Source organism: Asticcacaulis sp., from assembly GCA_024707255.1.
GTDB lineage: Bacteria > Pseudomonadota > Alphaproteobacteria > Caulobacterales > Caulobacteraceae > Asticcacaulis.
In genome coordinates, this window is record JANQAC010000001.1 from 686,088 (window position 1) to 743,758 (window position 57,671).

Sequence of the window (57,671 nt, forward strand, 5' to 3'; positions counted from 1 at the left end):
GATATTCACCCGACGCAGAAGAATATCATCGGCCTGCGCGCCGCCCGCGCGGTTGATCATCTCGTCTTCGGAAAGGCGGTTGCCCCGACCGGGCCGGAGGCGACCTCGGTGACGCGCGCCGGCGCGGACCTGGCGGTCAATTTCCGTTATGCCGACAGCGGCCTGAAAACCTATAGCTCCGATACCGCCATTGGTTTCGAGACCTGCGACGCCAAGGACGCCTGCCGTTATGTCACCGCCGTGACCGATGGCAGCCGCGTCGTGCTGAAAGGCGCCAATACGCCCGAAACAATCAAGGTACGCTACGCCTGGTCGGACGCGCCCTTCACCAATCTCTACAGCGGCGATGACCAGCCTGCCGTACCGTTCGAACTGAAAGTCAGCCAATGAAGATGAACCGCCGCCAATTACTGGCCACGTCCGCAGGTGCCGCCTTTATCGCCCCCACCGCCGCTGAGGCTGCCCCGAAAGCCCCCTTCAAGGGCTCGTGGGAGTCGCTGGCTGAAAACTACCAGACGCCGGAATGGTTCCGTGACGCCAAGCTCGGCATCTGGGCGCACTGGGGGCCGCAATGCGTGCCGGAATATGGTGACTGGTACGGCCGCCAGATGTACCAGCAGGGCAATCCCTATTACGACCATCACGTCAAGACCTATGGCCATCCGGCGCAGTTCGGTTTCATGGAGTTCATCGGCCAGTGGAAAGTCGATCAGTGGGATCCGGATCGCCTGATCGGGCTCTATAAGGCGGCCGGCGCGAAGTATTTCGTCTCGCTGGCCAATCACCACGACAATTTCGACATGTTCGATTCCAAATACCAGGACTGGAACGCCACGAAGCTGGGCCCCAAGCGCGATGTCGTCGGCACCTGGGCCAAGGCGGCGCGGGCGCAAGGCTTGCGCTTCGGCGTCTCCAACCACGGCGCCCATGCCTGGCACTGGTGGGCGACCGCCTTTGGCTATGATGCCGAGGGGCCGGCGCGCGGCCTGCGTTATGACGCTTATCGCGTGAAGAAGGAAGACGGCAAGGGCAAGTGGTGGGAGGGCTATGACCCGCATGAGCTCTATGTCGGGCCAGAAGGCGACATGGTGCCGCCCGATGGCATTACCACCATCAAGGCCATGCAGGATTACCACGACAGCCATTCCGGCCAGTGGCTGGAAACCGTGCCGCCGGGCGATCCGTACTTTGTGAAGAAATGGGCGCTGCGCCAGCAGGATCTGGTCGACAAGTACCAGCCGGACCTCGTCTATTTCGACAACACCACGCTGCCGCTCGAACAGACCGGCCTCGACGCCACGGCCTATTATTACAATGCCAGCTATACGTGGCACGGCAAGCTGGATGTTGTGGCCACCGGCAAGCGGCTGAACGACCTGCAGCGCAAGGCCATCACTGAGGATGTCGAGCGCGGCTATTCCGATCGCCTGCGCGAGATTCCGTGGCAGACCTGCACCTGTATCGGCAACTGGCACTATGACCGTCCGCTCTATGAGCGCAATGGCTACAAGACGGCGAAGGAGGTTATCCAGCGCCTGGCCGATGTGGTTTCCAAAAACGGCAATATGCTGCTGAGCATCCCGGTGCGCGGCAATGGTTCGATCGACGAGAAGGAAGAGGCGATCCTGGCCGACATGGCCGCGTGGATGGCGGTCAATGGCGAGGCCATTTTCGCTACCCGTCCGTGGGATATCTTTGGCGAAGGCCCGTTTGCGCCGCCGGCGGCCGGCGACATGGATGAGTGGAAGGCCAAGCCGTTCAGCCATGAGGATATCCGCTTCACCACGAAATCAGGTGTTTTGTATGCCCTGGTGCAGGACTGGCCGGAAAATGGGTACGTTCAAATCTATTCCATGGCCGAGGGATCGCCACAGCGCAAAGGCACGATCGAAAAGGTCGAACTGCTGGGCCATGCCGAACCCTTGAAGTTTGAACTGGGCATGGATGGACTGAGCGTGAAACTGCCGGACGCGAAACCGACCTTTACACCGGTGCTGAAGATTACGGGTTCGGGGCTGGTGTAAATTTTCTCCTCCCTACGAAGTGGGGGAGGTGGCGCGTAGCGCCGGGGGGCGCCCCTCCGTCATCTCGCTACGCTCGCTGACACCTCCCCATTTAAGAAATGGGGAGGAGAAGAAATAAGAACCCCGCGACCGGTGATCGCGGGGTTTTGTTTTGGAATGCGCGAAACTTACTGCGCCGTATAGACCGGCTTGCCACCGGCCCGGACCGCCGACCATTGCTGGCGGACCATGGTCTTCACCGTATCCGGCATCGGCACATAGTCGAGCGAACCGGCATCAGCATCGCCCGACTTGTAGGCCCAGTCGAAGAACTTCAGCACGGCGGCGCCCTTGGCGGCGTCGGTCTGGGTCTTGTGAACCAGGATGAAGGTGGCGCCGGCCAGCGGCCAGGCGTCGGCGCCCGGCTGGTCGAGCAGCAGCATGTAATTGCCCGGCGCATGGGCCCAGTCAGCGCTGGCGGCGGCGGCCGAGAAGGAAGCGGCGGCCGGTTGCGGGAAGTTGCCCGCCTTGTTCTTCACCAGCGCAAAGGTGCCGCCGTTCTTCTTGGCATAGGCATATTCGACATAGCCGATCGAGCCCACCGTCTGCTTGACGAAGGCGGCGACGCCATCATTGCCCTTCCCGCCCATGCCGGTCGGCCATTCGACGGCATCCGAACCGCCGACCTTGGACGCCCATTCCGGCGATTGCGAAGACAGGTAGGTGGTGAACAGGAAGGAGGTGCCGGAACCATCTGAACGGTGGACCACGGTGACCGGCAGGGCCGGCAGGGTAACACCGGGGTTCAGAGCCGCAATCGCCTTGTCGTTCCAGGTGGTGACCTTGCCGAGGAAGATATCGGCCAGCAGCGGGCCGCTCAGCTTCAGCTTACCCGCTTCGATGCCCGGCAGGTTCACCAGAGGCACGATGCCGCCCATCACAGTCGGGAACTGGTAGAGACCGTTCTTGTCGAGTTCCTCGGCCTTCAGCGGTTTGTCGCTGGCGCCGAAATCGACCGTGCCGGCCTCGATCTGCTTGATACCGCCGCCAGAACCGATGGCCTGATAGTTCATGGTCGTGCCGGCCTCGGTCTTGTATTTGGCGGCCCAGGCGGCATAGACCGGCGCGGGGAAGGTGGCGCCGGCACCGGAGATACCGCCGGCAGGTGCGGCCGAGCCAGCATCGCCGGCGGGCTTGGACGGGCTGCAGGCGACCAGCGCCAGGGCGGCGAGAGTTAATGCGAGAACCGGCTTGAACATTGGCTTTCTCCAGATAATTCCAAACGATGCCACTAGGGACCGTAATTGTGACACCTGCGCCAATACAGTATAAAAGCGGCGTTCGCAATTTGGCTTGAACATATAAGAAAACGATAAAGGGAGGTCGCCATGTCCTGTAAGATCATCGCTGCCGGCCTGATGGCGCTGGCCCTGATACAATGCTCGCCAAAGCCGGCCGAAACGCCGCCGCCGGTGGCCACGAAACCGGTCGATTTCGCCTATGATATCGCCCTGCACATCAAGCCAGGAACGACGGCACAGGTCGGGCGCCTCACCATCTCAGCTAAATATTACGGCCTGCCGGTGCCGGAGACCATGCACCTGGCCGATGCTGGCGGGGCCATCGAATTCAATACCGATACGGTTGAGGTCGAGGCGAAGGACCAGACCGTCCATATGACCGGCGACGGTATGCCCAAGGATCGCGTTAAGGACATCAATACCGGTTCGCCACTGGTGCAGATCACGGTGAAGGACAAGGCGGGCCGGATCGGATGCAGCGTCTTCCAGGACTATGTAAAGACGGCACAGCAGAAACCCGTCGATATCTGGTGCGGGTTAAAATAGCCAGTGCGGTCGATATCGGATTAAGCCCCACTCTCCCCATGTGGGAGAGAGGGAGTTAGGGGACAGCGCCCTAGTTCAGCCGTACCGGCCACTGGCGGATGATGATGTGGCTGGCCTCGGCCGCCGCCTGCACATCCGATCGTTTTTTCAGCGCCAGCAGGGCGGCGATGAAGGCATCGTCACGGTTGCTGACCGAAATCGGCGGCAGCTCGTCCTGCATGAAGGCGATCATGGTGTCGCGTGTCGCCGGATCGGTCATGACGGCGATCAGAATCTTCGCCGCACTGTCGCTGTCGCCGGCGCAGAGGAAAGGCTTGACCTGCATCAGGTTTTGTCCGGACAGCGTGGCCATGCTCGCAGCGAAGCCAGCCTTGTCACCACTATAGGCCCGCGCGCAGGCTTCGGTCATGGCCAGCGTGGCTTGCTGCGCGGCATCCGGCGCGGTGATACGGTCCTTGAGCGCCAGGGCCGCGGCATCCTGCCCGCGATCGACGAGGAAATTCATATAGGACAACAGAAGATCGGCCGATTTTTCCGGCCCCAGGGCCTTGGCGCCGGCTTCATAGGCCGTGCCGGCTTCGAGGAAACGTCCGGTGCGGGCATAAAGCTCGGCCCGCGTGGTCAGGAGGCCCGGATAAGAGTCCGGCGACGAGAACTTGTCCAGGCCGTACTTATCAACCAGGTCGAGTATGCCGCCAAGCTGGGTCAGGGCCAGGGCATTCTGATCATTGGTGATTTCCAGGTGCATCAGATAGGCCAGTGCCGACAGATTGGCCGGATTCGCGGTAATGACCGCCTTTACCTCTTCGATCTCGCGGTTGAGCATCGGCCGGACCGGTTCGGCGGGCACGGCGGCCTGACTGATATCGCCGTCGCCCTGGCTGACGATATAGAAGGGCGCATCGGCTTTCAGGTCGGCGCGATAGAGGTCCGCATGGACCGTATCGCCCGCCTTGACCGACGCGCGCAGACCTTCGAGACGCAAAAGCCCCATCAGCGGCCGGCCGGAAATGTCATGGATCTGCCAGTGCCCCTCTTCAAGGCGGTTCAGCACGGCCTGGGCGACATCCGGATGGGTTTCTCGGTTGGCGATCAGCACGCCGATAACGCTCATATCGGTCAGGTCCGGCGCCTGGGCCGGGAACTGCGTCAGGGCGGCGCCAAGCGTCGTGGTCGCGTCATCGCCCTTGCCGCTGATCAGTTGCAAGAAGATGTGCAGGTCATAGGCATTGATATCATAGGCACGGGTGACGTTTTCGGCGGAAAGCGCCAGGGCGGCGGGTATGCCCTGGGTCTGGGCCGTGCAGGCGATCAACTGAAAGCGGAACTGTGCCGCCAGTTTCGGATCGTTCTGTTCGAGATAGGGATCATGCCAGAGCTGGTTGAGCGGCGCCATGGCAGCGGCGCAATCGCCGGATTGCGTGGCGGCGGTGGCCTGCATGATGGCAACGGCCGTGCCGCTGCTGCTGGCGGGTGGCGCGGCCAGGGCAGGGAAAGCCCCAAGCGCCAGCGACAGCGACAGCGACAGCGCCGCTAGTCCGGCCATGATGTTTGACAATACGCGCATAAGCCCCCCAGCCCGGTCGCCAATGACCGTTAACCACAGATTAACGGTAATCCGGGGCGTCACAAGCGGAATCTGCCGGAAGACGATATCAGGCGGTGACCAGCTTGAAGCCGACGAGCGTAAGCACCGCCGCCAGCAGGCCGCGCAGCACCTTTTCCGGCACCTTTGATGCGAACATAGAGCCGATGATGATGCCGGGGATCGAGCCGGTCAGGAGCGAGGCCAGCAGGCTCAAATCAACATTACCGATGTAGAAATAGCCGAGACCGGCCAGGAAGGTCAGCGGCACGGCGTGGGCGATGTCGGAGCCGACGATCTTCACCGTGGGCAATTGCGGGTAGAGCAGGATCAGGGCCGTGACGCCCAGCGCACCGGCGCCCACCGAGGACAGCGACACCAGGAAGCCCAGGACCAGCCCGGTCAGGACCGTCAGGAAGGCGCGGCGGCCGGTATGCAGCGGCTTGTGTTCCTCGATCGCCTTATCCTGGCGCTTCTTCGCCAGTTTGTGGATAAGACCGCGCAGCAGCAGCATGGCGGCCGTGACGAACAGGGCGTAGCCGAGCACATGGGTGATCATGTAGGAAACGGCATCCGACTTGCCGAAATGGTGGACGGCATAAAGCGTGGCGGCCGTGGCCGGGATGGAACCCAGGGCGAGCAGGCCGACAATCATCCAGTTGATGGTGTTCTTGAAACCGTGAATGACCGTGCCGACGCCCTTGGTTATCGAGGCATAGAGCAGGTCGGTGCCGACGGCGGTGGCCGGATGGATATGGAACAGCAGTACCAGAAGCGGCGTCATCAGCGAACCGCCGCCCACGCCGGTCAGGCCGACGAGAATCCCCACCAGCAGCCCGGAAAGCGAATAGAGCGGATTGATATGGATGCCCGAAACCAGATTGGTCAGATACGCGGGCAGGTCGAACTGGGTCATGAATCGAGGGCTGTCCCGTGCAGGCTGAGCTTTTCGTGAGCCGGCACCATAAAGCCCCCGCCGCCGGAGACAAATCAAATAAATTGGCGCTACCCGTTAGAGAGGCTTACGGGTATGGAGGATATCATGCCCGTTAATCGTCTGACCACGCCCCTGCCAGCCCCGCTTCTCGACGCCCTGCACCGGCTGAACGAAGATCACGCCACGGAATTGTCTTCCCTGTCCCGGCAAGGGCTGGAGCACCTGATCGGCGCCGCCTTTTTCGCCGCCACGGTCGATGAGGGTGACGGACTTGTGATCGCCTGCGACCAGAACACACCCTATGACAGCCCGAACTTCCTGTGGTTCAAGGCACGATATCCCCGTTTCGTCTATGTCGATCGCGTGGCGGTCAGCGCCAGCCGGCGTGGCGAGGGCCTGGCGCGGCAACTCTACGAAGACGTCTTCGCCGCCGCCCGCGCCGCCGGTCATGACTGTATTGTCTGTGAGGTTAATTATGACCCGCCCAATCCGGCCTCGGACGCCTTTCATGAAAAGCTGGGCTTTACCGAGGTCGGGCGCACGGTACTGGCCAATGGCAAGGGGGTAAGGTATCTGCGACTGGTGCTTTGAAGGCGGAGCGTATAATGACCTCATTCCAGAAATGTCATGTGAGATTGATAGCCCGCCTTGTATGCAAGCGCGCTACTTTCGTCCGAGGCATCCAGCATTCCACACATCAATTGCATGTTTGCCAGTAACTCATATGCTTCCGGCAATCTTGAAATAACCACACCATGTCTATTTTTAAATCTAATCCGGGCTACGGAATAAAGAAAAGCCGCGTCGGATTTCAGGGCCGAACAATCTCGTTTGTAATTAACCTGAAACAGCACGTACTTCGCTACCACATCGCTTTTTTCGGCCCACGCTTTTAAAGCCTCACTTCCGTATGCCCGATAGATGCAGAGCACAGGCAGTGGAAATTTAATTGTGTTGTTGGTTCTGTTGTATCTTTGCTCATAGAAGCGATCCTGATCGAGCCGATCAGGCGAATATGTTTGCCTGTTAATGTCAAAATTTTCCTGCCGACAAGCGGCATCAACACTATAGTCGCTCAGCAGCATTTTTGATTTCGGCTCAGGCACGGCAGCCTGGCTACCGCCCGCCCCGGCCAATACAGATATCAGAGCCAAGACGGCGTATGCCGCTTTTACCACCGACATATTTCCCCCCACTTTCACACTTCACCTTCTGTCCTGGAATGTGTATCCGACCCGGCAGATAAGGCAAGCTTTGTGGAAGTCCTTATCCTGCCTACCCCCCTGCCCCAGCTCGATCTTGCGGCGCAGCTCTTCCGGCCGGAAAGGCTTGGGGATGTAGTCATCCATGCCCACGGCCAGGCAGCGCTCGCGGTCACCGGCCAGGGCGTGGGCCGTCATGCCGATGACGCGGACACGCGGCCGGCCTTCGCTCTCTTCCCATTCACGGATGCGGCGGGTGGCGTCCAGACCGTTCATGCCGTGCATCTGCACATCCATCAGCACGGCCACATAGGCGCGCTTCTTGACAGCTTCGAAGGCTTCCTGACCGTTATTGGCGACATCGACATAGTAGCCAAAATCTTCCAGGAAGGTGGTGGCGACCAGGATATTGGGCTCGTAATCTTCCACCAGCAGGACATGCGGCCGGACATGGGCCTCGACCGTATTATCGACAATGGCGTGGATTGAATATTCCGTCCGGTTCACCTGGTCACTGGTGGCGATCTTCAGCGGAATGCAGACCTCGAACACCGAGCCCTCGCCGACTTCGCTCCTGACCGAAATACTGCCACCCATGATTTCGGTCAGGGTCTTGGTGATGGCCAGGCCCAGGCCCGTGCCGCCATATTTGCGGTTGATGCTGGTATCGGCCTGAACGAACTTCTGGAAGATGGTTTCCATCTTTTCCGGCGCGATGCCAATGCCGGTGTCGGTGACGGAAATGCAAACCATTTCGCTGTCAGGTATATCCGACGCATGGCAGGTGATGCCGACATGGACGCCGCCTTTTTCGGTGAACTTGATGGCGTTGCTGCACAGGTTGACGATGATCTGCCGCAGGCGCGTCGGGTCGCCGATGAACATGCGCTCCTCGACGCATTCGCCATCACCGGTGAATGTCAGGCCCTTGTCGCGCACCGATACGGCCATCATGCTGGCCACTTCCTGCGTCAGGCGCGTCAGGCTGAAGGGGATGTGTTCCAGCTCGACCGTGCGCGCCTCGATCTTGGCAATATCGAGCAGGTCGTTGATCAGGGCCAGCAGGCTGTCGGCGCTGTTGGACAGGGTCCGGATATATTCCGTCTGGCGGGGCGTCAGGGGCTGGCTTTTCGACAGGATGGTGGACAGGCCGATGATGGCGTTCATCGGCGTGCGGATTTCGTGGCTCATATTGGCCAGGAATTCCGTCTTGGCGATATTGGCGGCTTCGGCGGCGTTGCGCGCTTCGAGCAGGGCTTCCTGGGCCTGTTGCTGGGCCGTCATGTCGCGCGCGATCTTGATAAAGCCCCTGACGCGGCCTTCATCATCATACATCGCCGCCATGGTGCCGGAGGCATAAAAGCGATCGCCGCTCTGACGCAGATGCCAGCGCTCATCCGAGGCGCGGGTATTGGTGGCGGCCATGGCCAGTTCGGTGCGCGGCGCACCGTGCGCCCGGTCCTCCGGCGTGAAGATGACCTCGATATGGCTACCCATCACGTCCTGCGGCTTGTAGCCGAAGATCTTCTGCGCCCCGGAATTCCACAGCATGATGCGGCCGGCCTCATCCAGCGAGATAATGGCGTAATCCTGCACGCTTTCCAACATCAGGTTGAGGTATGCCTGGCTTTCCTTCAGGCGCAGATCGGCCGTCTTGCGGGCGGTGATATCCTGCACCATGCCGACCATGTGCGATGGCCGGCCATCGCCATCGCGGATGAATTCGGCGCGGCGGTATATCCAGCGCACCTCGCCATCGGGCCGGCGGATGCGGTATTCGGTTTCAGAAGGCGTTGTGCCTTCGGCGCGGTCATTCTCTGTCGACTGCGCCCCGGCGTCTTCCGGCAGGACCAGATCGGCGACCGCCCTCAGCGATACCACCGGGGCGGGGTCGAGACCGAAAATGGTGCAGAATTCCTCGGAAACGGTCAGCTCGTCGGCGCCGGCCGGTACGGCGAAAACACCAATGCCCCCGACCTTCTGCGCCATGCGTAACTGATGATGACTTTCATCAAGCGCCAGTTCGGCGCGCCGGCGCTCATCTATATCGATGACAATGCCCGATTGGTTGATCGCCTGCCCCTTGTCATCCAGCACTGCCTTGCCGGTGGCATTTACCCAGCGCCAGCCGTCACCCTTGCGGACGCGATAATCGATGATGCAGGGCTCACCCGACGCCATCGTCTTTTCGACGGCGGCGACCACATCGGCCAGGTCGTCCGGGTGGACGGCCCGCCCTATGGCTTCAAAAGGCACGCCCTCAGCCATTGCGGCCGGATCTATGCCGAAGGTGTGGGCGAAGCCTTCATCGCCGGTCACCTTTTGCCGTGGCAGGTCCCAGAACCAGGTGCCGAGCACGGCACCCGAAGCCGGGGCCAGCCTGAGGCGGTCGGACGTGGAATCGGCCACTTTTTGCATGGCTGCCAGGCTTTCGGCCTGCGCTACGCGCTCGCTGATATCGACAAAGGTGCAGATCACCCCGGTGATGTCCCCGTCCCTTTTCAGCGGCTGGACACGGTATTCGACCGGGAATGACGTGCCATCCTGGCGGAAGAAGGCGTCATTGGGCACATGACAGGCTTCGCCGCTTAAGGAGGCGCGATAGAGCGGGCAATCGTCCAGGGGATAGAGGCTGCCATCGGCATGATGGTGGTGGATGCGGTCATGCAGCACGGTGCCGATGACGGTATCGGTCTCGGAAAAGCCGAACATGCGCAGGAAGGCGGCGTTGCACATGGTGACGCGCCCCTGCCGGTCCAGGGTGCAGACGCCTTCGACGGTCGAATCGAGCACGAGACGGAAAAAATCAGCCTGTTCGCCTGGCGAAAGTTTGCTGAGCGGCATATGCCCCTGAACCCCACTGAGAACTCCGCAGGCGCCCCCCTGCGTTGGGATAAATCATGACAATTTGCCATAAAGGATCAATGTGGAAACGCTGGTTGCGTCCTGAAACGAACGGGGTTCGGGGCCGCAGGCCCCAACCCTGTCTGTTGTGGGTATGCTATTGTGAAGATCGCCGCCGGGAGACTGTCCAAACCCCGATCCCTTAGAGATCGTTTCTGGGCTCAGTCCCCGGCAGCTTCACACCAAACCTGAACAGTTGCCAGGGGCGGTCGCCACCGACCCCGTATTGACAAGGACAGGCCCCATGACCTTGCACCAATTTCCCATTGGCGTCGATGTTTCCAAAGCGACACTCGACATCTTCGACAGTCAAACTTCGCGTTACTTTCAGATCGATAACCACACTGATGCCATCACAGCCTGGCTGGATGGCCTCGACACCCAACGTCTTGTCGTGTTCGAAGCTACAAGCCGTGTTGACCAGACCCTGCACACAGAACTGGAGCGGCGTCAGGGTGCCTTTGTCCGCGTAAACCCCAGAGACGCCAGAGACTTTGCTAAAGCCTCAGGCCGACGCACCAAGACAGACCGCGTTGATGCAGCCATGCTGGCCCATATGGCGCAGGCCCTAAAGCCGGCACCGTCACAACCTCGCTCGACCGAACGGGTTAGGCTCAGCCTGTATCTCAGCAGGCGCCGGCAGATGGTCGAAATGCGCAAGCAGGAACGTACCCGTAGACATCAGTTCTGCAATGATCCCTGGATATGCCAAAGCCTCGACCACATGCTCAGCATCCTTGATCAGCAAATCCGCAGCATTGAAGCCGTAATCCGCGAACTGATCGAGGCCAACTCTGACTTCCGCAAAGCCTCTGTCTGCCTGCAAAGTGCGCCAGGCATCGGACCGGTTACCGCAGCAACCCTGATCGCGGATTTGCCTGAGCTCGGACACAGAAACCGAAAACAGATCGCAAGCCTGACCGGACTGGCCCCTCATCCAAGGGATAGCGGAACATTCAGGGGAAAAAGAACCATCTGGGGCGGAAGGCGCCACATCCGCCACCTCCTCTTCGCCGCTGCCGTAACCGCAAGCCGATCAAAAGCCGACGTAAAAGACCGCTATCAGGCCCTCACAAGCAGAGGAAAACAAAAGAAGTGCCCCCTCATTGCCATTGCGAGGTGGATGATCACAGCACTCAACGCTATGATCGCTAAAAACTCAAACTGGCACACAAAAGAAATGGCGCAGATCACCTGATCCGCGCCACACTCAAACACAGTTGCCCATTAGCTATCCAGGAACGACCGCAGCTTGCGCGACCGCGACGGGTGCTTCAGCTTGCGCAGCGCCTTGGCCTCGATCTGGCGGATACGTTCGCGGGTGACCGAGAACTGCTGGCCAACTTCTTCCAGCGTGTGGTCGGTGTTCATGCCGATGCCGAAACGCATGCGCAGAACACGTTCTTCACGCGGCGTGAGCGAGGCCAGAACCCGCGTGGTAGTTTCACGCAGGTTGGACTGGATGGCCGCGTCGATCGGCAGGACGGCGTTCTTGTCCTCGATGAAGTCGCCGAGGTGGCTGTCTTCTTCGTCACCGATCGGCGTTTCCAGCGAAATCGGTTCCTTGGCAATTTTCAATACCTTACGCACCTTTTCCAGCGGCATGGCCAGCTTTTCAGCCAGTTCTTCCGGCGTCGGTTCGCGGCCGATTTCATGCAGCATCTGGCGCGATGTCCGGACAATCTTGTTGATCGTCTCGATCATGTGGACCGGGATGCGGATGGTGCGGGCCTGGTCGGCGATGCTTCGCGTGATCGCCTGCCTGATCCACCAGGTGGCATAGGTCGAGAACTTGTAACCACGGCGGTATTCGAACTTGTCGACCGCCTTCATCAGGCCGATATTGCCTTCCTGAATGAGGTCGAGGAACTGCAGGCCGCGGTTGGTGTACTTCTTGGCAATCGAGATGACGAGACGCAGATTCGCCTCGACCATTTCGGTCTTGGCCTGCCGGGCTTCGCGCTCGCCCTTCTGCACCGTGCCGACGATGCGGCGGAAATCATCGACCGCCACGCCCATATCGGTGGCCAGTTGCGTGACCTCGCCGCGAATGCGGTTGATCGCCGGGCCGTCATTATCGATGAACTTCTGCCAGCGGATGCCCATGTCGCGCACTTTGTCGCCCCAGGCGGGATCGAGTTCACGCGTATAGTAGGCGGTCAGGAATTCCGTGCGCGAAATGCCGTAAGAGTCAGCCAGGCGCAGCAGGCGGCCTTCCAGCCCCATCAGCTTCTTGTTGATGGTATAGAGCTGCTCGACCAGGGCTTCGATGCGCTGGTTGTTGAGCTTCAACGTCTTGAGGTGGCGGGTAATTGTCGCCGTTACCTCATCATAGGCCGCGCGGTCCGCCGGATCGAGGGGCAGGCCCTCCAGCTTGGCGGTCAGCATCTTTTCCTGGGTATGACGATAGGTCTCGAACTCGCCGGCAATGGCGTCAAGCGTCGCCATCACGCCTTCGCGCAGTTCCGATTCCATGGCCGAAACCGACGGGCCGGCGCCATCGTCGAAATCGTCCTCTTCCTCTTCCTCAGGCTCGGGCTTCTTTTTCTTCCTCGTCCATCGGGACATAATCGTCGTCATCGTCGTCGTCATCGCCCTTGGCTTTCTTAGGTTCAACAGCCTTGGCTTCGACGACCGCCTTCACTTCCGGCTTGGGCGGCACGGGATCGGGGATCTTGATGACCGGCGGCACGAAGCGCTGCGGACGCGGTCCAGGCTGGATCACTTCCTCGATCTCCTCGCCGTCTTCGCCGAGCGCGCCCGGCGGCGGACCTTCCTGCGGACCACCGCCATAGGTGCCCTCCAGGTCGATGATTTCACGCAGCAGGATGCGGCCAGACCCCAGTTCCTCGCGCCAGATCATGATGGCTTCAAAGGTCAGCGCCGATTCTGCACAGGCCGCGGATCATGGTGTCGCGGCCGGCCTCGATGCGCTTGGCGATGGCGATTTCGCCCTCGCGGCTCAGAAGCTCGACCGAGCCCATTTCGCGCAGGTACATGCGCACGGGATCGTCGGTGCGGTCATAGTTCGAGGTCTTGGTGGTTTCGACCACCGCGCCGGCTTCCTCACGGACGACGACCTCGCCGCCCTCGGCCGCTTCTTCCTCGGACTCGATGACGTTCACGCCCATTTCGGTGAGCATGGCCAGGGTGTCTTCGATCTGCTCGGAGGTGAATTCTTCCGACGGCAGCACCTTGTTCAGTTCGTCCATGGTGACGTAGCCGCGCGCCTTGGCCGCCTTGATGAATTTTTTGACCGCGGAATCGGTCAGGTCGAGCAAGGGACCGTCGGACGAAGCCTCATTTTCAGGTTTTTCTGTCGCCGTGCTCATTTTGTCACACTCATATGGGTCTCCGCAACGTGCCTGAAATTTCAGGAGCCGCTCATGTGTCTTATTGAAAACAGTCTGAACGAAAGCTTAACCACATGACTTCTCATGCTTTTTAGGTTGGGCTTTCGTCGCCGTCCTGCCAGATTTGTCCGCTTCTCAAGGACTTCCGCAGGGCATCGCGTTCGAGCTTGAGCCGTGAAAAAAATTCTGTCCCCACCTGTTCGCGGGCCGAATTCAGAGCACGATCCAAGGCCGTCAAACGCGAGACCGCGTTGAACGCCTGTAACCAGCGGGCATGGGCATCAGCTAAAGATATGTCCGGTGAGAGGAATGGCGCGCCGCTCTTTAGGGCCGCCTTCTGTATCTCGCTTAACAATGCACCAAGTCCTTGCTTTTGCAGATGGCGACTCAATGCGGACCTGTCAAGCCCTTCGTGCTGAAAACTGAGCGCGATAAGCGCCTTTGCCAGGGGCGCCAGCGCCTCATCACCAAATCCGTAGGCTTCCAGTCCCTCCACCTGATCGAGCATCCAGTCCGGGTTATCGACCAACCCTTGCGCCAGGCTGGCCGCCGTCGGATCAAGGGCCGCGGACAGATTGACGGCGGCGCGGCGCGTTTCCTCCATGGCCGGCGGGATGATGATTTCGCGTTTCTGGCCGGGCTTCCACGGCGCGCGCGGCACAAAGGCGCGCGCGCGGCTGGAAGTTACCGTTCTGGAAATTACCGGCGCTGCGCTGCGGGTGCAGCAAGGTGTCAAAGCGCTCCAGCAGGTCCTGGCGATAGGCCTCGGCCAGGTCCTTGTCCTCGATCTGTGCCGCCAGTGCGCGCAGGCGCTTCTTGAATCCGGCCTTGCGCTCCGGCGTATCAAGCGGTTCCAGTTCGGCCTCCCGATTGAACAGCACCTCGACGAAAGGCCGCGTCTCCTTCAGCGCCTCGCGCAGGGCCAGCGCGCCTTTTTCGCGCAGCATGTCGTCCGGATCCTGGCCGCCGGGCAGCAGACAGACCTTGAACGACCTCCCCGGTTTCAGCTTAGGCAGGGCGCGGTCGAGCGCGCGGAAAGCCGCCCTCTGCCCAGCCTTGTCACCATCAAAACACAGGGTCGGTTCCGGGTGGCGACGCCACAGGATATCGATCTGCTCCTCGGTCAGAGCGGTGCCCAAAGGCGCCACCGCCGCCACATGGGCGCGCTGGCAGGCGATGACATCCATATAGCCCTCGACCACCACCAACTCGGCGTGGCCTTCCGGCGCGCCCAGCAGTTTCAGCGCTTTGGGCAGGCCGAACAGCATCTGGCCCTTGTGGAACAGGGTCGTTTCCGGGCCGTTGAGATATTTCGCCTTGTCGTCCGGATTGAGCGCCCGGCCACCGAAGGAGACGACGATGCCGCGTTGATCCTCGATCGGGAACATCAGCCGGTCACGGAAACGGTCATAGGGGGCCGAGCCGCCCTCGACCTCGATCAGCAGGCCGCATTCGACCAGTTCGGAGACCTTGGCGCCGCGCTGGACGAGCGCATCCTTCAGCGCCGTGCGGTCCCGCGGGGCATAGCCCAGGCCAAAGGTGACGATATCTTCCTTAGAGAGGCCGCGCCGCTCCAGGTATTCGCGGGCATTCTGCGCGGCCGGCGTCTTGTCCTGCAAACGCGCGACGAACCATTTCTGCGCCAGGTCCATCCAGTCGGTCAAACCCCGGCGCTTCATCTCGGCGGCGCGGGCCTGGGGCGTATCGACCGGCAGGGCCATGCCGGCTTCGGCGGCCAGTTTCTCGACCGCCTCATTGAAGCTCAGGCGTTCGGTCTCCTGCAAAAACGAGATGATGTCGCCGTGCTTGCCGGAGGAGAAATCATGAAAGAAGCGCTTCTCGTCATTGACGTAGAAGGACGGCGTCTTTTCCTTGCTGAAGGGCGACAGGCCGACCCATTCGCGGCCATTCTTGCGCAGCTTGACGCTCTTGCCTATGACCTCCGAAGGTCGCAGGCGCGTCTTGAGTTCTTCCAGGAAATGATCATCGAACCGCACCGGCCTATATAGGCATTACGCCGCCAAAATGAAGAACAGATATTATCATCTTGGCAAACTTTTGCCGCCATTCTGCCTCCGACGCGGAGAATCTGCAAAATGGCGGTAAAACACTGGATCAAGGCGCTGGTGGCCCTATGCCTGACACTGACGGTGTCGGGCTGTACGACCCTGCAATCGGCCCTTGATGCCCTTCACAAGACACCGGCGCCGCTTTTCCATACCGAAGGCAGCGAAATCCTCAGGCCCGATGGCACGCCCTTTATCGCCCGCGGCATAAACCTCCAATATGGCGACAATCCGAAAGCCGCCCTGCCGGCGATCAGGGCCATCTCCTCGACCGGCGCCAACATCATCCGCCTGCAACTGCGCCGCAACACCTCGGCAAAGGATCTCCGCAAGGCGCTCGATGCCGCCATCAGGCGAAAGCTGCCGGTCATGGTCTTCTACTGGGAAAGCGACATCACCTGCGGCACCGACAGCGCCCGCCTGCGCCGCGATACCCGCGACCTGTGGCTGACACGCTGGGCCGATGTGCTCAATGAACGCAAATACCAGCCGTACCTGATGCTCAATATCGCCAATGAATGGGGCACCTCAAAGGACAATTATGCCGGCTATATGGCGACCTATACCGATCTGGTCCGTGCCATGCGCGCCCGCGGCTATCGCGCACCGATTGTGATCGACGCCGCCGATTGCGGCCAGGCAACCGGCAGTTTCCTCGAAGGGCGCGGCAAGACCCTGCAGGCGCTTGATCCCCTGCACAACCTGATCGTTTCGGTTCATGCCTACAATAAGCCGTGGAATTCTCCGGAAAAGATCGACCGGAACATCGCTGATCTACGCCATGAAGGCGTGCCCTTCCTGCTGGGCGAATTCGGCGACCGCGAACTGGTCGAGGACGGCAATGCCGTCGATCACCTGCACCTGATGCAAGCAGCGCAGGACACCGGCACCGGCTGGATCACCTGGAGCTGGAAGGGCAATGGCGGGGTCACGAAGGTGCTCGACATGTCCGAAAGCTACGGCAAGGTGCGTCTGACCCGTCGCGGCCACGAGATTGTCGATGGCCCCTACGGACTGCGCGCCACCGCCCGGTAGTTACCCCGCCTCCACCAGTTCAGCGATCGGCGTTTTCAGGCAGGCGACGAAGTCATCGCGCCAGCGCGAGACATCATTGGTGCGTACATTCGCCATCAGCGATTCCCAGCGGCGCTTGCGTTCCTTCAGCGGCATGGACAGGCCGCGATGAACGGCTTCCGATACGTCTTCGCGACTGAGCGGATTGACGATCAGCGCCTCCTTCATCTGCTCGGCGGCGCCGGCGAACTGCGACAATACCAGCACACCGGGATTTTCTGGGTCCTGCGCCGCCACATATTCCTTGGCCACCAGATTCATGCCGTCGCGCAGGGGCGTCACCAGGCCGATATCCGCGGCGCGGTAGATGCCCGCCAGTTCATCACGGCGATAGGCACGGTTGACATAGCGCAGCGGCACCCAGTCGACCGTGGCATAGGCGCCGTTGATCTTACCCGACAGGTTATCCAGCCGGCCGCGCAAGTCCTGATAGGCGTCGACCTCGTCCCGCGACCGCGTGGCGATCTGCAACAGGAAGAGGTGCCCGTGCATTCCCGGATTATTGGCCAGCAGGGTCTCGTAGGCGGTGAAGCGTTCTTCCAGCCCCTTGGAATAGTCGAGCCGGTCGACCCCCAGCAGCATCTTGCGACCTGCCTGGCTGTTCAGCATGGTCTTGTAGAACAGTTCGGCGCGTTCGCTTTTCAGCGTGGCTTCAAAATCGGTGGCATCGATGCCGATCGGGAAGGCGCGGGCGCGGATGCGTCGGCCATAGGCGCTGATCACGCCGTCCTTTTCCAGGGCCGCGCCGACATCATGAACGGCATAGTCGGTAAAGGCTTCGACATCGTCCTCGGTCTGGAAACCGACCAGATCATAGCTGAACATCGATTCCACCAGTTCGGCATGGCGCGGCAGGGTGGAGAGGATGCGCCGGGCCGGCCAGGGAATATGCAGGAAGAAGCCGATGCGGTTTTTCACCCCGCGTTTGCGCAGTTCGCGGCCCAGCGGGATCAGGTGATAATCCTGCACCCAGATGATGTCGTCCGGACCGATCAGCGGCAGCAGAGTCTCGGCGAAGCGCGTATTGACGCGTTCATAGCCTTCATCGAAGCTGCGCTCATAATTCACCAGGTCGGGCCGGTAATGGAACAGTGGCCACAGGGTGCGGTTGGCGTAGCCGTTGTAATATTCCTGCTCGTCCTGGGCATCAAGATCGAGCAGGGCCACGGTAACGCCGCCAACCACCTGCATCGACATCTGGCCGGTATAGGGCTCGACCGTGTGGCCGCTCCAGCCGAACCACAGGCCCTTGTCCTCGCGCAGGGCGGCAGACAACGCCATGGCCAGGCCGCCGGCGGTGCCCACGCCGGGATCGGCCGGCGGATTGACGCGGTTAGATACGACGATAAGACGGCTCAATGGCGGTCTCCAGTTCAAGACATTGGGTTTGCAGCCCGCGTGCGAGCCAGTGATGGACAGCCTCCACATTGCCGAGGCGATAATCGGCGAAGGTTTCGCGCAGGCCTCCGACCAGCACGCCGGCACCACCGAATGACCGCACCACGCGGAATCCGTCCTCGTCAGTCAGGTCGTCGCCGACGAACAGCGGCACCGTTCCGGCAAAGGGCGGCTCGACCATGAAGGCGCGCACCGCCCGGCCCTTGTCCATGCCGGGGGTCAGGAATTCGATCACCATGACGCCGCGTTGCAGCTTGAGGCCGGTGCGCCGCGCCAGATCCTCGGCGAAGACCTCGACCACCGGTTCCAGGGTCGGTTCCGAGCGGTAGTGAAGCGCCACGCTCAGCGGCTTTTCCTCGACGTGCAGTTCAGGATATTTGCGCACGAAGGCGGCGATTTCCTGCCGGGCCTGCGCCACGCCGGAATGGATCGGCGCCACGATCATGTCCAGGCGCGCATCGCGGCGCTGCAGGCCATGACTGCCGGCCACCGCCGGCACCACGCCTTCCAGGATGCGGTCGATATCGGCGATCGGCCGGCCGCTGACCACGGCCAGGCGTCCGCCCAGGCGCAGGGCCAGGTTACGGATCAGGGCATTGCGCGCGATATCCGGCCCCACCCCTTCCGGCAGGTCGGTAAAGGGCGCCAACGTGCCGTCAAGATCAAGAAACAGGGATATATCGTCCAGCCGATAACGGACAAGGGTGTCAACCATCATGCGCCCGGCACCCCGCGACTGCCGCCAGTTACCATAGATTTCATCTGCCCGTTCCACTTCATTCACACCGATAGATACGGCAAAACACATCTGCCGAACATCGTTTTTAAAGTACAGCCCAGCCTCAATTGTGACAAAATCAGAATATTTATTGAGATTATTGAGATGAATATGGAAAATAAAATATCCATAAAGACAATATTTTCGTCTTGAGGCCGTATAGCCATACGTCTATCAACCTAGCACCCATGGGAAACTCTTTTCAACCGACCTCGCGTTTCTGTGATCGATTGTGAGGGGTTTTGTGATCACTGCGAATGCCTATTCGCGTATCAAGATATATTACCCGGAGCCATTCAGAGCGTTTTTCGATCTGAATGCGTCAGATCGGAAAGCGCTCTGAATTCTTTACTTTACCGCACTTTTAATCCGAAAAGTGCGTCACACTTTTCGGAAAGTGCTCTCGTGCCTGAACAGACTAATCTCGACCTCTCCCCCATCGGCAACTGCGCCGCCACCGCCCTGATCGACCGCCGCGGCCGCTTTGCCTGGGCTTGCTACCCACGCATCGACGGCGAACCGGTCTTTTCCGCCCTGCTGGAACCGAACTGCGGCGGCTCTGAAGAGGCGGGCCAAAAAGACGCGACCCAAGAAGACGCGGGATGCTGGTCGGTGGAAATGGCCGATGTCACCGAGACCACCCAAGCCTATATCCGCAATACCGCCGTGCTGCGCACCGAAATGCGCGACAGCCACGGCGCCGTGGTGGAGATCATCGACTTCGCCCCGCGCCTGCACCACCTTAACCGCACCTACAAGCCCTGGGCCTTTTACCGCCTGATCCGGCCGGTTTCCGGCACGCCGCGCGTCCGCGTCCGCATGATCCCGACCGGCAACTGGGGCCGCGACCTCGGCGCCGCCACCTACGGCTCCAGCCATATCCGCTATGAATGCGGCCCGGCCGTGATGCGTCTGACCACCAATGCCCCCCTCACCTACCTGCGCGAAGACCAGACCTTCCGGCTGGAAGGTCCGCTCGGCTTCCACCTGGGGCCGGACGAGCCCTACCCCAATGACGTGCTGACCGATGCCGAGCACATGCTGCGCGCCACTGTCGCCTACTGGCAGGCGTGGGTGCGCACCCTGACCATCCCGCTGGAATGGCAGGAAGCGGTGATCCGGGCCGCCATCACGCTCAAGCTCTGTTCATACGATGACACCGGCGCCATCGTGGCGGCCATAACCACCTCCATCCCCGAAGCCGCCAATACCGGCCGTAACTGGGATTACCGTTACTGCTGGATCAGGGACGCCTATTATGTCGTGCGGGCGCTCAACCGGCTGGGCGCCGCCGATATGCTGGAAAGCTATCTGGTCTACCTGCGCAACCTGACGGATCAATCCGCCGGCGGCCATGTCCAGCCGCTTTACAGCGTCTCACTGCAAGGCGACCTGACCGAGCGCATCGCGCCCGACCTGAAAGGCTATCGCGGCATGGGGCCGGTGCGCGTCGGCAATCAGGCCTATGAGCACCACCAGCACGATGTCTACGGCCAGATGATCCTGCCGCTGACCCAGTCCTTCTTCGACGCCCGCTTCCTGCGCGTCGGCACGGTGGCCGACTTCCACGCCCTGGAAAAGGTTGGCGACCGCGCCTTCGCCGTCTATGACACACCCGACGCCGGCCTGTGGGAATTCCGCACCATCGCCCGCGTCCATACCTATTCGGCGCTCTTGTGCTGGGCGGCCTGCGACCGGCTGGCCAATGTGGCGTTGTCCCCGGGCCTCAAGGACCGCAGCGCCTTCTGGAGCAAACGCGCCGGCATTATCCGCAAGACGATCGAGGAAAAGGCATGGAACGAGAAACTCGGCATTTTCACCGGCTCCTTCGGCGGCAATGAGGTCGATGCCAGCCTGCTGCAACTGTTCGAACTGGGCTTCCTGCCGGCCGACGATCCGCGCTGCGTCGCCACCTTCAACGAATGCGAGCGGCAACTACGCAAGGGCGACAACTTCTACCGCTATGTCGAACCCGATGATTTCGGCGAGCCGGAAACCGCGTTCAACTTCTGCACCTTCTGGTACATCGAGGCCCTGCACCTGATGGGCCGCACGGAGGAGGCGCGAGAGCTGTTCGAGGCCATGCTGGCGCGCCGCACCCATTCCGGTCTGCTGTCGGAAGATGTAAAGGTCGATACCGGCGAACTGTGGGGCAATTTCCCGCAGACCTATTCGCTGGTCGGGCTGATCACCTGTGCTGTCCTGCTCAGCCGCCCGTGGACCACGGTGCGGTAACACCAGGAAAGAGGATCACGGACAGGCACGGAAGAAGACGGAAACACACGGAAATATGAGTCCGCGTCAGCCTCTGTGCCCAAGTGCAATAGCGTACTTGTTTGAGCGTAACGATATTAGACGCTTCGCGCAGACGCCGTCACGCAAAGAATTCCGTGTCTTTCCGTCTTCTTCCGTGCCTGTCCGTGATCCTATTAAAACTGCATGAGCAAAGCGGTTCACTCACCGCATTTCGGCACTTAATACTTTTCCCTTGCACGTCCTTAATTCAGGGGCTATATACTGAACCAAATGGTTCAGCATACAGCCCTTCTCGATGCTTCGTTCGCCGCCCTGTCCGATCCTACCCGGCGTGGGGTTCTGGAACAGCTTGGCCGGTCTGACGCCTCGATCACTGATCTGGCCCAGCGCTTTCACATGACCCTCACCGGCATGAAAAAGCATGTCAGCGTTCTGGAGGCGGCCGGGCTTGTTGTGACGAAAAAAGTCGGGCGTGTGCGCACTTGCAAACTGGGCCGGCGGCAGATGGCGGAAGAAGCCGCCTGGATCGAACGGTATCAGCAGCTTTGGGCCGCCCGGTTCGAAGCGCTGGATGAGATTGTCGAAGAATTGAAACAACAGGAGAAAACCGATGAGCGAGACGCAAAATAACCCCACAACGGCGGAACGCGTTTCCGACCGCGAGTTCGTCATCACGCGGACCGTCAATGGCCCGGCGCATATCGTCTTCAAGGCGTGGAGCGAACCCGACCTGTTCCGGCGCTGGTGGACGCCGAAGTCGTTCGGCATGACCATCCTATCCTGCGAGATGGATGTACGGACCGGCGGCGGCTATCGCCTGGTGATCAGCCATCCAGCCATGGAACAGCCAATGGCCTTCTTCGGCAAGTATATCGACGTGGTGCCAAACGCGCGCATCGTCTGGACCAATGAGGAAGGCGACGAAGAAGGCGCCGTGACGACCGTCACCTTCGAGGAACTTAACGGCCAGACCCTGGTCGTCTGGCACGATCTCTATCCGTCGAAGGCAGCCCTCGACGAGGCCATGATCTCCGGCGCCACAAGCGGCTTCGGCGAGCAGTTCGAGCAACTGGAAGACATTATCGCCACTCTTGCCGCCTAACTTCCCGTCAGGCGCGCCTCGGCCAGGTCGGCTTCGCGGATCAGCCGGCGGGATATCTCATCGGACAGTTCCCGTGACCGGCTCAGTTCGTAATAGACGTCACGCTCGGCGCGGATGCCGGCCAGGCGCAGTTGCCGCTCGATCTCCTCCAGCTTGCGCAGGTGCGACACCGCCTCGCCCTGGAGCCCCTGCTTTTCGATGCGGCGGCGATAGACCTCCATCACCCGCGCCGCAGCCTCGCCATACAGTTCGGTTTCATTGCGGCCCACCTTCTTCGCTTTCTGAAGCTGTTCGATTGCCTCAATGGCCGCTTCGGCTGCGGCGGCTCGGGCATTGTCTTCTTCCGCCAGCGCCTTCGGTTCCGGCGGCAGTTTCAGGTTCTTCAGCAGGAAAGGCAGGCCGATACTGGCCAGCAGCAGGGAGACGACGATCACCGAGGCCGCCAGGAAGATGATTAGGTTGCGCGACGGAAAGGCCGATCCATCAGCGACGAAAAACGGAATGGTGAGGACACCGGCCAGGGTAATGGCACCGCGCACCCCGGCCAGCGACGTGGCGGCGATCAGGCGCAGGCTCGGCCGCTGCACCGGCAGCCCCTTGCGCACCGCCCGGAACAGGGTGAAACGCAAGGCCACCCACACCCACAGGAAACGCAGGACAATCAGAGCCGGGCTGATGGCCGCCACATAGACGATCAGCCACAACGGATCGGTGTGGCCGGTGGACTGGACAACATGGGCGGCCCGCGAGGCAATGCTCGGCAACTGTTCGCCGAGCAGCACGAAGATGATGCCATTGGCGGTGAACTGGATCATGTCCCAGACGGCATTGCGGCGGACACGGGTATCGGCCAGGGCCTGACCGCTTTGCTCGGCATAGCTCATTGTGATACCGGCGGCGACCGCAGCCAGAATGCCGGAGCAGTGCAGACGTTCGGCCAGCAGATAGGCGCCGAAGGGAATGAGCAGGCTGATCAGCACCTGCGAACCCGCCTCCTCGCCGATCCGGCGCGAAATCAGCCCCTTTACGCGCGTCACCACCCAGGTGACGCCGATCCCGATGGCCAGGCCGCCGATCGCCAGCCACAGGAAGGCGCCGAAGGCATCGACCAGCGAGAAGCTGCCAGTGACGACGGCCGCGACGGCAAAGCGCATACAGACCAGACCCGATGCGTCGTTCAGCAGGGACTCGCCTTCGAGAATGTGCATCAGCCGCTTGGGGATCGGCACCTTGGTCGATATGGCGGATACGGCGATGGGATCGGTGGGCGAGAGAATCGCCGCCAGGGCAAAGGCGGCGCCCAAGGGCATCAGCGGGATCATCCAGTGAATGAACAGGCCGAGCCCCAGCACCGTGAAAACCACCAGCCCCAGGGCAAGCTGCAAAATGGTGCCCTTGTCGCGGAACAGGCCCTCTTTCGGAATTTTCCAGCCGTCATAGAACAGCAGCGGTGGCAGGAAGAGCAGAAAGAAGACGTCCGGCTCCAGATCGACCGCGGCGCCGGTGGAAAGCGCGATTACCGCGCCAAGCGCAATCTGCACCACCGGCGTCGGTATGGACAGGGGCGACAGGCGCGACAGCCAGCCGCTGACTACGACAGCCAGCAACAGAAACAGGGATATGGCGACGCTTTCCATGTTCACCTTAGACCCTATTCAAGTCTAAGAGGTCAATGCCGTGTTACACGCCTTCTTACAAAAGGCGCGGAATCGTGATGTCTTTTTAGTCATTAACAATTGACCTTTCGGCCCTTGCCCCCTATGTGTCCGGCCGTTTGCGCGCCGGGTGGCGCTGCGTTTATTTTTCAAAGGAGATGATACGCCATGACAACTGAACTGCTGGAAGGTTGCACGGGCGTATTGGTCCTTTCGGATGGCACGGTCTATCAGGGCCTGGGCTGCGGCGCCACGGGCGAAGCGCTGGGAGAAGTCTGCTTCAACACGGCCATGACCGGCTACCAGGAGATCCTCACCGATCCCTCCTATATGGAACAGATCGTCGCCTTCACCTTCCCGCACGTCGGCAATGTCGGCGTCAATGCCGACGATGTCGAGCAACTGGGGCCAGAAAACTTGAGTGCCCCGAAACGCGCCGCCAAGGGCGCCATCTTCCGCGACGCGCCTACCCCGCCGGCTAACTGGCGCTCGACCCTGTCCTTCAATGACTGGCTGGTCCAGCGCGGCGTCGTTGGCCTGTCCGGCATCGATACGCGTTCGCTGACGAAGAAAATCCGTGAACATGGGATGCCGCATGGCGTCATCGCCCATTCGCCTTCCGGCGTCTTCGATCTTGAAGCCCTGAAGGCCGGGGCGCGCGAATGGAAGGGCCTCGGCGGCCTCGATCTCGCCATCGACGCCACGGTGACGCAACAGGCCGCCTACACCACCGACCTGTGGCAATGGCCGCAAGGCTTCAGCGATGGCACGAAAAAGGAATTCAAGGTCGTGGTCATCGATTATGGCGTCAAGCAGAACATTCTGCGCGCGCTGGTCGATATCGGCGCCGAGGTGCAGATCGTGCCCGCCAAGACCTCGGCCGAGGATATCCTGGCCCGCAAGCCGGACGGCGTCCTGCTGTCGAACGGTCCAGGCGACCCCGCCGCCACCGGTGAATATGCCGTGCCGGTCATCCAGACGCTGGTTAAGTCGGGCGTTCCGGTGTTCGGCATCTGCCTCGGCCACCAGATGCTCGGCATCGCTTTGGGCGCCAAGACCATCAAGATGAGCCAGGGTCACCACGGCGCCAACCACCCGGTCAAGGACGAGACCACCGGCAAGGTCGAGATCGTCTCGATGAACCATGGTTTCGCCATTGACCGCGACTCACTGCCGGAAGGCGTGGTCGAGACACATGTTTCGCTGTTTGACGGCTCCAATTGCGGCATCGCCATGACCGGCAAGCCGGTGTTCTCAGTGCAGCATCACCCGGAAGCCTCGCCCGGCCCGGTGGACAGCCTCTACCTGTTTGAGCGCTTTGCCCAGAACATGCGCGACGCGAAGGTTTCGGCCTGATCCCATCTGCCGGCGATAGCGGTAGAATGATGATGCAGCTTGAATCGTCCTTCTCCCTTAATCCTCCCCTCTTGGAGGGGAGGTGGCGAGCAAGCGCAGCCATCAGGCGAAGCGCGTCGAGACGGAGGGGTAAGGCCACGCCCCCCTCCAAGAGGGGAGGATCGAGAATGATCGAATCCAATGTTATCTGGCGCTAGCGCAGGGCCAGCGGCTGCACAAAGCGATATTCCGCCGGCAGGTCCAGCGTCTTGATGGTGCGGCTGATCACCGGCCGGCCGGCCACCCTGACCAGCAGGGCCAGGGCGCAGGTGCCGGCTCCGACCGCTTCCAGTTTACTGTCACGGATCGTCAGGGCGATGCCGTCAAACGTCCCGGCCAGCCCCAGTCCCACATCCAGGTCAAAGCTCTTCTCAAAGCCGATGCTCACCTTGATGGCCGGATGGATATCGCGCTCTATGCTGTGCGATGACAGTTTCAGCACAATCGGCGCCTCCGTCTTTGCGCTTTCACGGCAGGCGGCGCGGATATCCTTTGCCGTACACCAGCCATCGGCCAGCAGGGCCAGCGGGTCGAAATGCAGGGCCGTCCTGACGGCCCGCAGGATGGCGCTGCGCAGGATGGGCGTCGTCAGGATGAGGTCGCGCAGAACGCGATCCCGGTTCGCGGCTTCGATGACCTCAATTTCAATCTCGGCGCGGGTGTCCGCATCGATCAGGTCATCGAACCAGATCACATCGCCCGCAGGCGTTTCAGTCGTCAGCGTCATGTGGGCACTCCGCTTTCCATGACCAGCGGCCCGCTGGCGCTGAGGCGGCTGGGTCCGAAGACGAGCCGCGCACTGACCTGCGGCACGCGGTCATAGGTGATATCCGAGCGCGGCCGGCGCCCGCGCCAGGCAAAAAACAGCAGGACGCCGACCAGGGCCGTGCCGAGCCACGCCCAGGCCAGTCCGGGCCTCAGCAGGTAGGCGGGGAAGGTCAGTTTGGGCAGGGTGATTTCAGGCAAGCGGAATTTGGGCACATCCAATTTGGGCAGTGACAGTTTCGGCCAGACGAATTTCGGCGGGGTGTTATGGGGCGCCTCCGTTGCCGATTTAGACACAGCCATCGGGGCCTCGGCAGAAGCCGCCGGAACGGCATCCTCGACCGGCGCTTTTTGAACAGGTGGCGGCAGGTCGGCCTGAGCTTCCGCCACAGGTGTTTCAATTACAGGTGTTTCAGTCATTGGCGCCTCCGTTGAAGGCGTATCCGTTGAAGGGGGCACGACCGGCGTTTCGGCGGTCTGCGGGGAACGCGCCGGCCCGACCGAGACCTGCAGGGCCAGTTGTCCGCCGGCTGTCAGCGGCTCACCAGCCGCTGGCGTCTGCTGAAGTATGGTGCTGGAAGCGTCATCGCCGGGCGTTTTGGTCAGGGAGGGGTAAATAGCAAAATACTGGGCCAGGGGCACGGCCACGTCATCATAACGGCAGCCAACCAGGCGCGGCGCGACCTGTTTCGCCGCCGCGGCCCGGATTGCGCCGGCGCCACAACTCCGCGTCCCTTGCGCCGCAAGAGCCGGAACAGACATGATCAGGAAAGCACACGCACTCAGTACAGGTACAGCGGCCGGTTTCATGCAGCCCCCTTAGGTTTACGCGCAGGTTGCAAGAGTCTTAACACCAATCCTCTGGCTCTGCCAGTCCGCGTTAACCATTACGGGGCGGGTGTTGAATTGCCGCACCAGCGTCCGCGCCGATGTTTCCCGTTATTACATATCTTCACATCGTGATGATCGACCGGAGATTCTCGATTCAAGGGTTGCAACACGGGAACATAGGCTCTAAAGCACCCGCTTAGCCATAAAACATGCAGCGCCCGAAGCGGCGCGATTTTTTTAACCGGACTGTGGACTCACAGCCCGCTCTAATTTTGCGCAACTGACAAGGTTGCGCCTTGTGTTACGAAAGACCGAGATGCCCAAACGCACAGATATCAAGTCCATTCTCATTATCGGCGCAGGCCCTATTGTGATCGGTCAGGCCTGTGAGTTCGATTATTCCGGCGTGCAGGCGTGCAAGGCCCTGCGCGAGGAAGGCTACCGCATCATCCTGGTCAATTCCAACCCGGCGACGATCATGACCGATCCGAACATCGCCGACGCGACCTATATCGAGCCGATTACCCCTGAATTCGTCGAGAAGATCATTGCGAAAGAGCGCCCGGACGCGCTGCTCCCCACCATGGGCGGCCAGACCGCGCTCAACACGGCGCTTTCGCTCGACGCCGCCGGCGTGCTGGCCAAGTACAAGGTCGAGATGATCGGCGCCAAGGCCGAGGTCATCGACAAGGCCGAAGACCGCCAGAAGTTCCGCGACGCCATGGACAAGCTGGGTCTGGAATCGGCCAAGTCGGCCGTGGCCCACACGGGATGAGGCCGTGGCCGGTCTGGAAGCCATCGGCGGCCTGCCGGCGGTCATCCGCCCGTCGTTCACCCTCGCCGGCACCGGCGGCGGCATTGCCTATAACCAGGAAGAGTTCAAGGAAATCGTCGAGCGCGGTCTCGACCTCTCCCCCACCAGCGAAGTGCTGATCGAGGAATCGATCGTCGGCTGGAAGGAATACGAGATGGAGGTGGTGCGCGACACCGCCGACAACTGCATCATCGTCTGTTCGATCGAAAACGTCGATCCGATGGGCGTCCATACCGGTGACTCGATCACCGTGGCCCCGGCCCTGACCCTGACCGACAAGGAATACCAGATCATGCGCTCGGCCTCACTGGCCGTGCTGCGCGAGATCGGCGTCGAGACCGGCGGGTCGAACGTGCAGTTCGCGCTTAATCCGCGCGACGGCCGCATGATCGTTATCGAGATGAACCCGCGCGTATCGCGCTCCTCCGCGCTCGCCTCGAAGGCCACCGGATTCCCGATCGCCAAGATCGCCGCCAAGCTGGCCGTCGGTTATACGCTCGATGAACTGCAAAACGACATCACCAAGACCACCCCGGCTTCGTTCGAGCCGTCGATCGATTACGTCGTCACCAAGATCCCGCGCTTCGCTTTCGAGAAGTATCCCGGTTCGGAGCCGCTGCTTGGCACCTCGATGAAGTCGGTCGGTGAAGTCATGGCCATCGGTCGCACCTTTGCCGAATCGATGCAGAAGGCCCTGCGCGGCCCGGAAACCGGCCTCAGCGGCTTTGATGAAGTCGAGATCGCCGGCGTCAAGACCGCCGAAAACCCTGATGCTATTCGTGATGCCGTCATCCGGGAACTGGGTCGGCCGACGCCGGACCGCGTCCGCGTGATCGCACAGGCCTTCCGCCACGGCCTGTCGGTCGAGGACATCCACGCCGCCTGCGAATACGAGCCGTGGTTCCTGCGCCAGATCGAGGCTATCGTGTCGGAAGAAGCCAAGATCGGCGCGCTCGGCCTGCCGACCTCGGCCAAGGCGTTCCGCAGCCTGAAAGCCATGGGCTTCTCGGATGTCCGCCTCGCCAAGCTGACAGGCAAGACGGAAAAAGAAGTCCGCAAAACCCGCCAGGAACTCAACGTCCGTCCGGTCTTCAAGCGCATCGATACCTGCGCCGCCGAATTCGCCTCTTCGACCGCCTACATGTATTCGACCTATGAATCGGGCGCGCTCGGCCAGGTGCCGGAAAACGAAGCCGAGCCTTCGGATCGCGCCAAGGCCATCATCCTCGGCGGCGGTCCGAACCGGATCGGCCAGGGCATCGAGTTCGACTATTGCTGCTGTCATGCCGCCTTCGCCTTCAAGGAGATGGGCATCGAGGCCATCATGGTCAACTGCAATCCGGAAACCGTCTCGACCGATTACGACACCTCCGACCGCCTCTATTTCGAGCCGCTGACGGCCGAGGATGTGCTGGAACTGATCCATGTCGAGCAATCCAAGGGCGACCTGCGCGGCGTCGTCGTGCAGTTCGGCGGCCAGACCCCGCTGAAACTGGCCCAGGCACTGGAAGACGAAGGCATCCCCATCCTCGGCACCTCGCCGGACGCCATCGACCTGGCCGAAGACCGCGAGCGCTTCCAGCACCTGCTGCGCGATATCGATCTGAAGCAGCCCATCAACGCCATTGCCCGCACGCCGGAAGAAGCCTTCAAGGGCGCCCATGAGGTCGGCTATCCGATCGTCATTCGTCCGTCCTACGTACTGGGCGGCCGCGCCATGGAAATCGTCCGCGATGACGAGCAACTGGCGCGCTATGTCCGCGAAGCCGTGCAGGTGTCGGGCGACTCGCCGGTGCTGATCGACCAGTATCTCTCGGCCGCCATCGAAGTCGATGCCGATGCTCTGGCTGACGGATCGGGCAATGTCTTCGTGGCCGGCATCATGGAGCATATCGAAGAAGCCGGCGTCCATTCGGGCGACTCCGCCTGTAGCTTGCCGCCCTTCTCCTTGAAGCCTGAAACGGTGAAGGAACTGGAGCGCCAGACGGTCGAACTGGCTCGTGCGCTCAAGGTTCGCGGCCTGATGAACGTCCAGTTCGCCATCCTGCACCCCTATTCGGATGCGCCGGAAATCTTCGTGCTCGAAGTCAATCCGCGCGCCTCGCGCACCGTGCCTTTCGTCGCCAAGACCCTGGGCCAGCCGCTGGCCGGTATCGCCGCCAAGATCATGGCGGGCGAAACCCTGGCCTCGTTCGATCTCAAGCCGCGCGACTACAGCCATGTCGCGGTCAAGGAAGTCGTCTTCCCGTTCGCCCGCTTTGCCAATGTCGATACGGTGCTTGGGCCTGAAATGCGTTCCACGGGCGAGGTCATGGGCCTCGACTGGGTGCGCGAGGGCGAAAGCATGATGGATGCCTTCTCTCGCGCCTTCGCCAAGTCGCAGCTCGGCGCCGGCGTGAAGCTACCGACCGCCGGCAAGGTGTTCGTCTCAGTCAAGGACATGGACAAGCCGGTGATCGTCGAGTCAATCCGCACGCTTCTGGACCTCGGCTTCAAGGTCGTCGCCACCGGCGGCACCGCCGATTACCTGAAGGCCCAGGGCCTCGATATCGAGCCGGTCAAGAAGGTGCTGGAAGGCCGTCCGAATATCCTCGACGCCATCAAGAACGGCGAGATCGACCTGGTCTTCAACACCACAGAGGGCAAACAGTCACTGGCGGATTCGTTCTCGCTGCGCCGCGCCACCCTGATGCAGAAGATCCCGTACTATACCACGGCTTCGGGCGCGGTGGCCGCGACTCGCGCCATCAAGTCCGGCGCCAATGAAGGGCTCGATGTCCGCCCGATCCAGGCCTATGCCTGACCGCATGAACTGATCAGGGCTGGATTTTCACCGTTACACGCTTATAGCGCGCCAGGGGCGGCGTACCCTTGTCCGTTACGCGGACAATAAATTCCGTCGTTTCCGGCCGGGTGACGGTCGCGCCCTCCACCCAGACGCCCTGAACGTCCTCGGCGGACATTTTCATCACTGTCTTGAGCGTGCCGGCTTCGGGATACTGGAACCAGAGATAGGTCAGACTGTCGCCGTCGGGATCGGTCGTTCCTTTGGCGCTGAGCGCGAAGCCCTGACCGGATTTCACCGTCAGGACTTCAGGCACATCCAGGCGCACGACGGGCGGATGGTTCGCTTCATTGAACGGTTTCGTTGTCCACGCCATCCGCGCGGCGAAATCGTTCTGGAAATCATCCCGCCAGCGCCACAGGCTGACCTTGTTACCTGAAAATGTCTTCGTGCCGAAATGTATGGCCCGGTTGTATTCCCCCATTTCCGGCGGCGCATAGTCGTCGCTCGCATTGGTCCAGATCGGCCGCATCTCCGGCACATAAGGCACGCCGCCCGGCATATTCCCCGCTGCATCGGCATAGGGCTGCGGCTTATAGAGTTCATAACGGCCGCCCCACCCCCTTTGTCGGGATGCTCAGGGTCATTCAGTCCGTTGGGGATCAGCGACAGGAAGGAAGGCGTGTCGCCTTCCATGCCATAGCCAACATCGGGATAGATGGCGCCCAGCGGGCCATGCCCCTGCTGGATATTATCCGCCAGCCATTTATTGCTGATGGTTGTGTTGTCTATGCCGGGAATGACCGAGTTAATCGCTATCCAGGTTGAGGCACCATAATCGCCGGGACTGACGATATAGAACAGATTGGGGAAATTCGTCCTGATCCATGTGCCCGAATCGTCCTGGTCGGAAATGGTATGAACCCTGAGCTTGGCGATAAGCCTGGCGGCTTCGGCTTCGCTCATCGTGTGCTTAATCTTGTAGAGCGCCTGGGCCAGTGTATTGGTGCCGCCCCAGGCGGTCACCCAGACCGGGCGATCGTCCCTTTCCTGCAACACCTGGATGATGCGGTCAGAACCGGGCGAATCCCTGCCTTCGCCGACACCGGCCATGCCGTAGACCGGCAGCCCCTGACGGACGAGCGAGAGCAGGTCGTTCGCTTGCGGATAGCCTTTGTCATGCAAAAGCAGATTGTCCCGGACCTGACCATAGGCGCCGATCACCTCACGAACAGACTGCGGATTGACTGTGCTTTTCATCCAGACGGAGGTGGTCGCTATCAGCCCCTCGATATCGATCTCGTTTGAATAGAGCATCAAGCGGACAAGCGATTCCGTGTCATCCGGATCGGCGCCGACATCAGTGAGCACAATGAGCCGCTGTTTGCCGGTTTGGGCCGGTGCATTCGTGGGCATTGCGGCGGCAAGCGCCGCCTGGGGCAAAGATGTGGACAGGCCGGCCAGACACAGGGACAGGGCAAAAGGAAAGAGGGTTGTTTTCTTTAGCATGTTATCGCTCCCATTTTTATGAACGCACGCTAACCTAAACCTGCGGTCGCGCAAGCCCCAATCGTTGACAGCCTTGCCGGTTGCTCCCGGTCAAAAAAATGCCGGTCTCTTAAAAAGCCCTTAAGGCTGGTATTCTAAAGTCGTGGGCGACTGCGCAGGTATCCATTATTTTTGAGGTCCGGTCCATGGAAGTCACGCCCGTCCCGTCCGTCAATGCCCCGCTGGCGCCGCTGCGTGTGCAGCCGGTCACCGCCGCGCCGGAACGCCTGCCCCCAGAACGCCTACAGAGTGACCGTTACGCCACCGCTTTTTCGCTCAATCAGGCGCAGTTCAATGCCTTGGCGGCTTTTCTTGGCAGCGCCGAGGTCGGCAGCCAACTGGATAAGCGCCTCAAAGCCATGCAGGCCCTGCGCGGCCTGGCGGCGCGCGGGCAACTGCGCGGCATCGACTCGAAAAACGCCCGCCTGTTTCATCAGTTGACGGATCAAAGCGATCTCGGCCAACGCGAAGCCGCCATCCAGCAGGATGAGGTCGCCGCCATCAATGCCGCCATCGCCCGTCAGACGGCCCCGGCCCAGGCGCAGAAAGCCTTTTTCGATCATCTGTCTCCGGACGATCAGGTCATCCACTTCGAACTGAACGTCAACGCCATCAATATGCACGGTTTTCAGCGCTATGCCTCGCTTGAAGACTACCGTCGCAAACTGGCCGAAGCCACGGCCAAAGCCTCTCAAGACGCCCTGCCGCCGGCAGCGCTCGTTTCCGGTGTCATCTGACCGGCTGTCGCCCGTAACAAAAAGTCAACCGTTCACATGCTTGTGAACTGCGGCAAATGCGCTATGATTGCGCTGCAAAAAATTGCGACCGCCGTGCTCTGTATTGCCGCAAAAAAGTCATGCGGTTTGGGCAAAGGCACGATTGTTGCACACCCGCGCCCTACCTTAATCTGAGTACAAGACACAATGACCTTGCCGAATTGGCTCCGTCCCGGCCAGCTATACGCGAAACTCATGCAAGCCCTCAGGCAGACCCCGCCTGCCGTCTGGACCGGCCTGCATCGCGGCCTGTGCGTGGTCGCGCCGCTTTTGCTGTTCGCGGCCTTTTTCGACGTCAATGTGGTCAACCCGACGCGCATCGGCTGGCTGATGGAGCATGACTGGGGCCAGCATGTGCTGGGCTGGAACGCCTGGCGCCGGATGCCCTGGTCGACCTTCAACCACGAGACGCTTCTGGGTGCGCCGGTCGGCAACACCATCTTCTCGACCGACTCAAACCCTTTGTTTGCCTTTATCTTCAAGCCTTTCCGCCAGTGGCTGCCGGATAATTTCCAATATATCGGCCCGTGGTTCCTGTTCTGCGTGGTGATGCACTTCACCTTCGCCTACAAGCTGATCCGCCCGCACGCGCCCGGCCGCTGGACCGCTCTGGGCGGCGCCATTGCTCTGTCCGCCCTGCCCATGCTCTATTACCGGATGCGCCACGATACCCTGGTGGCCCAGTGGCTGATCCTGTGGGGCCTGCATCTCTTCATCAATGTGAAGGACGACAGGCTGCCCGAAGGTTCCGGCTGGCGCTTTGTCGTGAGCTGGTTCCGCAATGGCGAAAAAATGCTGGGCTGGTCGGCCCTGCTGTTCGTCACCGGCATGGTCCACCCCTATCTGCTGTTCATGATCGCCGCCATTTTCGGCGGTGACTGCATCAAGCGCTTCTTCGGCGGCGTTCAGGCGGATTTTTCCGAGCGCAAACTCAAGCTGACCGCCGACTGGAAGACCCTGCTCGATGCCGTGATCCGTGCTGTCCCGCCGCTCGCCCTGGCCGTGCTGGCCCTCTATATCGGCGGCAGCTTCAACAAGGGCATGAGCCCCGGCGCCGGTGGTTATGGCTACTATTCCTTCCCGCTCGATGGCTGGTTCAATCCGGTCATGCCGGAATTCTCGACCATTCTCAAAGCGTGGCCGCTCGATGGCGGACAGTCTTTTGAGGGGTATCAGTATCTCGGCTTCGGCCTGATCGTGCTGGTGATCGCCGCCATCGTGCTCTACATCACCACCCCGGAAGCGAAAGCGGCGCGCGGCTTCATCGCCGCTTTGCGCCCCCTGACTATTCCCTTCCTGCTGCTGCTGCTGATCGCCACTTCCAATCACGCGCAGTTCTACGGTTACGACATCTGGAAGTTCAGACTGCCCGATGAGCTGCGCAATCCCGCCGCCATCCTGCGCGCCTCCGGCCGCCTGACCTGGCCGATCACCTATCTGCTGGTCGCCACTGCGCTTGTCGTCCTGTTCAAGAGCCGTCCGAAGACCATCGCCGTCCTGCTGCCGCTGGTTCTGGTCGTGCAGGCCTATGATATTTCCGGCATGTCGAAAGCGATGCGACAGGCCACGCAACTGGCCGCCTCCGACCAGATTTTCTACGAGACGCCGAGCCCGGAATGGGACCAACTCGTGAAGGACGCCAAGGGCATCGATTTCTACCCGGCCAATGTGCATATGAACGACAAATTGTTCTATGAACTGACCTGCGCGCGCCACCTCGCAGGCCAAGCCGGTCAATACCATGTATGCGGCCCGCGAAAACCTGATCCAGATCGCCAACCAGGAAGCCGGCATGGACGCCTTCAAGCGCGGCGAGGTCAAGTCCGACCACCTGTTCGTCTTCCTCAAGCAGTGCGACGCGCCCCAGGAACTGTGGCCGCGTCTGCGGATGCTCGACGGCGTGTGGATCATCCCGCCGAAGGACAGCCATATCGATCTGCCCAAGCCGGAATGGTCGCCCCTGCGTTCCGAAGTCCGCTTCGGCTGGCTGGATCAGGGCACCTGTCTGCTCGATGAAAACTGGTCTCGCCCGGAATATGACGGCGTGTGGAGCGAAGGCCCGGCGGCCAACCTGCGCATTCCGATCAAACACGTCCAGTTCGATACGCCCAAGCCCAAGGAACTGGACATGACGATGAAGGCCAAGAGCCGCCAGCCGGTCCTGGTCAGCGTCTTCGTCAATGGCGTCAAGGTCGGCGAGGTCAATCTCACCAACCGCACCACGCTCAACACCCTGCCCCTGCCGGCCTCGGCTCTGCGCAGCGAAAACCTCCGGATCCGCTTCCTGGTCGAGGAACCGGCGAAGGACGAGGACGAGATCATCGCCACCAAGGCGGCCGAAAAATACAGTGGCCGCGGCGCCGCCTTCAAGGCCGCCAAGGCGGCTGCGGCGATTCCGGTGGATGCCCGCGCCCTCGGCATCAAGCTGATCGACATCAAGCTGGTCGATCCGAATGCGCCGGTGCCCGCCGCGCCGCTGGCCGGCTGAATCCATTCGATAAACCGGCGGTCCGCAAAAGTTCTTTTAAATCACAGCAAATAGAACTATAAGGGCTGCCGGTTTCGTTTTGTGCACTGCCTCAGCAGGAAACGAACAAGCCCACCATCGAAACTATTCGTCCTGACCGGTTGTTGTCCCCCTCAACCGACGTCAGGATTTTTGTCATTCCTCAGGGCGGAAATAAAGTTTTAATCGCACATGGAAAAAGTGCCGATGACCGTCGCGGGCTACCAGGTTCTCGACGATGAACTGAAGCGTTTGAAGTCGGTCGAGCGCCCGAGCGTGATCGCCGCCATTTCGGAAGCGCGCGCCCATGGCGACCTGTCCGAAAACGCCGAATACCATGCCGCCAAGGAGCGCCGGGGCTGGATCGAGGGCCAGATCGCCGAGATCGAGGACAAGATCAGCCGCGCCCAGGTGATCGATGTATCGAAGCTCTCCGGCAATAAGATCAAGTTCGGCGCCACGGTCACCGTGATCGACGAAGACACTGAGGAAGAAGGCCGCTACCAGGTGGTCGGCGACCACGAGGCCGACGTGAAATCGGGCAAGATTTCGCTGTCGTCGCCGCTGTCGCGCGCCATGATCGGCAAGGAGGTCGGTGATGTCGTCGAGGTCCAGACCCCCGGCGGCGTCAAGGCGTATGAAATTCTCAAGGTTGAATGGCTCTGACGGAATTGCAGAGGCCAATAAGGTCTTGCTTTTTTGCGCTGCGATGAAGACAACGACTTGCGCGGGTCCGATTAAAGTCAGATCCGCGCACGTTTTTGACGTTTATTGTGAATCGCCCGGCCAGGCCGTGTGAGGATGGGAGTGAGGGATGCCTCTGCCGCTCATAATCTGGGCCGTGTCCGATGGACGGGCGGGCATTGAAAACCAGGTTCTGGGATTGGCAGAAGCCGTGGCGCGGATCAGTCCGGCCAAGATCATCAAGAAGCGCATTCGTTACAACGATCTGTTCGATCGCCTGCCTTCGGCGCTCAAGATCATGCCCGATCGCATGTTAAGCCCCGGGAGCGATACGCTGGATGCCCCCTGGCCGGATATCTGGATCGCCGCGGGCCGCGCCACCATTCCGCACAGCAGCCGGATGCGCGCCCGGTCCAAAGGACAGACCTTCGTCGTCCAGCTTCAGGATCCGCGCCATAACCTGAAGGCGTTCGACCTCGTCATCGCGCCCGAACATGATCATGTCGAAGGCGGGAATGTCCTGTCGATCATCGGCTCCACCAACCGTATCGAAGCCACGAAGCTGAACAATGGCCTCAAGGCGTGGCGCAACAAGCTGAAGGGCCTGCCGAAGCCGCGCGTCGCCGTGCTGATCGGCGGACGGTCGAAAGCCTATGACCTTGACGCCGCCCATGCCCGCATACTCGCCGAAGAGGTTCATGCCGCCATTACCCAGGTCAAGGGCTCCGTGCTGCTGACCGTGTCACGCCGCACGCCGCTGGAGGCCCGCGTGGCGATCGAGGACATTCTGAAAGACCTGCCCGGCATCATCTATGACGGTCTGGGCGAAAATCCCTATTTTGCCTTCCTCAAGGCCGCCGATCATTTCCTGGTGACGGAGGACTCGGTCAATATGGTCACCGAAGCCGCGTCCACCGGCAAGTCGATCCAGATCCTCAGCCTGGAACGGCGCTCTCTCGGTTCCGGGGAAAAATTCGAGGATTTTCACGAGACCCTGCGCGCCAAGGGCATTACCCATCCGTTTAACGGCACTCTGGCGGGCGCCTCCTATCCGCCGCTCGATGAAACCCGCCGCGCCGCCGAATACCTGCTGGATATGTATCACAGCCGGAAATAACCAAAAAAACAGCCGGCGAAGCTCTCACTCTTCGCCGGCTGTTTTATAAGGGCTGAATACGTTGGGTTAAACGTGTCGACCCCGCATCATGCGGCCGAGCGCAATCAGGATACAGGCGCCAATAATGCCGGCAATCAGGTAACCGATCACGCCGCCGAAGCCGATACCGACCATCGAAAACAGGGCGTTGGCGACGATCGAGCCGACAATACCCAGGATGATGTTCATCAGAAGCCCCTGGTTGGACTTCATGATCTGCTCAGCGACCCAGCCGGCGGCCGCCCCTACAATAATGGCCAGAAGCCAGCCAATGCCTTGTTCTTGCATGATATCACCTCTTTCATGACCTCCGCGAACAGCCCGCGGATTTAGGACAAGCCTAATCTGCCCAAAAAGGTTTTGGGATATGGTTCGGCGGCCAGATTGCAAAGTTTCGGAAAAGAACAAGGGTGTTGAAAAGCGCGTCCGCGCTTTAATTCCTGATGACATTCGCCGCATCACTACCTATCTAATGGCCGTTAACTTTTCCGATTCCGCAGGTTCCCGTCATGTCCAAGCCCCGTCCCCTTCGCTGCGCCATCATCGGCACCGGCCCTGCCGGCTGGACTGCCGCCATCTATGCCGCGCGCGGCCTGTTATCGCCGGTTATCTTCACCGGCCCGCAGGACGGCGGCCAGTTGACGATCACCACGGACGTGGAAAACTATCCCGGTTTCGCCGAGGTGGTGCAGGGCCCGTGGCTGATGGACCAGATGAAGGCCCAGGCCGTGCATATGGGCACCGAAATCATCGGCGAGATCGTGACGAAGGCTGATCTTTCGAAGCGCCCCTTCCTGCTGGAAACCGAGAGCGGCGCGCAGTTCCTGGCCGAGACAGTCATTATCGCCACCGGCGCCCAGGCCAAGTGGCTGGGCCTCGAATCTGAAAAAACCTATCAGGGCTTTGGCGTATCGGCCTGCGCCACCTGCGACGGCTTCTTCTACCGCAACAAGGTGGTGGCCGTGGTCGGCGGCGGCAATACGGCGGTCGAAGAGGCGCTGTTCCTCACCAAGTTCGCCGCCAAGGTCTATCTGATCCACCGCCGTGAACAGCTTCGCGCCGAGAAGATCCTGGTCGAGCGTCTGCTCAATGATCCGAAGATCGAGCCGATCTGGAATGTCGCCATTGATGAAATCCTGGGCGAGACCAATGAATTCGGCGGCGCGGGCGTGGTTGGCGTGCGCCTGCAGGACGTCAATACCGGCGAAAACCGCGTCGTTGATCTCGACGGCGTCTTTATCGCCATTGGCCACGCGCCGTCGTCGCAGCTCTTCGAGGGACAACTGGAAACCAAGTCCGGCGGTTATCTGGTCGTTGAACCCGGCACGCCGAAAACCTCGATCAAGGGCGTCTTCGCTGCGGGTGACGTCACCGACGATGTCTATCGCCAGGCTGTCACGGCCGCCGGCATGGGCTGCCAGGCGGCGCTGGAAGCCATCCGTCTGATCGCGGAAGAGGACCATCACCACAGCCTGCTGACCGCGAAAGAAATCGCTGAAGATTTTTCGCACCTGACCCTTGAACAGCAGAAAGTCGCTACCAAATCTTAAAGCGAAGGCGCCGATAACGGGCCTTCTGGTTTAGCAACACCGCCCAGTTGGGGGTGTAGATGTTGAGCCAAATCAAACCTTTACGGGTGAAGAAGCAGCGCGTCTGCACACCTGTAATGTCTCGCTTTTTGAAGGAGAGCCCTATGCGTACCGCAATCGATTTTTCCCCACTGTACCGTTCCGCCGTTGGCTTTGACCGCCTGGTCAATCTGCTCGACAGCGCCGCCCGCACCGATACGGCGCCGGGCTGGCCGCCTTACAATATCGAGCGCCTGCCGGCCGCCGAAGGCGAAGACCAGGGAGATTCCTACCGCATCGAAGTGGCTGTCGCCGGCTTCCGCCCCGATCAGCTCAATATCGAGGTGAAGGAAAACGTCCTGACCGTTACCGGCAAGAAGGACGATGACGCCACCACCCGCACCTTCCTGCATCGTGGCCTCGCCGAACGGTCGTTTGAGCGCCGCTTCCAGCTCGCCGATCATATCAAGGTGACCGAAGCCGACCTCGCCAACGGCCTGCTCTCGATCACGCTGAAGCTTGAAGTACCGGAAGCCAAGAAGGCAAAGACCATTGCCATCAAGACGGCCAACACCAACGACTCCGCGCCGGTCCTGACCGCCGCCGAGTAAGACTATCTCGCGCGCCCGGAATAGGCGTTTTGGGCGCGCCCCCCTGTTTCTCCCCAAACTCAAGCACTTTCTGAAAAGTGTAACGCACTTTTCAGATTAAAAAGTGCGTCAACTAAAGTGTGTTGCGCGGTCCCCTGACGGTAGACCGCGCCCAAGACCTCCGGCCCCTCTGATCTCCGCCTGCCATCCCTCGGGCGTTTGACGGTCAGGCGACAAGCCGGGGGTCTTTTATTTTGCCGGTAATGTCTCGACGAAGCGCCGCGACAGGTCCAGCAGATGGTCGAACACCGGTGGCGGGCACTCCGTTTCATCGATGAAGATAAAGCCCGTCATGCGCCGTCCGCCGTGAATCATCGGTCGCGTGCCAGCAATGGCCAGGGCTTCGGCTTCATTGTCGTGGCCCGGCCGGAACATCAACTGCTCCTCACCGGTTTTGAGCGTCCTGTGGCTGACCAGCATTTTGCCGTTCAGCAGGAAAACCAGACCGCCCATCATCCGCTTTTCCGTGATATTCGCCGCGCCCAGCGCATCACGGATACGCAGCGACACCAGTTCACTACAGGCCATCTTTTTCTCCCGTTATCGCTGCGCCGATCACCGCGAAATCCCCCCGCACTGAGCTCCAGCAGACCGAAACGCATAGCATACCCCCAGTTCCGGTCTTTTGTCAGATCGAGCGTGCCCAGCAACGGACGGATCGGCTGTTCGCGGCTGTCTGACCACTGGACATTCCGGCGAAAAGGCTGGAAACCCTCCGACATATATCCCTGATAAGGCTCGCCCTCCCGGATACGGCCAATGGCGGTGAAGGATTGAAAACCATCCTTCACGCCCATCTGCTCCGAAGGCGAATAATAGATGATACCGTCGCCCGCCTTCATGCGCTTGAGCGGTCCCAGCTTGCCGTGATTGACCTGCATGAAGCCTTCCGTTCGGCCGCGCCGCACATGCTCGGCACTGGCCACGGCCAGCCAAAAGCGCATCACCACAGGTTCCGGCCGTCGAGAACCTGGACCGGAGCGGCGTCCAGGTCGAAATCTTCAAGCAGGCGCGCATTTATGGCGATCTGCGGATGGTCGAAATCCGGCTTGTAATCGACCCAGCCCGGCGAAACATTGTAGGTGGTGCAGCCGCAACCATTGCAGAAATGCAGCCCCACCATCCGGCTTTGCCAGCGATATTCGCTGTCCTTCGCCGGATCATTGGCCGGCTCGAAGACAATCTGGTCCGGCGTGTAATAAGCCCACAAGGCGCCGCGTTTGCTGCAGATAGAACAGGTGCAGCGCGTGACCGTTTCCGGCACCTTATCGAGGGTGAACTGTGTGGCGCCGCAATGACAGCTTCCTTTGACCGTCATTATATCCTCCTGTTGTCGAGGATATCTTACAATTCCTGCTGCCAATTTATGTCAGGAGGCGATACGCCCGCGCAGGGCCACACAGGTGGTGTGCTCCAGCGCTTCCAGATTCATCATGGCACCCTGGAGATTTGAACGCGAAATATCCGCGCCGTCGAGCCGCGCCAGCTTCATGTCGGAATCGGTGAAATTGACATTGCGCATCCGTGTGTCACGCAGGTCCGCCGGCAGGAAGCGCGTGGCGTCGATCTTCAGCGCGCCGAGATTGGCGCCTTCCAGATTGGCGCCATCGAGACGGGCCCGCGCCATGCGCACGCCGCGCAGATCGGCGCCGGCCAGGTTGCAGTTGCGCAGGTCGGCGTCTTCGAGATGCGCGCCCTGGAGCTGCACGCCGCGCATATCGAGCCCGTAGAAAACCGCGCCCTTGGCCGACAGCGCCGCCAGATTCAGGCCCTTGATAGACCCCATGCCGCGCAGGTCGGCATTATCGAATTTCGAGGGTGTGCCTTCCTTGCCGAGCGTATCGACCCACAGGGCGTGATCGCGCAACATCTGGCCATAGGGCAGATTGGTGACATCCGTGCCCTGCGGCTTGTCAGTCAGCACACCGGTCATGTCGGTCTGTGAAGTCCGCCACATGTCGGTCTTGGCGCCAATCAGCACGGCATCGCGCAGGGAGGCCCCGGAAAGGTCGGCACCGGAAAGATCGGCACCCGCCAGGTCGACATTATCCATGATGCACTGCTTGAGATTGGCGCGGATCAGTTTGCATGACTTCATGGTCGCGTCGGTGAAATCGGCCTTCATCGCCTGGATGCCGGAGAGCTTGGAGCGTTCGAGATTAGCCCCGCGCAGATTGGCGTAGGTGGCTTCCGACGAGCGCATCGAGATTTCGACGTAAGATAAGCCCGCCTGCTTGTCCGGCAGGGCCAGGGCCCCTTCGCGCAGGTCGGCTTCGTATAGGTCGCAATCCGAGAGATTGGCGCCGCGTAATGAGGCGCCCCGCAGGTCGGCCCGCCGCATCGAGGCATGGCTGAGATTGGCCAGTTGCAGGTCGGCGCAATAGAGATTGCAGGTATCGAGCACCGTGTTCGTCAGGTCGCAATCCATCAGGATAGCGGCGGTGAAATCGGCGTCATTGAGCACGCGCCCGGAGAAATTCAGGCCCGACAGGTCGCACCAGGCGAAAACTGCCCGTGCGCCGCCCGGCTTCATCGCGCGCAGGCGTTCGTGCTTCGTGCAGATCGCATCGACCTGCATCTGGGTGAGCTTGGTGTAGCGTGTATCGCCGGCAGTGGCGGTCATGCGGACGGGCTTTCCTCGATATCAGGACAGGAAGTCTTCCACAAAAACCTTAAAAATTTGGGTTATTCGGCCATTAAGCCTGATGCAGCGAGGGCCATTGCCAGATCAGACCCGGCCGGAACCGACAGATGGCGGTAACCACGGCCCGCCCACGCCACCAGTTCGGCTTCCAGATCGTCGCTTTCAGGGGTGAAGACGGCATCGAAACCCTTTCCGCCGGTGTCCGTCTCGACGAACGGCCGGCCGGTGCGGTGATAATGGGCTGTCGGCGCGATCAGCCGGTCGGCTTCCTCCGCCAGCAGGCCGGCTTCGACGATAATTCCGGCGGCGGTCATGCGTTCCACGCCAATATGAGAGGCAAAGGGTGATGGATCATCACAGGCATAGATCACGCGCGCCACGCCGGCCTCGACCAGCCTTTGCGAACAGGAACAGCCGCCATTGGAACGCTGGCCGCAGGGTTCGAGCGTCACATAGGCCGTGGCACCTTTTGCCACCGGGCCGGCCTTATCGAGTGCCACTTCCTCGGCATGAGGACGGCCGCCATCGCCTGTGGCGTCCTCAGCGATGACCGCACCATCTTTTACAATGATACAGCCCACCGCCGGATTTGGCCAGGTCCGCCCCATCTGAGATAGCCCCAGACGAAGCGCCTGCTGCATGAAACCGATATCATTTTTCCTTCCCCCTCTCCCCACCTGAGGGGAGAGGGTTGGGGTGAGGGGTTTTTAGAACAGTCACTGATTTTGCCGGATAAAACTGAAAGTCATGATCAACTATATGGTCTGTTATCCGGCCATCGCAAATAGCGGCAATGGTTTCGAGCACACCATCCGGTTGGGAGAGCACATGACCGCTTGGAAACCGTGCCACCGACCAGCCGTTAATGGTCATGATCTCATTGCGGATTTGGTCTTTCGGATCATCGATATGCTGGCTGCCATCCAATTCGATGACGAGGCTCAGATCAATGCACGCGAAATCAGCTATATAATTACCGATAATAAAGCTTCTATGAAACTTGAAACCGCTTAGTTGCCGATTACGCAAAGCATTCCACATACGGCTTTCGGCGATATTGTCAGACTTCCGCAAGGCGCGGGCTAATGGCGTTAGTCTGGAGCGCTTTCTTGCCATGCTTTCCCCCAAAGCGTCTTTGTCTGGCAACCCCTCACCCCTACCCTCTCCCCTTAAAAGGGGCGAGGGGGTTTATCTGCGTAACTCGCTTATCTTCCCCTCCCCACCTGAGGGGAGAGGGCGGGGTGAGGGGTTCTTACTTCCTAAATAGCCGGCAGCGGATTGGCGCGGGCCTGATCGAGGTATTTGGCTGACACCGGCTTCAGATTATCGTCCAGCTTCACTACCAGCGGATTGCCGGTCGGGACTTCGATCTCCAGGATCGCCTCGTCACTGAGGTCGAACAAAGACTTGATAATCGCGCGGATCGAATTGCCGTGGGCGGCCACCAGAACCGTGTCGCCCGCTTTCAACGCCGGCACGATATCGCCCGTCCAGAACGGCAGGACGCGGTCGAGCGTGGTCTTCAGGCTTTCAGTATCGGGCAGGTCGGCACCGGCATAGCGGCGATCGCCCTTGAAATCATAGGCGCTGCCGGCTTCCAGCGGCGGCGGCGGCACATCATAAGACCGGCGCCAGATCTTGACCTGATCCTCGCCGTGCTTGGCGGCGGTTTCCGCCTTGTCGAGGCCCGTCAGGCCACCATAGTGACGCTCATTGAGGCGCCAGTCCTTCACCACCGGCACGAAGGATTGACCAGCGGCTTCCAACGCCAGATTGCAGGTGCGGATGGCGCGGGTCAGAACCGAGGTGAACGCCTTGTCGATCTCGATGCCCTCGGCCTTGATCAGTTCGCCGCCGCGTGTCGTTCGGGCCTCGCCTTCGGCGGTCAGGTTGACATCGACCCAGCCGGTGAAGCGGTTTTCCAGTTCCACTGGCTTTGGCCGTGGCGAAGCAGGACGAGTGTGGGCATAAGGCATCTCCGGTCTGTAAAAGCTCCGGAAGGCTATAAGGCGAGTTTAATACAGGTGCAATACGTCGCCGGGCCGGATCGTTCCGCCCTTGATGATCCGAGCATAGATGCCGCACTCGCGGTGTCCGTAATTCTGCCACAGCGCCTCGCAGATATCGATATCGCGCTCGGCCGTTTCCGGATTCACATGGGTGGCGACACAGCGCACGATCGACTTCAGCACCTCGAATTCCGGCCCGTCCTCGCCCAGCCGGATATGTTTGCCTACCCAATCGTGATCCTCGAAAGCCGTCTGGTCTTCGACCCAGATATTGGCGCGCAGCCGCAACGGATCAAGCTCGCGGCCGATGCGCTGGCCGAGGTCGCGCAAACTATTGAGATTGAGGAAGGAGACAAACCCCTTGCCAGAATCGGTAAAGCGGAAGTGCGAATGGACCTCGTCCCAGCCCGGCGCACGCAGCAGGTTAAGTGGGAAAGCCGTCGGATCATAGTCCTCGTGACGGCCCGAGGATGGTCTCGACATGCCGCGCCAGACTGTGCCGCCCGGCCTCGCTGGCCAGGTCGAACGCCCACGACTTGCCGTCCTCGTCCGTCACCTCGAAGGCATCATCCACCTCATCATAGCGGGTGCGCAGCCGCGCCACGGCGGCGAAGCGCGCCAGCACAGCGAACTTCATCTTGGAGATAGTGACCGGATTTTCAGCATCGAAGCCGGAACGGCCAACCTCCAGCGCATAGAGCCGGTCAAACGGAAAGAAATCATCCGGGCACAGCACCGCCTCCGGCACGGCTTCCGGGGTGAAACCCTTGACAGGATAACGCCAGAGCGCGGAGATAATACCCGTATTCATGGCCGGTTCTTATACTGCAGCCAGGTGATCAGGAACAGCATCAGGCTGGCGCCGGCCAGAACCGGCTGCATACTGAGCAGGGCATTCAGCAAGGGCACGCCCGTCATCAGGCTCTGATAGATCACCGCCGCCGCCAGCAGAAACTGACCGATCAGCAGCATGGCCCACAGGATGAGAACTTTACGCAGGAGCGATTTAGGCATTTTTACCCCAGTTCCTCTTCAAGCATGGCCAAACGTTCGGCCTGGTCCTCGGCGATCAGGGCATTGATCATCTGCTCCATGTCGCCTTCCATGAACTGCGGCAGGTTATAGAGGGTCAGGTTGATGCGGTGATCCGACACGCGCCCCTGCGGATAGTTATAGGTGCGGATGCGTTCCGATCGATCGCCGGAACCGACCTGGGACTTGCGGGCGTCTGAACGCGCCGTATCGAGCGCCGTGCGCTGCATGTCGTACAGACGCGCCTTCAGGTTACGCATGGCGATCTGGCGGTTCATGTGTTGCGACTTTTCCGAAGAGGTCGCCACAATGCCAGTCGGCAGGTGGGTAATGCGCACGGCGGAATCGGTCTTGTTGACGTGCTGGCCGCCGGAGCCCGACGCGCGGTAGGTATCGATGCGGATATCCTTGTCGAGAATTTCGATCTCGACATCCTCGGCTTCCGGCAACACCGCCACGGTGGCGGCCGAGGTATGGATGCGGCCGCCGGCTTCGGTGGCCGGCACGCGCTGCACGCGGTGAACGCCGGATTCGAACTTGAGCTTGCCGAAAACGCCTTCTCCGGTCACCGAGGCGATGATTTCCTTGTACCCCCCATTTCACCTTCGGAGACGCTGTCGATTTCGACGCGCCAGCCTTGCGTCGAGGCATAGCGGCTGTACATGCGGAACAGATCGCCGGCGAACAGCGCCGCCTCGTCACCGCCTGTGCCGGCGCGGACTTCGAGGATGGCCGAGGCATTGACGTCCTTGTCCTGCGGCGCCAGTAAAAGCGCCACACCATGCTCAAGTTCCGGCAGGGTCGTCTTCAATTCCTGCAGTTCCTCGGCCGCCAGAGGCGACAGGTCGGGATCATTCAGCGCTGCCATCTCTTCCAGTTCAGGCACGGACTGGCGCGCCTTGTGCAGGCGGGTCACGGCATCGAAGACCGGCTTCAGTTCGGCATGTTCCTTCGACAGCTTGACGATCTCGGCGCCGTCGGTCGCGGATTCCATGCGCGCTTCGATCATCTGGAAGCGGTCCATGACCTGGGCCAGCTTGGCGTCGGGAAGGTGTATCAAGGGTATTCTCTCATCAAAACGGGGTGCAGGGAAAGCCCCTCCCACCACTTCGTGGTCCCCCCTCCCCGCTTCGCAGGGCGGGAGAAGGTCGCTGTACCTCTATTTTGGATAGGTATCAATGAAGCTCTGCCGCTTTTCCAGTTCGGGCTGCAGGGCGGCGATGCGCGGCGCGATGGCCCGCCAGTCGATATGCGGCAGGCGAAAGTCACAGAAGGTAGCTGCCACGCCGAGGGTCAGGGTGCCCATATCGAAAACCTCCGCGCCCGGACAGAGGGTATCGGCGACCGTAAAGGCGCGCCTGAGATTGCCTTCCCAGCGCGCCAGCCAGAAGGGCGAGCGCTCGGTTTCCGGGCGGCGGTTCTCATAGACGATCTTTGCCATCATCTCGTTGAGACCTGCGGCCACGGTTTCCACGCGCCTGACCCGCCAGTAATCATCCGTGCCATAATCCGGCATCAGGTGCGGCCCCTCGCCTTGCGTCGCCAGCCAGGCGCTGATCAGGCCGCTGTCGGTCCAGCAAACGCCGTCATCATCGATCAGGGCCGGAAGCTGCGACAGCGGATTGGCCGCCACCAGATCCGGGGCGGCCTCCACCGGGAGGCGCGACACCTCCTCGATCCGCGCCGTCAAGCCTCTTTCCCTTACGACAACACGGACCTTGCGGACAAAAACCGATGTAGAGCTGACAAATAATTTCATAACAACGTTATCCGATTAAGGTTTGAACCCGCCCGGTCGTGGCGTGCAAAACCTTGATCGTCAAGGGTGCGCCCCCCGATTTCACACCGTTTTCCGGCACAGCTTTCTTAATAATCGTTTAAATAAAAACGGCCGATATTTGCCTTAATTTAAGATATCTACAGTAACCTTACCCTGACATATAACTCACCTCAGAATGAGGACCTGGTGAAACGTAGTTCAGGCGAATTAAAACTGCTGGCGCCCATGGCCCTGATTGTGGTCGTGGCCGTGTGTGCTTTGGTGGGCAGTCTGTGGGTATGGGCTGAACAGGCCGATCATATGTCGCGCACCCGCGAGGAAAAACTCGTCATGCTGGGCCTGAACCAGATGGCGGACGACCATTCGCAACTGATGACACCGATCACCATCTGGGACAAGGCGGTCGAAAGCACCGCCGTCAAATATGACGAGACCTGGGTAAAGAATAATATCGGCGACTATTTCAACAATTTCCTCAATTTTGAGTCCAACCTCCTGCTGAACGACAAGGGCGAGATTGTCTTCGCCTACCAGAACGGCAAGGAGACCGATATCGCCCGCCTGGCCGGCGCCGCGCGCCAGACCAGCAGTCTGGTGGCCGGGCTGCGCCAGACCTATGAAGACCGCCGCGCTCGCGGATTACCCGCCACGACCGAAAGCAACCATACCGGCCGCCTGATGGCGATGAACGGCCATATCTATGTTGTGGGCGCCAGCCTGCTGCTTTCCGACAAAGCCGATTCCCCCTTGCTGAAATACAAGCCGTTTGTCGCCATCGGTATGCACGAACTGTCGAGCGACGAACTGATCGCGCTGTCGCAGCGTTACATGGTGTCCGATATCAGGCTGCTGCATCCCGGCCAGCCGCGCCCCAAAGGCTCGGCGCTGGTCGCCTTCAAGGATGACAATGGCAAGGTGCTGGCGGAGCTGAGCTGGATGCCGGATACGCCCGGCCATACCCTGTTCATCCGCACGCTGGGTCCGGTCCTGATGATTTCGCTTGGTCTCGGCCTGATCGCGCTCGTCCTGCTGCACCAGAGCCAGCGCGCCGCCGAGGGACTGATCGCCTCAGAAGCCAAGGCCAAGCACATGGCCCTGCACGACAACCTGACCGGTCTGCCCAACCGCACCCTGTTCGCCGACCGCCTGAATCAGGCCACCGAGCGCCTGAAGCGCCAAGGCGGCCATGTCGCCGTCATGTGCATCGGACTGGATCGTTTCAAGGACGTCAACGACACGCTGGGCCATCTGGCCGGCGATGAACTGATCCGCCACAATGCCGGCAAAATTACCGGCATGATCCGCTCCGGCGATACTCTGGCGCGCCTGGGCGGCGATGAGTTCGTGATTATTCAGACCGATACCGATGGCTCTTCAGCCGCGTCGCTGGCTAAGCGCATCCTCGAAGGTCTGACCGGCACGGTCAATCTCGAATCCGGCCAGGTATTCTCCTCCTGCTCGATCGGCGTGACCCTGATCGGTGATGGCGATATCGATCCCGCCGAAGCCCTGCGCCAGGCCGACCTCGCCCTCTACCGCGCCAAGGATCTCGGCCGCGGTCAGTATGCCTTCTTCGAAGTCGAGATGGACGCCACCATCAAGCTGCGCAAAACGCTGGAAACCGGCCTGCGCGAGGCGATCCATGTCGGCGATATCGATGTCGTCTACCAGCCGCAGGTCGATCACTTCGGCCATATTGTCGGTGTCGAGGCCCTGTGCCGCTGGACGCACCCGACGCGCGGCCCCGTCTCGCCGGCCTATTTCATTCCGCTGGCCGAGGAATGCGGCCTGATGAACGAACTGGGCACCCTGATCATGCGCCGCGCCATGCAGGATTCGCACCGCTGGCCGGGCCTCAAGGTCGCAGTCAACGTCTCGGCCACCCAGATGCGCAATCAGGGCTTCCTGGCCACCATCAAGGGCCTGCTGTCGGAAACGAAGACGACCGCCGAGCAGATCGAAATCGAGATTACCGAAGGCGTGCTGCTCAATGACGACAATACCACCCAGATGGTGCTGCGCGACCTGCGTCATATGGGCTTCACCATCGCGCTCGACGATTTCGGCACCGGTTATTCGTCGCTCGGCTATCTCAGCCGCTATCCGGTCGACAAGATCAAGATCGACCGGTCGTTCGTCTCCAACCTGGGCGTCGATCCGGAAGCCGAGGCGGTTATCCGCGCCATCGTCAAGCTCAGCAAGGCCCTGAACCTGAATATCGTGGCCGAAGGCGTGGAAACACGCGCGCAGAAAAACATCCTGCGCCAGACGGGCTGCAATATCATCCAGGGCTACCTGTTCTCGAAGCCGGTCGCCTCAGAAGCCATTGACGAGATGATGAAGAACGAACGCAAGCTGACGATTATCGACGAAGAGGGCTACGTGGCCCCCAAGACGATCAAGATGACGCCACGGATGTCTTAAGACGAATAAAACGCGCTCCGACGAAAGCGGTAGCGCGAAATTACCAGGAATATCTGTGTGATCTGTGGATACTCTCTTTTCCAGCGCCAGGACTCGCTCGGACGTTCTTTTTGATCCACAGATTACACAGATATTCAAAACAACCGCACGTTACCGCTATCGTCGGTGTATCGAATAATCAGGTTTGTCCGCTTCGCGCGGAATACCCCCCGAGCTACAGCTTCTCCGCGTGGGCCTCAACCAGCTCGACGATATGTTCGATCATGTCGGCATTGCTGAGCTTGTGATCGGGCTTGCCGGCCAGGTAAACCATGCCGGCCCCCGCGCCGCCGCCGGTAAAGCCGATATCGGTATAGAGTGCCTCGCCCGGACCATTGACCACGCAGCCGATGATCGACAGCGACATCGGCTTAGCGATATGGGCCAGGCGCTCTTCCAGCTTCGCCACCGTATCGATGACATTGAAGCCCTGGCGCGCACAGCTTGGACAGGCAATGATATTGACGCCGCGATGGCGCAGGCCCAGCGATTTCAGCAGGTCGAAACCAACCTTGATCTCTTCCACCGGATCGGCGGCCAGCGACACGCGCAGGGTATCGCCAATACCCGCCCACAGCAGGTTGCCGAGACCGATGGCTGACTTGATCGTGCCGGTACGCAACGGCCCCGCCTCGGTCACGCCGATATGCAGCGGGCAATCGATGGCGTCGGCAAGCGCCGTGTAGGCGGCGACCGTCAGGAAAACATCCGACGCCTTCACCGATATCTTGAACTCGTGAAAATCGTGGTCGCGCAGGATATTGGCGTGGAACAGCGCACTCTCGACCATGGCTTCCGGGCACGGCTCGCCGTACTTTTCCATCAGATCCTTTTCCAGCGAACCGGCATTGACGCCGATGCGCATGGAGCAGCCATAATCCTTGGCAGCCTGGATCACTTCCTTCACGCGATCGGGCGAGCCGATATTGCCGGGATTGATGCGCAGGCAGGCGGCGCCCGCCTTGGCGGCCTCGATGGCGCGCTTGTAGTGGAAATGGATGTCGGCCACGATCGGCACATTGGCGTTGTCGACGATCGTCTTCAGAGCCGCCGTGGAATCGACGTCTGGGCACGAGACGCGCACGATATCGGCGCCCGCCTCCTCCATGGCCGCAATCTGGCGCAGGGTGGCCTGGGCATCTGAGGTCAGGGTGTTGGTCATGGACTGCACGCTGATCGGTGCATCACCGCCGACGGCCACCTTGCCCACCATGATCTTGCGGCTCGGCCGGCGCTGGATCATCCGCCAGGGGCGAACGTGTGTATGGTCGTGAGGCTGGTGGGTGTCCATTGGAACTCTGGGCTATACCGAAAACACACCCCATATATCAGGATGCGGGTCGTTCGTCACAACCGGAATTTCAAATAATATTACTGGCTGTCCGGCTCAGTCGCGGGAGAGCTTTCGGGCGCCGCCGCCCGCTGGCTGGGCAGGTAAGGGATCGGCCCGTTCGGCTTCTCCGCCGTCAGCGGGGCGATCGGCGCAGAGGTGGCGCGCGGTGCGCCCGCCAGTTCACCTGCCTGGGCCTGTTTCTGGTCGAGCGCATCGGAAAGCTGGGCGGCCCGCGCATTGATGCGGCCGACAGGAGTGACCGCGCTTTCCAGCGTCCCGGCATATTCGCCGTTATAATACATCTCGAAGGCCGAAACATCGGACACATCAATCAGCAGGTTTTGCTGATCGGTTTCCGGCAGGCGGTAGGCTTCGCCGGCACCGATGGAATGGGCGAAATAGACCGTGCCGTTCGCCGGATCGCGCACCACCAGATTGACCGTCTTGGTGGCCTGGATGGTCACCGCGGAATTTTCCGGGGCCGCACCATAGACCGCGCCGCGCGGATTGAACGCCTTGCGCATCTGCAGCACGTCACTGACAGGCACCGGCGCGGCGGAATTGGCGTTTCGCGCGGCCTCGATGGAGGCGAAGCCTTCTTCAAGCCCTGGGGTCACATAGGGCACCGGCACGTCCTGATCGCGCGGCGCCGGCTGCGGCTGCGAAACGAAGATGGCCCCGTTCAGCATGTTGGGGACACCCGCCGCCCACGACGAATTGCCGAACTGCGCCTCATGGCTGCTATTGCCGAACCTGATGCTGGGCTGGCGCTGCACTACGTTCCAGATGACGATCGCCGCCACCAGACTGGCCGCAGCGCCGATATAGAGACGGTAATTGGGCTTGTTGACATCATCGAGCGACGCGCCCGATGGTGCGTGAAGCTTGGTGGCCGCGGGAGAGACCTCGCGCTTGTACATATCCGCCAGGGTTTCCTCGTCCAGGCCCAGCGCTTTTGCATAGGCTTTGACATAGCCGATGGCGAAGGCGCGCGGCGGCAGTACGTCATAGGCGGCCTGCTCGAAGGCTTCGAGATAGGCGCGCCGCACGCGCGTCATTTCCGAAACCTCGGCGAGCGAAAGCCCCTGCGCCTCGCGTGTCTTTTTCAGGATTTCGGCCAGATCGAAGCGATCGGGCAGCCGGCCATCGGTCGTGCCCTTGAAGGCGGAATTCGCCTCACCGCGATAGAGGCCCTGATAAGGCTCATCCTCGATGATATTGGGCTCGGTCGTACTCATAACTGTCCTGTGGTGGCGTTGCGCGACCAAACCATAGGCGGGCACAATAATCAACTCGGACATGGCCTATGGCCGCGCCCCGGTAACGCAATTTTTGGTGTTTGATATCAATGTGAACTCGGTTATGAACAACCCCTCTTTGGCTTTATCTGGATATGCCCCAATGCCCGCAGCCTTCGATGATCTCTATATCGGCCAGAGTGTTTCCATTGGCGCGGCGGTCATTTCCGAAGAGGAACTGGCCGCGTTCTGCAAGTCCTATGCGCCGACCTGGGATGTCAATGACGGCGTGCCGGACGCGCTGATCTTCGCCCTGTGGTCCAAGCTGGAAACCGAAGCCGCCTCGCACTGGCCGCAGACCAAGCGCCTGGCGGTCGATGCCCTGCGCTGGTCGCGCAATCCGCCGCCGGGTGAACTGCTGCGCGGCCGCCTGACCGTGATGGGCAAGGATGCCGTGGGCGATACAAAGGGTGTGGTCATTGCCCAGAATGACGTGCTCGATGAAGCCGGCCGGCTGGTCTTTTCCTGTCTGACCCGCTCGGTATTCCAGCGCCTGCCCAAGGCGCCGATTGATTAGGCTGGTCGCCGGTTAAAAGGCGACGAACCACGAATGAACACGAATACACACGAATAAATAGGGAACTGGTCGTTCATTCGTGTGAATTCGTGTCCATTCGTGGTTTCAAACTCTTCCAAATAACAGTCAAAAAAAGCTCCGGCCTTGCGACCGGAGCTTTCTCATTTTCACAAAGCCATAGAGCTTAGTTAGCGTTAGCGGCCGGTTGGGCATTGTTGCGCTCGATCGTCATGGCGATCAGCTTATCCCAGGCCAGCAGCGAGTTCAGGTGCGCGTAGATGTGCGTCAGCGCACCGTTGTCGCGCAGTTCGACGAGCTTGTCGCCGGACAGTTCGCCCAGCTTCTTTTCATCGACAGCGAAATATTCGGCGATCTTTTGCGGCTCACCCGGCGTGCCGTCCGGATTTTGCGGACGATAGAGGGTTTCGCGCGCGGCCAGCAGGTCCAGTTCACGCAGCAGGCCAACAAAGCTTTCGGTACGGCGGCGCTCGTTTTCAAAGTCCGAGCAGAACTGCATGGCGTTCTCGACGTAAGGCGTGGCCTTGCCGGCTTCGAAGAACGGCACATCGGGGTTCGACTTGGCCACCATGGCGGCGCCGGTATCGACGCACAGGATCATGCGCTCCTGGCCTTCGTCATTGGCGAAGACGAACGGATAGCGGCGGGCGAAGGCCGGCAGGTAGCTGTCGGACTTGAAGACACCTTCCGGCGACACGAAGACGTTCTGGCCGGCCGAAAGCCCCATGGCCGCGACCGGCATGTAGTTTTCGCCGATGAAGACGATCGGGAAGCTCAAGGAAGCGGCCGGAAATTCGGCCACGGTCAGCGGCACGACATTGGTTTCGGCGACGAAGGCGTGCGGCGCCGGGATCGACTTGATACCCATATTGGCGTGCGCTTCGGGGCTCAGCGGCTCCGGGGATTTGTAGAAAAGGACGTTTCCGGTGAGCGTCGCATCGTTGGTTTGTTCTTGTGCCATGGTCGCTTTAAAGAAGGTTAGAAGAAAAAAGGAGCTTCGCTTCTAGCGCAACCCTTTGCTTCCGGCAAGCGCCGTGACGGTTTGCGGGAAACACCCGCCGGCTTTTCAGCTTCCGGCGGGTGTCTGTACCATTTTGGAGCGGATTAGAAGTTATAAACCAGCCCCACGCGCAGGTTGCGGCCGGGATCGACCACCGCGTCCTTGGTGCTGCTGGTCGCCTCACGCATCTCGACATCGCCGATATTGCGCACCTCGGCGAACAGCGAGGTATCGGGCCTGATCTTGTACGAGGTGAAGATATTGGCCGTGACATAGCCGTCTGTCGGCGTCTCGAAGGCCGCCAGGCGCTCCTTACGGGCGTCAACACCGCGTACTTCAAAGTAGGAATCCCACTTGCCGCCCTTGCTTTCCAGCTTGAGCGTCAGGGCCTGCGGCGGTATGCGCACGATCGGCCCGATACTCGTCTGGCCATGGACATAATCGTAAGCGACATCGAACGCGATGGCTTGAGAGCCGAGCGCGAACAACTTGGTATTGGCCTCTATTTCCACACCATAGAGATCGGCATTGGTTTGAACATACTGGAAGACGGGCAGGTCATCCTGCATGGCACCTGTGGGCCGCAGGTCGATGAAATTGTCGAAATGACTGGTATAGACATGGGCGTCGATGGCGAAGCGATTGTCGTGGTCGACCAGCACATGGCCTGTCAGTTCGAGCGAATAACCGATCTCCGTGCGGAAAGCCGGGTCGCCGATGATGAACTGACCGGTGCCGCCATGCGGCCCATTGGCCAGCAGTTCGACATCCGACGGCGCGCGCTCGGAGCGGGTCAGGCTGAGACCAACAAAACTGTGGTCTGAAGGGCGGTAGAAACCGCCAAGCGAGGCCGACAGGGTGTTGAAATCCTTGTCATAAGATGTTGCCGCGGAGGTCAGATGCGTGTCATCGACCCGCGCCCCGCCCTCCAGGCCCCAGGGGCCATCATCATAGCGATATTGCGCAAAAACACCGGCTTGCTTGGTGGTGGTCGATGGCACAAAGGCTTCCTCGCCGATCGCCTCGAAATCACGCTTCAGGCCCGATAGCCCGACCGTGCCGCTCCACTTACCCTGGCCGTCACGGATCAGGGCGGTGCGGAATTCGCTGCCTTTCGAGAGGAACTGCGTCCCTGGCGTACCGCCTTCAATCTCGGCATGGTCATAGTCGGAATAACCGGCCGAAGCATCGAGGCGGTTGAAGCCCGCCCAGTTCAGGTTGAACGATCCGCGCGCGTCCCAGCGTTTCTGGTGCAGGTCTATAGACACATCGGAATCAATGGCGGTGCCGTAGAGGTAATCGGTGGTCTTGTAGCTCAGGCCGACATAGCCGAAATCACCGACATAGCTGACACCGGCCCCGACATTCTTCATATCCTGGAAAGAATTGTGCTGCTTGTCGCTGGTATCGACCGGCAGGCCGTTGGCCTCGGTATAGGCCAGGGTCTCGGCCGGCACCGGGATGCTGTAATCCGAGGTCTTGTGTCGGAAGGCATCGAAGGTGAAGACCCACGGCCCCTTACCCGCCTTGATATCGAATGCCCCCTGAAGCCCCTGATCGACCGACGAGGCTTGCACCGTGGCCGTGCCTTCATAGCCTTTTGCCGGCGCCACAGCGGGGATGCGGTCATCGATCACATTAACAATCCCGCCGATGGCGTTGCCGCCATAGGCGAGCGCGGAAGGTCCGCGCAACACCTCGATGCGCTTCGCCTCGGTCGGCGATGACGGCACGGCATGGTCCGGCGACAGGGCCGACACATCAACCACCCCCATGCCGTTATTGAGCACCAGCACGCGGAAGCCATCCAGCCCGCGGATCATCGGACGGCTGGCGCCCGGCGCGAAGCTGGAGGAGCGAATACCCGGCAGATAGGCCAGCATGTCGCCTAAGCCCGCCGCCGGCTTCTGATCGATCTGCTCGCGGGTCAGGATATCGACATGCGACATCAGCGCGTCCTTGGAAATCCGGTAACCGGAGCCCGTCACAACCACTTCTGTGGGCTTGTCATCGGTGGCCGGCGCCGGATCATCGGCACGCGCTACGCCGGCAATGGTCAGGGCGATCAGGGACAGGCTGGCGAAAAGGGCGGATTTCGGGAAAGACATGGATACCTCAGATTATTGCGCTGCGGTATTTGTTATGTAATAATATTACACGAGTCAAGCGCGAATGTTATATTATTACACTTTGTGCGCCGCTTGCGAAATCGGCCGAGTCCTCTTACCTTCTGCGTATGAGCCATGCCTGCGCACACACCCACGATCACGACCATGCCCCGACGCCCGATGCCCGCGCGGCACGGCTTGAGGCAGCGCAGGCGCTTTGTACCGATTCCGGCGAGCGCATGACCTCCTCACGCCTGCGCACCTATGAGCTGATCCTGGAAGCTAACGGGCCTATCAAGGCTTACGATGTGATCGACCGCTTTCACCCCGAAGGTGCCGCCAAGCCGCCGACCGTTTACCGCGCCCTGTCCTTCCTCGAACAGATGGGCCTGATCCACCGCATCGAGAGCCTGAACGCCTTTGTCGCCTGCGATACGCAGGACCATAAGCATACAGCCGGCTTCCTGCTGTGCGAATGCTGCGGCCAGAGCGAGGAAATCGTCATTCCCAATGTGGCAGATGTGGAAACCCGCGCCGCCAAAACCGGCTTCAGGGTCAACCATATCACCCTTGAAGCGCGCGGCCTGTGCCAGGCGTGCCAAACAGACCATTGAGGGTAACCACTGACTGTCGCAGTTCGCGCCAGACAGTCAGCCTGACAACATAAAAAAGCGTGATCGCGTTCCGCCCAAAGCTTAAATTTACCCAACGGTCTTGCCACGGCGCGCGCACTGATTCACAAGGCGGGTGAGATCACGAAATCGCCGTTATGCGATTCTGCACGGGTCACCCTTTTCGAAAAAGCGCTTCAAGGCCGCCATGTCCACTACGCTGCAAATGCTCGACCAGGGCTCGCTTCGTCATATCCTGGAAGCCCACGCCCTGTTCAAGCTGCGCAAGGCCGGCGGTCGGATCGCCAATCTGTCCTATATCGACCTGACCGACATGAAACTGGAAGGCGTCGATTTAAGCGATGCCAACCTGACCGGGGCGCGGCTTTATGGCGCTTCCCTGCGTGATGCCAATTTCACCCGCGCCAACCTCTATGGCTGCGACCTGCGCAATGCCGACCTGCGTTTTGCCCGCTTCGATCGCGCCGACCTGCGCGGGGCCTGCCTGCGCGGCGCCAACCTGACCGCCGCCTCGCTGATCGGGGCGGACCTGCGCGAAGGCATGATCGCCTTCAAGGACGAGAAGCAGGGCCTGCGCCTGATGAAGCATGAGAAGCGCGCGGGCGAACTGGACCACGCCATTTTTAACGGCGCCGACCTTTCCGGGGCGCGCATGAACGGGATGCAGGCGGTGTCGGCCGATTTCCGGGACGCCAACCTGGCCGGGGCGGTCATGTCGCAGGCCAAGCTGCGCAAGGCCAATCTCAGCGGCGCCAACCTGACCGGGGCCGATCTCAATGGCGCCGATGTCAGCGGCGCCGACCTGACCGGCACCGTCATGGTCGAGACACAGACCTCCGGCTGCAATCTGCGCGAAGCCGATACCACCGGCACACTGGACACGCCAAAAGAGGTCTTTATCGACGAACGGCCTCTCAGAGATTTCGTCGCCCTGCACGAAGACTGGGCGAAAACCGGCGGCGCGAAAGGCAGCCGGCAGGTGCTTTCCGGCGTCGATTTCCGTCTGGCCGGCGACCTGCGCAAGCGCGTCCTGACCATGCTGGAAGCCGATGGTGCCATCCTCTTCGGGCTGGACCTGAGCGGCATCGAGCTTCAGGGCGCCAACCTGATCAATGCCGATCTGCGCCGCTGCAATCTCTCCGGTGCCGACCTGCGCGGGGCGCGGCTGATCGGCGCGAAACTGACCCACGCCAACCTCA

The 57,671-nt window shown here is 60.8% G+C and carries 50 protein-coding genes and 4 pseudogenes (2 of these 54 cut by a window edge); 22 read left to right on the forward strand and 32 right to left on the reverse strand.

What is annotated here, in order from left to right:
- Positions 1–390 carry the end of a sialate O-acetylesterase gene (locus tag NVV72_03315; protein ID MCR6658403.1) on the forward strand. It extends 1,590 nt beyond the left edge of the window, so 390 of the gene's 1,980 nt are visible here — the last part of the coding sequence; its start codon lies beyond the left edge, outside the window; it ends in the stop codon at positions 388–390.
- On the forward strand, positions 387–2,024 hold the full coding sequence (locus NVV72_03320; GenBank protein MCR6658404.1) for an alpha-L-fucosidase: 1,638 nt from the start codon (positions 387–389) through the stop codon (positions 2,022–2,024). The genes NVV72_03315 and NVV72_03320 overlap by 4 nt, the downstream gene beginning before the upstream one ends.
- Before the next feature lie 167 nt (positions 2,025–2,191).
- Here the strand turns inward: NVV72_03320 and pstS are convergent, their stop codons facing one another.
- The gene (gene pstS, locus NVV72_03325) at positions 2,192–3,262 is read right to left on the reverse strand and encodes a phosphate ABC transporter substrate-binding protein PstS (GenBank protein ID MCR6658405.1); all 1,071 of its coding nucleotides are present in this window, start codon (positions 3,260–3,262) and stop codon (positions 2,192–2,194) included.
- Between the two features lie 129 nt (positions 3,263–3,391).
- On the opposite strand from pstS, the gene NVV72_03330 reads away from it, so the two are divergent.
- The gene (locus NVV72_03330; protein MCR6658406.1) at positions 3,392–3,850 is read left to right on the forward strand and encodes a hypothetical protein; all 459 of its coding nucleotides are present in this window, start codon (positions 3,392–3,394) and stop codon (positions 3,848–3,850) included.
- 70 nt (positions 3,851–3,920) lie between these two features.
- On the opposite strand, the gene NVV72_03335 is transcribed toward NVV72_03330, so the two are convergent.
- Positions 3,921–5,417, reverse strand: a complete 1,497-nt coding sequence (locus tag NVV72_03335) for a hypothetical protein (protein MCR6658407.1) — start codon at positions 5,415–5,417, stop codon at positions 3,921–3,923.
- 88 nt (positions 5,418–5,505) lie between these two features.
- The gene (locus NVV72_03340) at positions 5,506–6,351 is read right to left on the reverse strand and encodes a sulfite exporter TauE/SafE family protein (GenBank protein ID MCR6658408.1); all 846 of its coding nucleotides are present in this window, start codon (positions 6,349–6,351) and stop codon (positions 5,506–5,508) included.
- 126 nt (positions 6,352–6,477) lie between these two features.
- Between NVV72_03340 and NVV72_03345 the strand changes: the two genes are divergently transcribed.
- On the forward strand, positions 6,478–6,963 hold the full coding sequence (locus NVV72_03345) for a GNAT family N-acetyltransferase (GenBank protein MCR6658409.1): 486 nt from the start codon (positions 6,478–6,480) through the stop codon (positions 6,961–6,963).
- 20 nt (positions 6,964–6,983) lie between these two features.
- On the opposite strand, the gene NVV72_03350 is transcribed toward NVV72_03345, so the two are convergent.
- Both NVV72_03350 and NVV72_03355 read right to left on the reverse strand, forming a co-directional pair.
- Complete coding sequence (locus NVV72_03350; GenBank protein ID MCR6658410.1) at positions 6,984–7,556, reverse strand: hypothetical protein; 573 nt, start codon at positions 7,554–7,556, stop codon at positions 6,984–6,986.
- Between the two features lie 21 nt (positions 7,557–7,577).
- The gene (locus NVV72_03355; GenBank protein ID MCR6658411.1) at positions 7,578–10,418 is read right to left on the reverse strand and encodes a PAS domain S-box protein; all 2,841 of its coding nucleotides are present in this window, start codon (positions 10,416–10,418) and stop codon (positions 7,578–7,580) included.
- A 304-nt stretch (positions 10,419–10,722) separates the two neighbouring features.
- Between NVV72_03355 and NVV72_03360 the strand changes: the two genes are divergently transcribed.
- Positions 10,723–11,676 carry a transposase gene (locus tag NVV72_03360; GenBank protein MCR6658412.1) on the forward strand — a complete coding sequence of 318 codons (954 nt, stop codon included), beginning with the start codon at positions 10,723–10,725 and terminating at the stop codon, positions 11,674–11,676.
- A 29-nt stretch (positions 11,677–11,705) separates the two neighbouring features.
- Here the strand turns inward: NVV72_03360 and rpoD are convergent.
- The 3 genes and pseudogenes from rpoD to dnaG form a co-directional block, all read right to left on the reverse strand.
- Positions 11,706–13,810 (reverse strand): annotated as a pseudogene (gene rpoD, locus NVV72_03365) (RNA polymerase sigma factor RpoD).
- 112 nt (positions 13,811–13,922) lie between these two features.
- Complete coding sequence (locus tag NVV72_03370) at positions 13,923–14,435, reverse strand: hypothetical protein (protein MCR6658413.1); 513 nt, start codon at positions 14,433–14,435, stop codon at positions 13,923–13,925.
- The gene (dnaG, locus tag NVV72_03375) at positions 14,389–15,828 is read right to left on the reverse strand and encodes a DNA primase (GenBank protein ID MCR6658414.1); all 1,440 of its coding nucleotides are present in this window, start codon (positions 15,826–15,828) and stop codon (positions 14,389–14,391) included. The genes NVV72_03370 and dnaG overlap by 47 nt, the downstream gene beginning before the upstream one ends.
- Positions 15,829–15,927: 99 nt before the next feature.
- Here dnaG and NVV72_03380 point away from each other — a divergent pair, with 99 nt between their 5' ends.
- Positions 15,928–16,932, forward strand: a complete 1,005-nt coding sequence (locus NVV72_03380; GenBank protein MCR6658415.1) for a glycoside hydrolase family 5 protein — start codon at positions 15,928–15,930, stop codon at positions 16,930–16,932.
- Here NVV72_03380 and otsA read toward each other — a convergent pair whose 3' ends face one another.
- Together otsA and otsB are read right to left on the reverse strand one after the other, a co-directional pair.
- Entirely contained in the window at positions 16,933–18,330 is a 1,398-nt protein-coding gene (gene otsA / locus NVV72_03385) for an alpha,alpha-trehalose-phosphate synthase (UDP-forming) (protein ID MCR6658416.1), read from the reverse strand.
- A complete protein-coding gene (gene otsB, locus NVV72_03390; GenBank protein ID MCR6658417.1) occupies positions 18,305–19,144 on the reverse strand; it encodes a trehalose-phosphatase in 840 nt (279 codons plus the stop codon). The genes otsA and otsB overlap by 26 nt, the downstream gene beginning before the upstream one ends.
- 408 nt (positions 19,145–19,552) lie before the next feature.
- On the opposite strand from otsB, the gene NVV72_03395 reads away from it, so the two are divergent.
- From NVV72_03395 to NVV72_03405, 3 genes are all read left to right on the forward strand, one after another.
- On the forward strand, positions 19,553–21,382 hold the full coding sequence (locus NVV72_03395) for a glycoside hydrolase family 15 protein (GenBank protein MCR6658418.1): 1,830 nt from the start codon (positions 19,553–19,555) through the stop codon (positions 21,380–21,382).
- A 291-nt stretch (positions 21,383–21,673) separates the two neighbouring features.
- Positions 21,674–22,033 (forward strand): helix-turn-helix domain-containing protein, encoded by a 360-nt coding sequence (locus NVV72_03400; protein ID MCR6658419.1) that lies wholly within the window; start codon positions 21,674–21,676, stop codon positions 22,031–22,033.
- Entirely contained in the window at positions 22,014–22,505 is a 492-nt protein-coding gene (locus NVV72_03405; GenBank protein ID MCR6658420.1) for an SRPBCC family protein, read from the forward strand. Before NVV72_03400 ends, NVV72_03405 begins: the two co-directional genes overlap by 20 nt.
- On the opposite strand, the gene NVV72_03410 is transcribed toward NVV72_03405, so the two are convergent.
- On the reverse strand, positions 22,502–24,142 hold the full coding sequence (locus NVV72_03410; GenBank protein MCR6658421.1) for a Na+/H+ antiporter: 1,641 nt from the start codon (positions 24,140–24,142) through the stop codon (positions 22,502–22,504). The genes NVV72_03405 and NVV72_03410 overlap by 4 nt on opposite strands.
- 186 nt (positions 24,143–24,328) lie before the next feature.
- Between NVV72_03410 and carA the strand changes: the two genes are divergently transcribed.
- Positions 24,329–25,516, forward strand: coding sequence for a glutamine-hydrolyzing carbamoyl-phosphate synthase small subunit (carA, locus tag NVV72_03415; protein MCR6658422.1), 1,188 nt, complete (start codon positions 24,329–24,331; stop codon positions 25,514–25,516).
- A gap of 193 nt (positions 25,517–25,709) precedes the next feature.
- On the opposite strand, the gene NVV72_03420 is transcribed toward carA, so the two are convergent.
- Together NVV72_03420 and NVV72_03425 are read right to left on the reverse strand one after the other, a co-directional pair.
- Complete coding sequence (locus NVV72_03420; GenBank protein MCR6658423.1) at positions 25,710–26,282, reverse strand: hypothetical protein; 573 nt, start codon at positions 26,280–26,282, stop codon at positions 25,710–25,712.
- A complete protein-coding gene (locus NVV72_03425; protein MCR6658424.1) occupies positions 26,279–27,130 on the reverse strand; it encodes a hypothetical protein in 852 nt (283 codons plus the stop codon). Before NVV72_03425 ends, NVV72_03420 begins: the two co-directional genes overlap by 4 nt.
- A gap of 337 nt (positions 27,131–27,467) precedes the next feature.
- On the opposite strand from NVV72_03425, the pseudogene carB reads away from it, so the two are divergent.
- Positions 27,468–30,768 (forward strand): annotated as a pseudogene (carB, locus tag NVV72_03430) (carbamoyl-phosphate synthase large subunit).
- Between the two features lie 13 nt (positions 30,769–30,781).
- On the opposite strand, the gene NVV72_03435 reads toward carB, so the two are convergent.
- Both NVV72_03435 and NVV72_03440 read right to left on the reverse strand, forming a co-directional pair.
- On the reverse strand, positions 30,782–31,066 hold the full coding sequence (locus tag NVV72_03435; GenBank protein ID MCR6658425.1) for a hypothetical protein: 285 nt from the start codon (positions 31,064–31,066) through the stop codon (positions 30,782–30,784).
- Entirely contained in the window at positions 31,051–32,259 is a 1,209-nt protein-coding gene (locus tag NVV72_03440; protein MCR6658426.1) for a DUF1593 domain-containing protein, read from the reverse strand. The genes NVV72_03435 and NVV72_03440 overlap by 16 nt, the downstream gene beginning before the upstream one ends.
- A 185-nt stretch (positions 32,260–32,444) precedes the next feature.
- On the opposite strand from NVV72_03440, the gene NVV72_03445 reads away from it, so the two are divergent.
- The 5 genes from NVV72_03445 to NVV72_03465 all read left to right on the forward strand — a co-directional run bounded on the left by NVV72_03445 (position 32,445) and on the right by NVV72_03465 (position 37,381).
- The gene (locus NVV72_03445) at positions 32,445–33,035 is read left to right on the forward strand and encodes a hypothetical protein (protein MCR6658427.1); all 591 of its coding nucleotides are present in this window, start codon (positions 32,445–32,447) and stop codon (positions 33,033–33,035) included.
- A gap of 234 nt (positions 33,036–33,269) precedes the next feature.
- On the forward strand, positions 33,270–35,090 hold the full coding sequence (locus NVV72_03450; protein MCR6658428.1) for a DUF6311 domain-containing protein: 1,821 nt from the start codon (positions 33,270–33,272) through the stop codon (positions 35,088–35,090).
- On the forward strand, positions 34,975–35,562 hold the full coding sequence (locus NVV72_03455; protein MCR6658429.1) for a hypothetical protein: 588 nt from the start codon (positions 34,975–34,977) through the stop codon (positions 35,560–35,562). The genes NVV72_03450 and NVV72_03455 overlap by 116 nt, the downstream gene beginning before the upstream one ends.
- A 210-nt stretch (positions 35,563–35,772) precedes the next feature.
- Entirely contained in the window at positions 35,773–36,246 is a 474-nt protein-coding gene (greA, locus tag NVV72_03460; GenBank protein ID MCR6658430.1) for a transcription elongation factor GreA, read from the forward strand.
- 148 nt (positions 36,247–36,394) lie between these two features.
- Positions 36,395–37,381, forward strand: coding sequence for a mitochondrial fission ELM1 family protein (locus NVV72_03465; GenBank protein ID MCR6658431.1), 987 nt, complete (start codon positions 36,395–36,397; stop codon positions 37,379–37,381).
- Between the two features lie 66 nt (positions 37,382–37,447).
- On the opposite strand, the gene NVV72_03470 is transcribed toward NVV72_03465, so the two are convergent.
- Positions 37,448–37,708, reverse strand: a complete 261-nt coding sequence (locus NVV72_03470) for a GlsB/YeaQ/YmgE family stress response membrane protein (GenBank protein MCR6658432.1) — start codon at positions 37,706–37,708, stop codon at positions 37,448–37,450.
- 221 nt (positions 37,709–37,929) lie between these two features.
- Here NVV72_03470 and trxB point away from each other — a divergent pair, with 221 nt between their 5' ends.
- Complete coding sequence (gene trxB / locus NVV72_03475; GenBank protein ID MCR6658433.1) at positions 37,930–38,970, forward strand: thioredoxin-disulfide reductase; 1,041 nt, start codon at positions 37,930–37,932, stop codon at positions 38,968–38,970.
- A gap of 143 nt (positions 38,971–39,113) precedes the next feature.
- The gene (locus NVV72_03480; protein ID MCR6658434.1) at positions 39,114–39,599 is read left to right on the forward strand and encodes an Hsp20 family protein; all 486 of its coding nucleotides are present in this window, start codon (positions 39,114–39,116) and stop codon (positions 39,597–39,599) included.
- Between the two features lie 228 nt (positions 39,600–39,827).
- Here the strand turns inward: NVV72_03480 and NVV72_03485 are convergent, their stop codons facing one another.
- The 12 genes and pseudogenes from NVV72_03485 to NVV72_03540 all read right to left on the reverse strand — a co-directional run bounded on the left by NVV72_03485 (position 39,828) and on the right by NVV72_03540 (position 47,082).
- Positions 39,828–40,094 (reverse strand): TfoX/Sxy family protein, encoded by a 267-nt coding sequence (locus NVV72_03485; protein MCR6658435.1) that lies wholly within the window; start codon positions 40,092–40,094, stop codon positions 39,828–39,830.
- Entirely contained in the window at positions 40,091–40,582 is a 492-nt protein-coding gene (locus tag NVV72_03490; GenBank protein MCR6658436.1) for an EVE domain-containing protein, read from the reverse strand. The genes NVV72_03485 and NVV72_03490 overlap by 4 nt, the downstream gene beginning before the upstream one ends.
- Positions 40,582–40,956 (reverse strand): GFA family protein, encoded by a 375-nt coding sequence (locus NVV72_03495; protein ID MCR6658437.1) that lies wholly within the window; start codon positions 40,954–40,956, stop codon positions 40,582–40,584. The genes NVV72_03490 and NVV72_03495 overlap by 1 nt, the downstream gene beginning before the upstream one ends.
- A 51-nt stretch (positions 40,957–41,007) precedes the next feature.
- The gene (locus tag NVV72_03500) at positions 41,008–42,261 is read right to left on the reverse strand and encodes a pentapeptide repeat-containing protein (GenBank protein ID MCR6658438.1); all 1,254 of its coding nucleotides are present in this window, start codon (positions 42,259–42,261) and stop codon (positions 41,008–41,010) included.
- A 62-nt stretch (positions 42,262–42,323) separates the two neighbouring features.
- Positions 42,324–42,923 (reverse strand): bifunctional diaminohydroxyphosphoribosylaminopyrimidine deaminase/5-amino-6-(5-phosphoribosylamino)uracil reductase RibD, encoded by a 600-nt coding sequence (locus NVV72_03505; protein ID MCR6658439.1) that lies wholly within the window; start codon positions 42,921–42,923, stop codon positions 42,324–42,326.
- Between the two features lie 10 nt (positions 42,924–42,933).
- Positions 42,934–43,428, reverse strand: a complete 495-nt coding sequence (locus NVV72_03510) for a DUF559 domain-containing protein (protein ID MCR6658440.1) — start codon at positions 43,426–43,428, stop codon at positions 42,934–42,936.
- 113 nt (positions 43,429–43,541) lie between these two features.
- A pseudogene (gene gpmA / locus NVV72_03515) lies at positions 43,542–44,251 on the reverse strand (2,3-diphosphoglycerate-dependent phosphoglycerate mutase).
- A gap of 46 nt (positions 44,252–44,297) precedes the next feature.
- On the reverse strand, positions 44,298–44,774 hold the full coding sequence (locus tag NVV72_03520) for an MOSC domain-containing protein (GenBank protein MCR6658441.1): 477 nt from the start codon (positions 44,772–44,774) through the stop codon (positions 44,298–44,300).
- Positions 44,737–45,102: an MOSC domain-containing protein gene (locus tag NVV72_03525; GenBank protein ID MCR6658442.1), complete on the reverse strand. Its 366-nt coding sequence runs from the start codon at positions 45,100–45,102 to the stop codon at positions 44,737–44,739. Before NVV72_03525 ends, NVV72_03520 begins: the two co-directional genes overlap by 38 nt.
- Complete coding sequence (locus NVV72_03530; protein MCR6658443.1) at positions 45,099–45,305, reverse strand: hypothetical protein; 207 nt, start codon at positions 45,303–45,305, stop codon at positions 45,099–45,101. Before NVV72_03530 ends, NVV72_03525 begins: the two co-directional genes overlap by 4 nt.
- A 2-nt stretch (positions 45,306–45,307) precedes the next feature.
- Positions 45,308–46,380 (reverse strand): annotated as a pseudogene (prfA, locus tag NVV72_03535) (peptide chain release factor 1).
- Positions 46,381–46,482: 102 nt separating this feature from the next.
- On the reverse strand, positions 46,483–47,082 hold the full coding sequence (locus tag NVV72_03540) for a glutathione S-transferase N-terminal domain-containing protein (protein ID MCR6658444.1): 600 nt from the start codon (positions 47,080–47,082) through the stop codon (positions 46,483–46,485).
- Between the two features lie 207 nt (positions 47,083–47,289).
- Between NVV72_03540 and NVV72_03545 the strand changes: the two genes are divergently transcribed.
- Positions 47,290–49,527, forward strand: coding sequence for an EAL domain-containing protein (locus tag NVV72_03545; protein ID MCR6658445.1), 2,238 nt, complete (start codon positions 47,290–47,292; stop codon positions 49,525–49,527).
- Between the two features lie 214 nt (positions 49,528–49,741).
- On the opposite strand, the gene ispG is transcribed toward NVV72_03545, so the two are convergent.
- Entirely contained in the window at positions 49,742–50,857 is a 1,116-nt protein-coding gene (gene ispG, locus NVV72_03550; protein MCR6658446.1) for a flavodoxin-dependent (E)-4-hydroxy-3-methylbut-2-enyl-diphosphate synthase, read from the reverse strand.
- Between the two features lie 80 nt (positions 50,858–50,937).
- Positions 50,938–52,137: a helix-turn-helix domain-containing protein gene (locus NVV72_03555; protein MCR6658447.1), complete on the reverse strand. Its 1,200-nt coding sequence runs from the start codon at positions 52,135–52,137 to the stop codon at positions 50,938–50,940.
- Between the two features lie 163 nt (positions 52,138–52,300).
- Here NVV72_03555 and NVV72_03560 point away from each other — a divergent pair, with 163 nt between their 5' ends.
- The gene (locus tag NVV72_03560; protein ID MCR6658448.1) at positions 52,301–52,714 is read left to right on the forward strand and encodes an acyl dehydratase; all 414 of its coding nucleotides are present in this window, start codon (positions 52,301–52,303) and stop codon (positions 52,712–52,714) included.
- Positions 52,715–52,898: 184 nt separating this feature from the next.
- On the opposite strand, the gene NVV72_03565 is transcribed toward NVV72_03560, so the two are convergent.
- Together NVV72_03565 and NVV72_03570 are read right to left on the reverse strand one after the other, a co-directional pair.
- Positions 52,899–53,693 (reverse strand): SapC family protein, encoded by a 795-nt coding sequence (locus NVV72_03565; GenBank protein ID MCR6658449.1) that lies wholly within the window; start codon positions 53,691–53,693, stop codon positions 52,899–52,901.
- Between the two features lie 143 nt (positions 53,694–53,836).
- Positions 53,837–55,840, reverse strand: a complete 2,004-nt coding sequence (locus tag NVV72_03570) for a TonB-dependent receptor (protein ID MCR6658450.1) — start codon at positions 55,838–55,840, stop codon at positions 53,837–53,839.
- A 128-nt stretch (positions 55,841–55,968) separates the two neighbouring features.
- Between NVV72_03570 and NVV72_03575 the strand changes: the two genes are divergently transcribed.
- Positions 55,969–56,454, forward strand: coding sequence for a transcriptional repressor (locus NVV72_03575; GenBank protein ID MCR6658451.1), 486 nt, complete (start codon positions 55,969–55,971; stop codon positions 56,452–56,454).
- A gap of 205 nt (positions 56,455–56,659) precedes the next feature.
- Positions 56,660–57,671 carry the 5' portion of a pentapeptide repeat-containing protein gene (locus NVV72_03580; protein ID MCR6658452.1) on the forward strand. The gene runs 185 nt beyond the window's last position, so 1,012 of the gene's 1,197 nt are visible here — the first part of the coding sequence; its start codon is at positions 56,660–56,662; its stop codon lies beyond the right edge, outside the window.

Excerpts from the sequence above, each read along its gene's own strand:
- NVV72_03320 (MCR6658404.1), top strand. The coding sequence starts at position 387 with ATGAAGATGAACCGCCGCCAATTACTGGCCACGTCCGCAGGTGCCGCC.
- pstS (MCR6658405.1), bottom strand. The coding sequence starts at position 3,262 with ATGTTCAAGCCGGTTCTCGCATTAACTCTCGCCGCCCTGGCGCTGGTC.
- NVV72_03330 (MCR6658406.1), top strand. The coding sequence starts at position 3,392 with ATGTCCTGTAAGATCATCGCTGCCGGCCTGATGGCGCTGGCCCTGATA.
- NVV72_03335 (MCR6658407.1), bottom strand. The coding sequence starts at position 5,417 with ATGCGCGTATTGTCAAACATCATGGCCGGACTAGCGGCGCTGTCGCTG.
- NVV72_03340 (MCR6658408.1), bottom strand. The coding sequence starts at position 6,351 with ATGACCCAGTTCGACCTGCCCGCGTATCTGACCAATCTGGTTTCGGGC.
- NVV72_03345 (MCR6658409.1), top strand. The coding sequence starts at position 6,478 with ATGCCCGTTAATCGTCTGACCACGCCCCTGCCAGCCCCGCTTCTCGAC.
- NVV72_03350 (MCR6658410.1), bottom strand. The coding sequence starts at position 7,556 with ATGTCGGTGGTAAAAGCGGCATACGCCGTCTTGGCTCTGATATCTGTA.
- NVV72_03355 (MCR6658411.1), bottom strand. The coding sequence starts at position 10,418 with ATGCCGCTCAGCAAACTTTCGCCAGGCGAACAGGCTGATTTTTTCCGT.
- NVV72_03360 (MCR6658412.1), top strand. The coding sequence starts at position 10,723 with ATGACCTTGCACCAATTTCCCATTGGCGTCGATGTTTCCAAAGCGACA.
- NVV72_03370 (MCR6658413.1), bottom strand. The coding sequence starts at position 14,435 with ATGGAGGAAACGCGCCGCGCCGCCGTCAATCTGTCCGCGGCCCTTGAT.
- NVV72_03380 (MCR6658415.1), top strand. The coding sequence starts at position 15,928 with ATGGCGGTAAAACACTGGATCAAGGCGCTGGTGGCCCTATGCCTGACA.
- NVV72_03400 (MCR6658419.1), top strand. The coding sequence starts at position 21,674 with ATGGTTCAGCATACAGCCCTTCTCGATGCTTCGTTCGCCGCCCTGTCC.
- NVV72_03405 (MCR6658420.1), top strand. The coding sequence starts at position 22,014 with ATGAGCGAGACGCAAAATAACCCCACAACGGCGGAACGCGTTTCCGAC.
- NVV72_03410 (MCR6658421.1), bottom strand. The coding sequence starts at position 24,142 with ATGGAAAGCGTCGCCATATCCCTGTTTCTGTTGCTGGCTGTCGTAGTC.
- carA (MCR6658422.1), top strand. The coding sequence starts at position 24,329 with ATGACAACTGAACTGCTGGAAGGTTGCACGGGCGTATTGGTCCTTTCG.
- NVV72_03420 (MCR6658423.1), bottom strand. The coding sequence starts at position 26,282 with ATGACGCTGACGACTGAAACGCCTGCGGGCGATGTGATCTGGTTCGAT.
- NVV72_03425 (MCR6658424.1), bottom strand. The coding sequence starts at position 27,130 with ATGAAACCGGCCGCTGTACCTGTACTGAGTGCGTGTGCTTTCCTGATC.
- NVV72_03440 (MCR6658426.1), bottom strand. The coding sequence starts at position 32,259 with ATGCTAAAGAAAACAACCCTCTTTCCTTTTGCCCTGTCCCTGTGTCTG.
- NVV72_03445 (MCR6658427.1), top strand. The coding sequence starts at position 32,445 with ATGGAAGTCACGCCCGTCCCGTCCGTCAATGCCCCGCTGGCGCCGCTG.
- NVV72_03450 (MCR6658428.1), top strand. The coding sequence starts at position 33,270 with ATGCAAGCCCTCAGGCAGACCCCGCCTGCCGTCTGGACCGGCCTGCAT.
- greA (MCR6658430.1), top strand. The coding sequence starts at position 35,773 with ATGGAAAAAGTGCCGATGACCGTCGCGGGCTACCAGGTTCTCGACGAT.
- NVV72_03465 (MCR6658431.1), top strand. The coding sequence starts at position 36,395 with ATGCCTCTGCCGCTCATAATCTGGGCCGTGTCCGATGGACGGGCGGGC.
- NVV72_03470 (MCR6658432.1), bottom strand. The coding sequence starts at position 37,708 with ATGCAAGAACAAGGCATTGGCTGGCTTCTGGCCATTATTGTAGGGGCG.
- trxB (MCR6658433.1), top strand. The coding sequence starts at position 37,930 with ATGTCCAAGCCCCGTCCCCTTCGCTGCGCCATCATCGGCACCGGCCCT.
- NVV72_03480 (MCR6658434.1), top strand. The coding sequence starts at position 39,114 with ATGCGTACCGCAATCGATTTTTCCCCACTGTACCGTTCCGCCGTTGGC.
- NVV72_03485 (MCR6658435.1), bottom strand. The coding sequence starts at position 40,094 with ATGATGGGCGGTCTGGTTTTCCTGCTGAACGGCAAAATGCTGGTCAGC.
- NVV72_03490 (MCR6658436.1), bottom strand. The coding sequence starts at position 40,582 with ATGCGCTTTTGGCTGGCCGTGGCCAGTGCCGAGCATGTGCGGCGCGGC.
- NVV72_03495 (MCR6658437.1), bottom strand. The coding sequence starts at position 40,956 with ATGACGGTCAAAGGAAGCTGTCATTGCGGCGCCACACAGTTCACCCTC.
- NVV72_03500 (MCR6658438.1), bottom strand. The coding sequence starts at position 42,261 with ATGACCGCCACTGCCGGCGATACACGCTACACCAAGCTCACCCAGATG.
- NVV72_03505 (MCR6658439.1), bottom strand. The coding sequence starts at position 42,923 with ATGCAGCAGGCGCTTCGTCTGGGGCTATCTCAGATGGGGCGGACCTGG.
- NVV72_03520 (MCR6658441.1), bottom strand. The coding sequence starts at position 44,774 with ATGTCGAGACCATCCTCGGGCCGTCACGAGGACTATGATCCGACGGCT.
- NVV72_03525 (MCR6658442.1), bottom strand. The coding sequence starts at position 45,102 with ATGAATACGGGTATTATCTCCGCGCTCTGGCGTTATCCTGTCAAGGGT.
- NVV72_03530 (MCR6658443.1), bottom strand. The coding sequence starts at position 45,305 with ATGCCTAAATCGCTCCTGCGTAAAGTTCTCATCCTGTGGGCCATGCTG.
- NVV72_03540 (MCR6658444.1), bottom strand. The coding sequence starts at position 47,082 with ATGAAATTATTTGTCAGCTCTACATCGGTTTTTGTCCGCAAGGTCCGT.
- ispG (MCR6658446.1), bottom strand. The coding sequence starts at position 50,857 with ATGGACACCCACCAGCCTCACGACCATACACACGTTCGCCCCTGGCGG.
- NVV72_03555 (MCR6658447.1), bottom strand. The coding sequence starts at position 52,137 with ATGAGTACGACCGAGCCCAATATCATCGAGGATGAGCCTTATCAGGGC.
- NVV72_03560 (MCR6658448.1), top strand. The coding sequence starts at position 52,301 with ATGCCCGCAGCCTTCGATGATCTCTATATCGGCCAGAGTGTTTCCATT.
- NVV72_03565 (MCR6658449.1), bottom strand. The coding sequence starts at position 53,693 with ATGGCACAAGAACAAACCAACGATGCGACGCTCACCGGAAACGTCCTT.
- NVV72_03570 (MCR6658450.1), bottom strand. The coding sequence starts at position 55,840 with ATGTCTTTCCCGAAATCCGCCCTTTTCGCCAGCCTGTCCCTGATCGCC.
- NVV72_03575 (MCR6658451.1), top strand. The coding sequence starts at position 55,969 with ATGAGCCATGCCTGCGCACACACCCACGATCACGACCATGCCCCGACG.